The sequence below is a fragment of the Erythrobacter sp. QSSC1-22B genome, from assembly GCF_001678665.1.
GTDB lineage: Bacteria > Pseudomonadota > Alphaproteobacteria > Sphingomonadales > Sphingomonadaceae > Qipengyuania.
This window is the reverse complement of the sequence record NZ_LZRP01000006.1, coordinates 168,223-223,033: the sequence shown is the minus strand read 5'-3', so window position 1 is coordinate 223,033 and position 54,811 is coordinate 168,223. Positions and strand designations below refer to the sequence as shown.

The following is a 54,811-nucleotide window of genomic DNA, read 5'->3' as shown; positions in this document are numbered from 1 at the left end:
TTCCCGGGCGTCGTGCGGTACATGGCGGAAGGCGGTGCATCGCCGCTGTCGTTTCCTCCCAGCTGGATCGTCCTGCAGGAGCAACCTTTCGATCACGGCTTGCTGCCCGACCTCGGCACAGCCGAATGGGCAGAGCTTGATCGTCTTATCGCACCGGTATGGAATTCGTTGGCATGTCTCGCTGAGCCAAGCCGGGAGATGCGCAACACTTTCCAAAAATGGGCGGCGCTCCCCACCGACCGACCCATCCTCGCACTCCCGCTCGAATATGAGCATCAGGAGAACTTCTTCACGAAGCACCGCATTGGCGCAGTGCCCAATCATCGCCTCATCGCCGAACTGGCTGCAAGCATCGACGATTCGTTCTTCCTGGCGATCACCAATCATCCGCTCAACGAGCAGCATGTCGACAACAGCGCTCTCGAGGCGGAGGTTGCTTTGCATGGTTCGCGAATGAAGTTGCTCCCCCGGACCGACCCAACTGGCCAAAATACCACGATGCTGCTGGCGCGCGACGCTGACGGGATGATGGTGGGCGATTCCAAGGTCTATTCGGCCGCGGCGTTCTTCGGCACACCGATGCTTCGGCGGTCGCGGTTCAAGACCGGTGAATGGCTCAACGCCTATGCGGACCTCGCAAGCTTCCTGCCCGCCGTGGCACAAGGTAGCGCGATCGCGGCCGATCGCGGCGACGCCCGCCGATGGTTTGCGTTCCATATCGCAAACAGTCTGCTCGATCCGAACGATCCCGATCTCTCGGCGGCGGCACTGCTTGGCCGACTGGACAACCCCGTCGACCCCGCTCGCTGGGAGCAGAGTTTCGCGCGCTTCGATGCAGCGTCACAGGTGAACCGATGAATGCACTGACCGCCATATCTCCGGCCTCGCCCGATCTGGCGACCGCGTGGTTCTGCGATGTTATCGCGGCCGAGCGGAATGCGCTGTCGAGCTTCCTGCATGGAAGCTTCGCCGCGGTGGCCGAGACCGTCGCGCTGCTTGCCCGGCAAGAAAGGCCGATTGTTCTGCTCGGTGTCGGCAAATCGGGACATGTCGCTGCCAAGCTAGCGGCGACGTTCTCCAGCCTCGGCACGGCCGCGCTGTTCGTCAACGCGGCCGAAGCAGCGCACGGCGATCTGGGTGCGGTGGAATCGGGTAGCGTTGTCATAATTCTATCGAACAGCGGTTCCACCGACGAAATCGTTCGGATCGTCCCACCCCTGAAAGCCCGTGGCTGCACATTGGTGGGCATCATCGGGCGCTCCGAGTCACCGCTGGCACGCGCGGTCGACCACCTTATTCCAGCCGAGGTCGCGCGCGAAGCGGACCACATCGGCATGGCACCGACATCGAGCACGACACTGCATCTCGCGATCGGAGATGCGCTCGCGGTCGCGGTGAGCAGGACGCGTGGCTTCACGCGGGAGGATTTCCTTCGTCATCATCCCGCAGGGCTGCTCGGCCGTCAGATGATTCCGGTCGCCAGCTTCATGCGCGAAGGCGACGATCTGCCCAAGCTCGCACCCTCGGCTTCATTCGTGGATCTGCTTACGATGATGTCCAGCAAACGGATGGGCGCCGCTTGCGTGGTCGATAAGGATGGCCGCCTGCTCGGGCTGGTTGTCGACGGGGATGTGCGTCGGCACGTTCAGGCTAATTGCGCTGTGCACACTGCCACCGCCGGCGAGATCATGCAGCCCAGCCCACGGGTGATCGGGATCGAAGCCAACGTCGGCGACGCTCTGCTGATCCAAAGCGCAGGTTCCGCCGGTTGGCTTGTTCTGCCCGTCGTGGACGGAGCGGGCAGGCTTCGCGGCATGCTCCACGCCAATGATCTGCTGCAGGGCTGACCGATGAATATCGTCGTGTTCGTACCCGCCAAGGGCCATAGCGAGCGGATTCCCGACAAGAATATCGCTGTCCTCGACGGCGACTATCTTTTCAAGCGCAAGCTGCGTCAGGCGCTCGAGTGCCCTGCTGTCACCGAAGTGTGCCTCGACACCGAGTCCGATGCTTTGGCTGATTTGGCGACCGACCTGCCGATCTCGCGGCTGGCGCGCCCTGCGGCGCTCGCCAGCAACGCTACCGACGGTCATGAAATGTTTGCCTGGGAATGCAGCCAGCGTCCCGACGCGGACGTCTGGATTCAACTGCTGTGCACAGCGCCCTTCGTCTCTGCCGCAACTATTTCGCGCGCAATCGAGGCACTGCTGGCCGATCCGGCCGCCGATAGCCTCGTGGCGGTTACCCGTGCAAAGCAATATTGCTGGGACGGCAGCGCGCCTGCCTATGGCACCGGCCGCATTCCCAACAGTGTGGATCTGCCCGCGACGGTCATCGAGGCCATGAGCCTCTACATCGTGCGCCGGTCCGCAAGCGGCGGAGTTCCGACGCGCCGTTACGGTTCTCGGCCGATCCTTTTCGACCTCGATCCCATCGAGCAGATCGACATCAATCGCGGTTCCGATCTCATCATCGCCGAGACCGTCGCAGCCGGCCAGCGCGCGACGCAAGTGACGCGATTTCGGGCAATGATCTCGCACCTTTCTTCGACAGTCCTAGCGGATATCTGCAAGGACCTGGCTATTCCCGCGGTCCTTGCACCCGGTCTTCGCCCCACCAGTGGCGGCAAGCTGCTTGGCCGGGCCAAGACGCTGGAGCTGCGTCGGCTTGGCCCTGACGACCCACCGGATGCCTGGAAGGGTATCTACAACGCCCTCGATTCCTATCGGTTTGTACGCTCAGGGGACGTGATCATGGTGGCGACCGATGTGCCAGACCGCGCCTATTTCGGGGATCTCAACGCCAATTTGGCGGTCCGTTCGGGCGCGGTCGGCGCCGTGATCGACGGAGCGACGCGAGACACCGCCGATGTCCGGGCCCTGGGTTTCCCGGTTTATGCACGCGCCAGCAACTGCAACGACATCAAGCTGGAAGGCACTGTCCGAGCCATGAACCGCCCGATCGAAATGGGGGGGGTACGGGTCTGCAACGACGACATCGTATTTGCCGACGAAGATGGCGTGATTGTCGTTCCGAAAGAGCGCTGGGACGAAGTCGAAGCCGCCGCCTGGGACGTGATGAGCAATGAAGCGCGGATCCGAATGTACGCGGCGCGCGGTCGCGACATCGGCGAGATCCTCGCCGAGTGTGGGACGTTCTGAGGAGTGACAGCGATGAAGACCGTAACAGTAGGCGCGCTGGAGATTGCCAACGACAGGCCATTCGTCCTGATCGCGGGACCATGCGCCATGGAGAGCCGCGCTCACGCTCTCGAGATGGCTGCTGCGCTTCACGAGATGTGCGAAACGCTCGGCATCGGCCTCATCTACAAATCATCCTTCGACAAAGGCAATCGCACCTCGATCGGATCGCCGCGCGGCATTGGCCTGGACAAGGCGCTGGAGGTATTCGCAGAAGTCCGCGAACGCTTCGGATGCCCGGTGATCACCGACGTTCATGATGCCGCACAGTGCGCTCCGGTGGCCGAGGCCGTGGACGTGCTCCAGATTCCCGCGTTCCTCTGTCGCCAGACCGACTTGCTGGTCGCTGCCGCCGAAACAGGCTGCGCGATCAACATCAAGAAGGGCCAGTTCCTGGCACCGTGGGATATGAAGAACGTCGCCGCGAAGGTCGTCGCCACCGGGAACGAGCGGCTCTTACTATGCGAGCGCGGCGCCAGCTTCGGTTACAATACGCTGGTGAGCGACATGCGTTCGCTGCCGATCATGGCCGAGACCGGCTTCCCCATCGTCTTCGACGCGACGCATTCGGTGCAGCAGCCCGGAGGAGAAGGCGAGCGATCGGGGGGGCAGCGGGAATTCGTGCCTGTGCTCGCGCGTGCCGCGGTTGCCGTGGGAGTGGCTGCGCTTTTCGTGGAGACCCACGAAAATCCCGATGTCGCGCCAAGCGACGGGCCCAATATGGTGCCGCTAAAGGATATGCCCGAAATGCTTGCCAGGCTCCAATCGTTCGACCGACTCGCCAAGACCCTGCCCGGGTAGTCGGAACGACTGTCACCTGCCCCCGGATAGAGCGGCCGGGCGAGCAGAAGGACACCGCTGGGTCGGTCCTGTAAAAGCCGATCCGCCGGCTTTCATGGGTCCGGTTCGGTCGATTTTCGACGCGTGGGGTTGCCCCTGCAGGCTACCCCATTGAGCTGGCTCCAGGCGCGAAATGGCTGGTGATCGCCAAAATTCCTGTCGTACCGCCCCGCACCGATGCTCGAGCAGGCGCATTTGCCCTTGCGGCGCCCTTCGGATACTCCCGCGCCCGACATCCATGGCAGCCGCGCTCGACCCGCTTCCCCTGAGGGGGTGCGCCGCGTTCGGCAGACTATGCCGCACACCAACAGGAAGATGCCTTGTCCGATCCCGTTTTGACGGAAGCCGCCCCACTAAAGCGCAGCGCCCGGATTCAGGTCAATCCACCCGTCTTCTACATCTCCGCTGGACTGATCCTGCTCTTCGCCATCTTCGGGGCTGTCTTTGCGGAACCGGCAGCGGTGCTGTTTTCGCGCGTTCAGGCAGTCATCGTCGCGGATTTCGGCTGGTTCTACGTGGCCTCGGTTGCCGGGTTCCTGGTTTTCGTCATCTACCTCATGTTCAGCCGACACGGCGAAGTGAAGCTCGGGCCCGATGAGAGCGAGCCCGACTATAGCTACCTGTCATGGTTTGCGATGCTGTTCAGTGCCGGAATGGGCATCGGTCTCGTATTCTTCGGCGTAGCCGAGCCTATCCAGCATTATGCCGCTCCACCGACCGGGGAGGGTGGCACAATCGAGGCTGCGCGGCAGGCGATGGTTCTGACCTTCCTGCACTGGGGCCTCCACGCCTGGGCGATCTACATTGTCGTCGGCCTGGCCCTGGCGTATTTCTCGTTTCGGCGCGGGCTGCCGCTGGCACTTCGCTCGCCGCTGTATCCTCTGATCGGGCAGCGCATCTACGGACCGATCGGCCATGCCGTCGACATCTTCGCAGTCCTCGGGACGATGTTCGGGGTGGCGACATCGCTCGGCCTCGGCGTGCTGCAGGTGAATGCAGGTCTTGATCACCTGTTCGGCGTTCCCGTTTCGGTAACCACGCAATTGCTGCTGATCGCAGTGATCACCGCGATCGCGACGCTGTCGGTTTTTCTCGGGCTCGACAAAGGCGTGAAGCGTTTGTCGGAACTCAACATCATCCTTGCCGTCATGCTGCTCGGTTTCGTCATGTTCGCAGGTCCGACGATATTCCTGCTCGACGCGTATCTGCAAAACATCGGTGCCTATCTCGACTCGCTCGTCCAGCGGACCTTCCGCCTCTACGCTTACGAACCCAACCCGTGGCTTGGCGACTGGACCCTGTTCTACTGGGGATGGTGGATCGCCTGGTCACCCTTCGTGGGCATGTTCATTGCGCGTATTTCCCGGGGGCGGACAATCCGCGAATTCATCAGCGGTGTCCTGCTGGTGCCCGTGCTGTTCAGCTTTCTTTGGATGACCGTCTTCGGCAATACCGCGATCTATCTCGACATGAACGGTATTGCTCCCATCGCTCAGACCGCTCTCACCAATCTTCCCGTCGCTCTGTTCGAGACGCTGGCGGAACTGCCATTCAGCACGGTCACCTCCTTCGTCGCGACACTTCTGGTGATCACCTTCTTCGTGACCTCCGCGGATTCTGGCGCCCTCGTCATCGACACGATTACGTCGGGGGCGGTTGAGAACCCGCCCGTCTGGCAGCGGATCTTCTGGGCTGTCTGTGCCGGGACGATCGCCGGCGTCCTGCTCCTAGCCGGCGGCCTCCAGGCGCTGCAGACTGCTGCCATCGCCAGCGCCCTGCCCTTTGCGGTCATCATGATTTTCATTTGCTTTGGGCTGTTGCGCGCATTGCAGATGGAAAAGGTCGGATCGACGATCGATCTATCCAGCGCCGAAACTGCCGTGGGCGATCCCGAACTCAGCTGGCAGCAGCGCCTCACCACGTTGATGCAGCACTTGAGCGCCGACCAGATAAAGAGCTTCATCGCCACGACCGCCAGGCCGGCGCTGGAAGCGGTCGCCGATCAGATGCGCGAGACCGGCTTCTCGCCCGAGATATCCGAGGAAGCCGACCGCCTCGACCTGACGATTCCGCACGGCGAAGGAGGCGATTTCCAGTATACGGTTCGACCAAGAAGCTTTCTCTCGCCCAGCTTCGCCTGGCTGGAAAGACCCAAATCTTCGGGCGCAGAGCAGCGCCACTTCCGCGCGATGGCGCACAGTTCCGAGGGCGATCAGCCGCACGACGTGACCGGGTTGACCCAAGATCAGCTGATCAATGACCTGCTCAATCGCTATGCGCGGTTCCGCCACACCCGCCGGATGACGTGACGATCACGAAGACGACCGCGCGGCAAGAGAGGTTTCGAACCAGTTTCTGCATCCCACCGCTCGTGTGTGTCAGCCGCATCAGAAAAACATCTTCTGGCAGAACGGGGTATGGGCGTGAAACCAACCTCCCCTTCCATGCTCTCCAAAGCAGTTGGAGAGGCACCCGGATCGATGCCGCCGAATTGGTTCGCGATCGGAAAACCGGTATAGCGCGGGACAGGCGTTGCGAGCAGGTCGGGAAGCTAAAACCACAAATCGCCTTTTGAGCGCGAGGACAAAACCGGACCATCGCGCTGGATCAAACCGGGCTCAGTCCGGCTCCTCGTCCTCATCGATCAGAACGCGGTTGGCCGCGCCATCGAGATCCTCGAACTGGCCGTCGCGCATCGCCCAGAAAAAGAACGCCAGGCCGGCCGCGCCCATGCCCAGCGCGATCGGGATGAGGAAGGCGAGAACGCTCATGCGGGCGGCACCTTTGCTGCGCCTGCGAGCCGCAGCGAATTGCCGACCACGACCAGCGAGCTGAGCGACATGGCGACAGCGGCGATCAGCGGCGTGACCAGACCGGAAACCGCCAGCGGAACAGCGAGGATATTGTAACCGATGGCAAAGCCGAAATTCTGTCGCACGATCGCCATCGTCCGGCGCGCCACCTGGATCGCCAGTGCTACGGGCATGAGGCTTTCACCGATGAAAACTGCGTCCGCCGCCTGCCGGCTGGCGTCGCTGGCAGTGCCGGGTGCGATCGAGGCATGCGCGGCAGCGAGCGCCGGTCCGTCGTTGAGCCCATCGCCGACCATGAGCGGACGGTGCCCGGCGCGCTTGAGGTCCTCGAGCTGGGACAACTTCTCCGCCGGCTTCATCGCTCCTGTACCCTCGATACCCAATTCTTGGGCAATTTCGGCAACTGCGGCCGGATCGTCTCCCGAGACGATCGCCGGTCGCAGTCCCAGCGCCTGAAGCGAAAACAGGGTTGCTTTGGCGTCGGAACGCAACTGGTCCTCGAACCCGATGCTCCAGCTGGTTTGTCCGATCCGCAAGGACACGCTGGTCCGCGCGGTCGCGACCGCGGGTCGCTCGAGCGCGACATCGACCTGGCCCCAGAGCCCGGTGATGCCGCTGCCGCCTGTTTCACGCACATCCGTCAGCTCGACCGGCACAATCCGCAAGGCGGCCAGCGTTTTGGCGAGGCCGACGCTCAGCGGATGGCGGCTCTGCTGCGCCAGCGCCAGTGCGATCCTCCTCACCTCTTCGTCGAGGCCAACGACATCGGCGCGCAGTTCTCCCAGCGTCAGCGTTCCGGTCTTGTCGAACAGCGCAGTGTCCACCTCGGCCAGACGCTCCAGCGCGCTGCCATCCTTCACCAGCAAGCCCTTGCGGATCAAGGCGCCCGAAGCGACCACCTGCGCGGCGGGAACCGCCAGGCCCATGGCGCAGGGGCAGGTGATGATCAGAACCGCGATCGCGATCACCAGCGACTGGTGCCACCCTGCCCCCGCCATCATCCAGCCCACGAACGCCAGAACGGCGAGAGTATGCACCACCGGGGCATAGAGGCGCGACGCGCGGTCGGCGATGCGGACATAGCGGCTGCGCGATTGCCCGGCCTCGTCCATCAGCCGCGCGATGCCGGCAAGCACGGTGTCGTCGGCCACTGCAGAGACCCGCACACGGAGCGGTTCGAACAGATTGATCGCGCCGGCGAAAACCGGGTCACCCGCGGCAGCCTGCTCGGGAGCACTTTCCCCGGTCAGCATCGCATTGTCGATCGTGCCGCGTCCCTCCTCGATGATGCCGTCCGCCGCCAGCGCCTCGCCCGCAGCGACGAGCATGAGCATGCCGGGTTCGAGCCGGTCCGCTTCGATCCGGACGATCGTGCCATCGGGCTGTATCACCCCGGCGCTGCGCCCCATCCTGCCGAGCAGGGCCCCGATTCCGGCCCGGGTCCGGTTGCGCATGGTCGCATCGAGCGCGCGCCCGGCGAGCAGGAAGAACAGCAGCATCACCGCGCTGTCGAAATAGGCGTGCTCTCCGCCGCGGATCGTTTCGTAGAGACTCAGCCCGGTTGCCAGGAGCACGCCGATCGAGATGGGCACGTCCATATTGGTGCGACCATACCGCAGCGCCATGACGGCCGAGGCGAAGAAGGGCCGTCCGGTATAGGCCACGACCGGCAGCGCAATCAGCGCCGACAGCCAATGGAACAGCTCGCGCGTGACCCCGCCCAATCCCGACCAGATGCTGACCGAGAACAGCATGATGTTCATCATCCCGAACCCGGCCACCGCGAGAGCGCGGAGCAGCATCTTCGTTTCGCGGTCGTCCTGCGCCAGCGGATTGTCCGCTGCGGCCTGCGCCTCGAAGCCCAACCGGCGCAAGGCATCGAGCAGCGCCGGTTCGTCGAGCGAGCGGGAATGCCGGACCGCGACCCGCTTGGCCGAGAAATTGACCCGCGCCACCTCGATGCCCTCGACCTCGGCGAGGCCGCGCTCGATCTTGGCGATACACCCGGCGCAGCGCATGCCCGGGACGGTGAAGCGCGTGTCGATAAACGCGGTTTCCTCGGGTATGGCGAGAGTCGCGGGCGCGTTCATTCGATCCGGCTTTCGTTCACCCATCGTCGGTCGGCATTCTCGATGGCGATCCGCACAATCCATCGCCCTTCAGCCACAGGGGCGGTCGAAACGAAGCCCCCCGATCCCGTCGCCTGGAAATCCAGATCGGTCCTTTCCGCATCGCCCAGTGGACGGCGCAGTTCTGCCGAAACAGCTGCGTCGGCGGGCACACCCTGGGTGGCGACCAGCAAGCGTCCGTCGCTGCCGCGCTCGACGCTGGCGGACCATCCGAGCGTGTCCTGCTCGCGGGCCGCGTCCAGCCAGCTGTTGAACTTCTGGCTGGCGACGTAGGAGTTTTTCACCACCACGCCGCCGAAACCATGCGTTGCCAGGCTCGCCATGTAGAAATTGACGGCGACCACGATCCCGAACCCGCCAACCAGAACTGCGGTCATGTGGCGACCCGTAAACTCGCGTTTCATCATTCGTCTCCCGGCGCCGAAAAGCGCGTTTCGGCGGTATCGGTCTCGCGCTGCTCGTCCAGCGAGGTCACCCGGAACACGAAGTCCTGTGCCCGAGTCCCCTCGGGGACCATCACATAGCCGCGGACCGTCTCGATCTGATCGGCGGCAACGGTGACCGTCTGCCTTGCGGCAGCATCGCTGCGGCGAATTGTGTCCGACCACATCATGGCGCCAGGCAGCCCTTCGATCGCGATCTCCATGTCGCGCGGGCGGCTTTCCATATTGCGCAGCCTGAGCGTGTAGGAATTGCGCACCGAGCCGTCGCTCATCAGCATGAAGGGAGGGTTTCGATCGGGCGAGACCGTCACTTCGGTGTGACTGCGCACGCCCAGCGCGAACAGGAGCGCCAGACCGATCGAACCCCAGATCAGGAAGTAAGCGATCGTGCGCGGCCGCAGCAGCGCCTTCCAGATCGGACGCGGTTCCTCGCCTCTGGCCTCGCGCTCGCAATCATCGAGCGTGGCGTAGTCGATCAGCCCGCGCGGCCGGCCGATATCGGCCATCACCTTGTCGCAGGCGTCGATGCACAGCGCGCAGGTGATGCAGCCGACCTGCGGCCCTTCGCGGATATCGATCCCTGTCGGGCACACTGCCACGCACAGATTGCAGTCGATGCAGTCGCCGAAATGCTCGGGGTCTTTCTGCGCCTTCTTGACGCTGCCGCGCGGTTCGCCGCGCCAATCCTTGTAGGTGACCACCAGCGATTTCTCGTCGAGCATCGCGGTCTGGATACGCGGCCAGGGACACATGTAGATGCACACCTGTTCGCGCATGAAGCCCCCAAGCGCGAAGGTGGTGAAGGTCAGGATCGCGACGGTGACATAAGCGACGAATGCCGCCTCGCCGGCGAAGAAATCACCAAACAAGGTCGGCGCATCGGCGAAATAGAGGATCCAGGCCCCGCCGGTGACGAAGCCGATCGCCAGATAGAGCGACCATTTGAACCCGCGCCGGGCGACTTTTTTCGCCCCCCATGGCGCAGCGTCGAGCCGGATGCGGGCATTGCGATCGCCATCGACGAAGCGGTCGACATGCTGGAACAGATCGGTCCAAACGGTCTGCGGACAGGCATAGCCGCACCACGCCCGGCCAACCGCGCTGGTGACCAGAAACAGGCCCAGCCCGGCCATGATCAACAGGCCGGCGACGAAGTAGAATTCGTGCGGCCAGATCTCGATGCCAAACATGTAGAAGCGGCGGTTCGCGAGATCGATCAGCACCGCCTGGTCGGGCGCGTAGGGTCCGCGATCCCAGCGCAGCCATGGCGTGATGTAATAGATCGCCAGCGTGACGATCATCATCGCCCATTTGAAGCGGCGGAAGGGCCCGTCGATCCGCTTGTTATGGACCTGCTTGCCCTTCTCGAACAGCTTGGCAGGCAGGTGCTCGCGCGGTGGCTCGTGCGGCTCGTGGCGCTCGCCGGTCGCGTCTGGCCCGGCCACCGCGCTGGAGACGGGATCCCCGGGTTTGGCGATCCCGTCCTCCCCTATACGATCGCTGCCGTCACGGTGTTTCATCGACTTGTATCGCCGGGTTCTCGGCGACCTCCAGGAAGTCTTCCCCTCCCCCGAGCGAGTGGACATAGGCTGCCAGCATCTTGATGGTCACCGGGTCGAGCCGTTCACCCCAACCGGGCATCATCCCCAGCTTGGGGTCGATGACCTGGCGCGCGATCGCCTCGCGGCTGCCGCCGCGCAACCAGATCGCATCGTTGAGCCGCGGTGCGCCCAGCTCCCGATTGCCCCCACCCTGCGGACCGTGACACAGCGCGCAATTGTCGGCGTAAATTTGCGCGCCGACCGGCCCGGACTCGGCCTTGCCGCTCAGCGAAAGCACATGGTCGACCAGCGCATCCATTTGCTGCGGCGTAAATACCCCGGCGAATGGGGGCATCAGACTGGTCCGGGTTGCGTCGTGGCCAGCCTGACGGATGCCGTGGACCAGGGTGTATTCGATCGCGCGCAAGTCGCCGCCCCACAGCCAGGCGTCGTCGTTGAGGTTGGGATAGCCGAGCGTTTGGCTACCTGCCGCGCCCGAGCCGTGACACTGGACGCAATTGACCTTGAAAGCCGCCGCGCCGCCAGCCACCGCTTGTGCCATCAACGCACTGTCGTCCGGCAGACGCTCTATGGGAATCCGCGAGAGCCGTTCGCGCACCCCGGCTTGCGCCAGGTCGGCGACGCTCATTTCTTCGGCCAACTGGCCGCGGCTGCTCCACCCAAGCACCCCGTCGGTTGCCTTTTCCACCATCGGCCAGGCCGGGTAGAGGACGACATACACCAGGCTCCAGGCGATCGTGGCGTAGAAAGTCCACAGCCACCAGCGCGGCATCGGCGTGTCGAGTTCCTCGATCCCGTCCCATTCGTGGCCGACGGTCTCGGTGCCGGTCGCTTCGTCGATCCGCTTATTCACCATCGTGATCGTCCTCGAAGATGGAATCGCGCGCCGCATCGACGTGGCGCCGCGATCCGGGCCGGAACGGCCACGCGCAAAGGGTGATGAACACCGCGAACATGACGACGAGAAAGTAGCTGTCGGCGAAGTGGCGCAATTGCTCGTAGAAGCTCATCGACCCGTCTCCTCGGCCAGCTCTTCCTGCGCTGCGGCGCTGCTGAAATCGACCAGCGTGCCGAGCATCTGAAGATAGGCGACAAGCGCATCCATCTCGGTCAGGCGATCGGGATTGCCGTCGAAATCGCGGATCTGCGTCTTGGGATAGCGTTCGGCGAGGTCCCCCGGATCGACATCGGGGTCGGCCTGGGCGACGATGTCGTTGAGCGCGAGCTCGATGTCCCTGTCGGAATAGGGCACGCCCACGCGGCGCAGCGCCACAAGGGCTGCCGCCGGGTCATCGATCGGGAGATCGGTTTCGAGCAGGAACCCGTATTGCGGCATGACGCTCTGGGGCACCACGCTTTGCGGGTTCTGCAGGTGCTGGACATGCCACTCGTCCGAATAACGCCCGCCGACGCGCGCCAGATCGGGCCCGGTGCGCTTGGACCCCCATTGGAACGGGTGATCGTACATGCTTTCGGCTGCCAGGCTGTAATGGCCGTAACGTTCGACCTCGTCGCGGAACGGGCGGATCATCTGGCTGTGGCAGGTGTAGCAGCCTTCGCGGACATAAATGTCGCGCCCAGCCTGTTCGAGCGGGGTGTAGGGCCGCATCCCCTCCACTTCCTCGATCGTGTTGTCGACCCAGAACAGCGGAGCGATCTCGACCACACCGCCAATGGCGACCGCGATGAAGGTCCCGACCGCGAGCAGGGTGACGTTGCGCTCGATCTTCTTATGCGCCTTGACCGTCGCCGAGACATCCGGCGGCTCGTTCGCCAGATCCTTGTCGTCGGGCAGGTTCGATGGAGTGGTCATTGGTCGGCCTTCAATTCGCGGTTGCGACGATCGGGCGGTCTTTTTCCGCGTCGTAGGCAGCGTCGCTCATCGGCTTTTCCTCGCGCAGCTTACCGAGGAGAGTCATCCAGATATTGTAGGTCATCACGAGCGAACCAGCGAGGTAGAGGAGCCCCCCGAACGCGCGCAGGACATACATCTCGAACAGCGCCTCGACGGTATCGGCGAAGCTGTTCACCAGATAGCCGTCGGCTCCGTACTCGCGCCACATCAGGCCCTGGGTGATCCCCGCCACCCACATGCTGGCGGCGTAGAAAACGATCCCCACCGTAGCGAGCCAGAAGTGCCAGTTGATCATCTGCAGCGAGTACATCCGCTCGCGCTTCCACAACCGCGGCACGAGGTAATATAGCGCTGCGAAGGTGATCATCCCGTTCCAGCCGAGCGCCCCGGCATGGACATGACCGATGGTCCAATCGGTGTAGTGAGACAGCGAGTTGACTGCCTTGATGCTCAGCATCGGGCCCTCGAAGGTGGCGATGCCGTAGAAAGCCAGCGCCATCACCATCATGCGGATGATCGGATCGGTGCGGACCTTGTCCCACGCGCCGTTGAGCGTCATCAGTCCGTTGATCATCCCGCCCCAGCTGGGCATCCACAGCATGATCGAGAACACCATTCCCAGCGTCTGCGCCCAGTCGGGCAGCGCGGTGTAGTGCAAATGGTGCGGCCCTGCCCAGATGTAGAGGAAGATCAGCGACCAGAAGTGGATGATCGACAGGCGGTAGGAATAGATCGGTCGCTCGGCCTGCTTGGGCACGAAATAATACATCATCGCGAGGAAGCCGGCGGTCAGGAAGAAACCGACCGCATTATGGCCGTACCACCATTGCGTGAGCGCATCCTGCACCCCGGCGAAGGCGCTGTAGCTGCGCGATCCCAACAGGCTCACCGGCATCGCCAGATTGTTGACGATATGCAGCATCGCGATCGTGATGATGAAGGCGAGGTAGAACCAGTTGGCCACGTAGATGTGGGGTTCTTTGCGCTTCAGGATCGTGCCGATGAACACCGCTGCATAAGCAACCCAGACGATCGTCAGCCAGATATCGACATACCATTCCGGCTCGGCATATTCCTTGCTCTGGGTAACCCCGAGGAGGTAGCCGCTCGCCGCCAGCACGATGAACATCTGGTAACCCCAGAACACGAACCGGGCGAGGCTGGGGAACGCGAGCTGCGCGCGGCAGGTGCGCTGGACGACATAGAAGCTGGTCGCGATCAAGGCGTTGCCGCCAAACGCGAAAATCACCGCCGATGTGTGCAGCGGGCGCAACCGGCCGAAATTGAAATAGGGCTGGAAATTGAGCTCGGGGAAAGCAAGCTGCAGCGCGATGAACAGACCCGCGAGCAACCCCACCAGGCCCCAGAAGGTCGTCGCCAGGACACCCCAGCGGATGACATCGTCATCGTAGCGCGAGGGGCCTTCGGGCATGCGGAAGAAGCCCTGCGCCTTCCCCACCGGATCGAACCGTGCCGCGCTCATCCACATGAGCACGAAGGCGACCGTTCCGACGATCCAGGCGTGCGTTGCAAATCCGCTGTCGGCCGCATTGGCCGCAGCGACAATCGCCAGCAACAATACCCCGAACCATAGGCCTACGCGGCCAAGCGCAGCTTCCGCTTGCATTCAGTTTCTCCGTCCAATGGGGTTGCGTCTATGACGGGCCGGGGCAGGCCGCATTGATCCAGATCAAAACGGGAAAATATTCAAGCGGCTGCAGCAAGTTGGCCGGCGCGAGCCTCCAAGGCGGCAATATCGCAGATGTGCACGTCCGAACGGCCCGAGGTTGCGATCAAGCCCGCCTCCCGCAGTTCGGTGAGCTGGCGACTTATCGTTTCGATCGTCAGCCCGAGGCTGTCCGCCATATCGCGACGGGACATCGGCAAATGCAGCAGGCAGCCGCCTTCCCGAGGCGTCCCGATCCGCTCGGCCATGGTGACGAGGAACCCCGCAACCCGCTCCTGCGCAGTCTTGCGTCCCAGCGTAATCAACTTCTCGCGGCTGCGGCTCAAGGAGGTTAGCACGCGATCGAGCACTTCGTTCAACAGGCCGGGCTCGCTCCGCGCGAGACCAAGGAAGTCCTCAGCGGGAAAAGCGACCAACTCGCAGTCCTGCAGCGCGCACAGCGTGTAGGAATGCGCGCCCCGGCTCGAAACCGATATCAGATCGCCCTCGAAGTGAAACGCGACCACCTGCTCGCGGCCACCGGAAGCGTGCGCCACCAGCTTGGTCGCCCCTTGGGCCACGAAGACGACCTGATGCTGGTCGCCGTCTTCAAGGATCACACCCCCCGCAACCGCACTGGCGTAACGCCCCATAGCCTGAAGCTGGAGATAGGCCGCATCCGCCAGGCTTTGGGGAAGGACAGCCTGCACGAAGAGCTCGAAAAGCTCGGGAAAGGTCGTGGTCGCCGGGGCCCGGTGGTATTGCATACTCTGGGCTATGCAGGCGCAAAACTTGCCGGTCATTGATCCTGGTCAATGAACTCCCGGCGGATTGAGGCGATTGAGCGCGCGTCGATGCAAGCGAATAGGCCGCACGGGGCGGCTAGTGCATCGCCAGGACAGGTCAATGAGAACTTCAGTCATGGTCGGCGCGCTGATAGTGGGCGCCTCGATCCTTCCCGGAACGGTCGCCGCACAGGACCGCAGCGGTTCCGTACAGGTCAAGGCGTTCGTCACTGGCGTGCTGCCCGACGGCAAAATTGTCGAAGTCGAAATCGACAGCGTCGGACTGCCTGCGGGCACCCAAACCAAGGCCAACGACAATGTCGTGCCGACCGTCGCCATCGAGTATTTCCTGACCCAGAATCTCTCGCTGGAAACGATCTGTTGCCTGACGCAACACAATGTTGACGGGGTCAGCGGGCTACCCGGCGCGGAGCTGGTCGCCGATGCGAAACTTATCCCGGCAACAATCACGGCGAAATACCAATTCGATCTCGGCGTCGCAAAACCCTATATCGGTGCAGGTCCCGCCTATTTCATCTTCCTCGGCGAAGATCCTGGCGCTGCCACCCTGCCGCTCGGCGTGACCAATTTCGATCTGTCGGACGAGTTCGGCCTGGTGCTGCAGGCCGGTGTGGATGTTCCGTTGAACGATCGCGGCCTCGGGTTCAGCCTCGATGCCAAGCGCTATTTCATCGACACCACGGCCCGCTGGTTCGTGGGCGATACTATCGCTATCCAGACCGAGCGCAGGCTTGACCCCTGGGTCGTCAGCGCGGGTCTGGCCTATCGGTTCTAGGTATCCCGACGGCTAGTAGGAGAGGGGTGTGCGGCGCGATCCTTGAGAGCCTCTGGCCGGAGGATCGCGATCTCCCTGCGACCGAGCACCTCGATCAGGCCTTCGTTCTTCATTTTGGTGAACTGGCGGCTGACTGTCTCGATCGTCAGCCCCAGGATGTCGGCGATCTGCTGGCGGGACAACGGCAGAACCAGCTCGCGCGGAGTTCCCTCGATAACCACATCGCCGGCGGGGGGCGCAAGACGTTCGGCGGTTTCGAGCAGAAAACTCGCCAGTTTCTGTTCCGCATTCATCCGTCCAAGCAACAGCATCCAGCGGCGCGTACGATCGAGTTCGGTCAAGGTCCGCTCGAGCAATTTGTGTTCCAGCCGCGGATGTCCGCGAGCGAAGCGCTCGAACTCGGCGCGCGGAAGCACGCATACCTGCGTTCTCGTGAGTGCTTCTACGCTATAGGGTGTGGTTTCCCCGAACGGTCGGCCAAGGAAGTCCGAGGGATAGGCAAGACCAAGGATCTGTTCCTTCCCATCCGCTGTCTGTGTGGACAGTTTCATCACGCCATCCACGACATTTGCCACCAGGACCGCATCCTCCCCTTCCCAGAGCAGGTGCTCGCCCGGATCCAGATGCATCGGCCGGCCTATGTCGTTCAGAAGCGCGATCTCGTCGTCGTCGAGATCGGCGCAGATCGCCCGATTGCGCACCGAACAGGCTTGGCAGAAAATCATGGCAGTTGCATTCCGCTGGATTGTTCTCTCTTTGCAAAATTCAACGGCCCATTGCCATCGGCGATGAAAATTTCGGCGCTTAAAAATCGAGCTACGGCCATCAACGAGCTACGGCCATCAAGACGGCGCGACACCAATTGCAATTCTTCTATTGAGCGTAAATTCTGACCCGACGGCGGAAAATCCGTTTTTAAGCGGCACCGATGCGCCTAACATATGCACCCATCGGATGGCTACGCTATCTGTAGTCCTCGCATGGAACCAATTATCCGTCGCTAAGATGCAGCGTCCGATGGCCAGATTTGCGCCCAGAACGCCGTTCGTCGGCGCCGCAAGCTGCCTTCGCCATTCCGGTTATCGTGGTTCCTGCAAGTCCGATGGCGCAGCTTTGGTCGGAAATTGGACCGCAGATGGCGAGAAATGGCCCGCCTGTTCTTCGATGAGATGCGGAAACCAGCACGGTTATACGGGCCGAATCCCGCGGTTACGCGCCACCTGGCAAGCCGCATTGACGTCGAGAGCAGGAATACCGGAATAAATGGCGGAGAGGGAGGGCCTCAAATTAACGTTGATAGCTTTCGATTTGAATATTGTTTTTTAGGCCCAATCCGCAAACTACCCCGTTAGATCCCCCAAATTCAGCGACGGAATCTTCGCGACCTTATTCACAAGAGCCGCGGTGATGTTAGCGTCAGCTTTGCGCCCAATCTCGGTCATTCGGTTGGTCACGGCTTGGTCCTGAAACCTGCCATTGGTTCAGGCAAACCGGGGCAGCTTCGTGCCCCAAAATTATTGCGGGGGCCTTCGGTCGATCTCCCGAAAGCGCCATGACGATAACCAAAGTGGCGAAGGCCGCGCCGGTGAGAACCAATCCCAGGGCAGTGGCCCACCTCAGGACGCGCCGCCCATACCGGCGTTCGAGGTTTGCAACTGCGAGGACAGCGCCCTCCAGGAGCTCGCGGACTTCTCATTGGCCATGATCAGGCTCTCTCCCGTTTGCTGTCGTTGCATTGATCGCAAGTCGCCCCGGTTCCAGCTTCGCCCACCACGCCTTCGAGCAGGGGTACGAATCGAACCGGGGTGATATCGCGGCTGCGCCAGCTTTCCTCGCCCGTCCGGACGACAGACTGCAGCTGCTGGACATCTTCCCCTCCCACCGGGATAACCAGAGTTCCGCCGATCTCGAGTTGCCGCTTGAGCGCTTCGGGTATCGCCTCGATCCGGGCAGCAACCAGAATGGCATCGAACGGCGCCTCCTCGAGCAAGCCCTTCGTGCCGTCCCCGGATAGGATCGAGCAATTGTCGTAGCCGAGGTGGTCGATCCGCTCGCGCGATCGCTGGACCAGGACTGCATGACGCTCGATCGCAAAGACGCTCTTGGCGATGCGCGACAGCACGGCAGCCGCGTAACCCGATCCCGCGCCGACTTCCAGAACGCGGTCGCCGCGCTTCACATCCGCTGCATCGATCATGCTGGCCACGATAAAGGGCTGGCTGATGGTCTGCCCCTCGCCAATCGGCAGAGGGCCATCCGCATAGGCGGACTCTTCCATGCCCGGCTCGACGAACAATTCTCGCGGAACCTCCCGAAACGCGGCGAGGATGGCTGTGTCGGTGATTCCCCTGGCGATGATCTGGCGATCGACCATCGCATGGCGTTCGCGGACTCTTCTGGTCGTCATGCAGGTAACCTTCTGGCCAGCCTCGCTCCTGATGCTGGTCTTTCGGAAATCGTCATATGTCGGCCCCGGCCGACACGATCGCCTCCTGGAGTTCGCTCAGCGGGTAGGGGCCATCGATTTGCGCGTTGGCGGGCAGGGACCGTCCGAAGGAATAGCTGTCGGCAGTGATCGCGAGTATCGCGGCATCGGTTCGGGTCGCGAGTTGACGGGCGAGCTCAAGAGGCGAGCCACTCACGATGTGATCGCCGACGACGATGAGATCGGGATTGCACCGTTCGGCGGCGTCGAGTGCCTGCCGCTCGCTCCAAGCATGATCGAAGCTATCGAAGCCGCAGGCAGTCAACTGGTCCTGAATGGCGCGGCTTACGACCATGTTGTCGTCGATGATCAGCGCGTGAGACATTGTGATTCCCCATGTGTTGCGCTGACAAAGTGGCCCAGATTCTTCGGAGGATCACTCCGGAATGTTCCGGAACTCGTACCTGGAGGCATTCGGAAGCCGAATGGCGGTATTCATCGTCTCGCGCACCTCGACCCTATCGCCGGCGGCTTTGCGCTCGACCAGTTTCGCCGTGAGCATCCACTCGCCGGTTTCCTCGTCATAGACATGATCATCGTCGCCCATGATATCTTGAAACCCGGAGCAAAAGGTAGGGAGATGCGGGGCGGCGCTGGCGCGAACGCATCGGTTTTGACGCTTCAGTCCTGAATGACCGCGTTGCCTTGCAATTGCAGAGTCGCGAGCGTCGTGATCGCCGAGATGTCAATCTGCACATCCGGGTTCACCTCGCCGCGCGCAAACCCGTTGGCAGCCATAGATTGCCCGCAGAGCCGGACACTCACTCCGGCCAGGCTCAGTTGCCGGATCAGTTCGGCGTTCGGGTTGGTTTCTCCATCGAATCGCTCGGCGAACGCCGCCGCCGTCAGTGCGGTCTTTGCGGCGGATCCGTGCAACGTCACAACGATATCGCCAGGATGCACAGTGCCACCGTGGCGACCCAGAAGATTGACCATGCGCGCTACCCGTTCCAGCCCCTGGTGCACTTCGCCCGGTTTGCGCGCGGCCTGCGCCACATCGAACACCACCTTGTAGCGCAGCTGCGGATCAAGTTTTTCGAATGGTTCGGGAATGTCGAAATAGGTTCCAAAACCGGGCACGAGCCGAGGCTGGGTCTGGGCCAACGTCGGGGTTGCCAACAATGCAACGAGAATGGCCCCGCTTCTGAACATCTGCATCGATCGATCCTATTCTGGGAAAGGAAGTAAAGCTGATCGCATGGTTCGCGGTTCGGATGACGGGAAGGGTGAGAGGGCGATCGATCCGGACCTTCCTGTTTGATGAATGGCTCAACTAGGTTTGGTTTTGCGCTTCAACGTACAAGTCTGACAGCAAGGGGCGAATTTCGCCCCAGAGACACGCTCCTGGGTCGGCGAACGCTCATCCAACGCACATCGGAAGGCCGACGTATTTGCAATCCGCTCGATGCGAGGAACATCTTCGTCAGGTCAGCCGGGCGAAACTGGCAACTCCGGAAGCAGGTCGCCGCGCCGAGGAACCTCCCTCGGCTTCCAGGCCGACCAGTCCGCCCAGAGTAGCCGACAGTTCGGCGATTTTCTCTTCGTCGAGCCTATAGAAGACAAGCTTGGCCTCCTTGCGGGTCTGAACCAGGCCGGTGTTGCGCAAAACGGCGAGTTGTTGCGATAGCGTGGGCTGTCCGATCTGCGCCACTGCATCGATCTCGCCGACATTGCGTTCTTTCCCGGAGAGGGCGCGCAGGATCCGGAACCGGACCGGATGAGCGGCGGCTTTCAGCGCCTCGACAATAGTCTCTTCGCTCATGTCCGCGGTCGTCCCTTCACCTCGCGGAGGAACCAATCCGACTGGTCCTTTGCGGCGAAGACATCGTCCAGCTTCGCAGTGGGCTGGCGCAGCAGATTCTGCCCCGGCAGCCAATTTGCAGGGGCGAGGACGGGTCCTTCGTCGACCGCCTGAAGCGCATCGAGCGTCCGCAGCATTTCCGGTATCGATCGTCCGACGTTAGCGGGATAGCATGCCATCGCTCGGATCTTGCCCTCGGGATCGATGAAGAATGTCGTGCGGACGGCGGAACTGTCGTGATCCTCGGGCCTAACCATCCCATAGGCCATAGCGATCACAAGGGTCGGATCTTCCAAAATCGGAAACCGGACTTCAACATCGAACCGGTCGCGGATCATACGGAGCCATGCGAAATGGGAAAACAGGCTGTCGACCGAAAGGGCCATCAACCCGCAGCCCCGCCGCTCAAACTCATCGGCTTCGCGGGCGAGCGCAACGAACTCGGTGGTGCAAACCGGGGTGAAGTCGGCCGGGTGGGAAAAAAGGACCAGCCAACGGCCGCGATATTCCGACAGCCGGACATCGCCCGTGGTGCTTCGGGCAGTAAAATCGGGAGCGGCATCCCCGATGCGTAAGCCAGCGCAAGGCGCCGTCTTTTGGGCAAAACCATTAATTGTGTTCGAGTCCATGACCATCCGCATATCACTTGATATCGGGAATGCAATACATATAATCACTTTATGTAATCGACTTAAGGACCGTGACATGCAGGAAGACCAACCGCTAGGCCAGGCTTCGGCTCAGATCGATCGGGCGCGGCACGACAGATGCCTTCGCCCCTCAATTGCGGGCTTCTTCGACGAAGCGACCAATACGGTTTCCTACGTCGCGCACGACCCCAAAACGCACGAAGCCGCCATAATCGATTCGGTTCTCGATTTCGAAGCGGCGTCCGGGCGCACCTCGAATGGCTCGGCCGACCGGATTATCGAATATATCACTTCGAAAAATCTGAAAGTAACGTGGCTGATCGAGACCCATGCACATGCCGACCATATTTCGGCAGCGCCCTACCTGCAGGAAAAGCTAGGCGGAAAGCTCGCCATCGGGCGCGGCATCATCCGCGTCCAGGAAGTATTCGGTAAGTTATTCAACGCCGGCACCGATTTCGAGCGCGACGGATCCCAGTTCGACAAACTGTTCGACGACGGTGAGACCTTCCGTCTTGGCGAGCTCGAAAGCATCGCCCTGCACGTCCCCGGCCATACTCCGGCCGACATGGCCTTCGTCATCGGCGATGCCGCTTTCGTCGGCGATACGATCTTCATGCCCGATTTCGGCACCGCCCGGGCCGATTTCCCGGGCGGTGACGCGCATCAACTGTTCCGGTCGATCCGTCGGCTGCTCTCGCTTCCGAACGAAACCCGCTTGTTCCTGTGCCACGACTACAAGGCCCCGGGGCGCGACGATTACGCGTGGGAAACGACTGTCGGGCAGCAGCGCGAAAGCAATGTTCACGTCAAGGACGGCGTGACCGAGGACGAGTTCGTCGAGATGCGAACCAGCCGCGACAAGACCCTCGCCATGCCCAATCTGATCATGCCCTCGGTGCAGGTGAACATCCGTGGTGGACGCTTGCCCGATCCTGAAGACAATGGCGTCAGCTACATCAAAATTCCGGTCAACGCGGTATGAGCCTACCCGGATTTCCAGACGCCGCGCCACTCGCCGGTTTGGCGGGCGGCCTACTGATCGGCCTCGCAGCAGCAATCATGTTGCTCGGTTCCGGCCGGATCGCCGGGGTTTCCGGCCTTGCCGCCAAGGCGGTCGGGTTGGGCGGAAGCGGCATATCCCGCATTGGTGCTTGGGCATTCGTGATCGGCCTGCCGCTGGGTGCGCTCCTTGTCACCATCATGACGGGAGGCCTTGAAGCGAGCTTTGCCGGGCCCGTTCCGCTCGTGATCGCCGGACTGCTGGTCGGCATCGGAACGCGGCTAGGCAGCGGTTGCACCAGCGGACACGGCGTTTGCGGCGTCAGTCGTCTATCGGCCCGCTCGCTGGTCGCGACGATCACCTTCATGGCAGCGGGGATAGCCACCGTCGCAGCCATGAATGCCATGGGCCTGGAAGTGCTGCGATGAACGCGCGCATGTTCTGGCCCCTCGTCTCCGGTACGATTTTCGGTGCCGGACTGGCACTGGGAGGGATGACCGACCCTGCCCGGGTGCGTGGCTTTCTCGATATATTCGGCAGCTGGGATCCCACCCTCGCCTTCGTGATGGGCAGCGCTGCGTTCGTGATGGCGATAGCCTGGCGGTTCGTAGCGCGGATGGATCAACCGCTCTTTGCCGAGAAGTTCTTCCTCCCCGATCGCTCCGACCTGACGCCGCGTCTCATCGGCGGTTCCGCCTTGTTCGGCATCGGCTGGGGTGTTGCCGGGCTGTGTCCCGGACCCGGGATCGCCGCACTGGTGATCGAGCCGACAGCCGCCGCGATTTTCGTCGTGGCGATGCTGGCAGGCATGGGCCTCGTCCAGCTGATCGAAAGGCAGAGTTGATGGCCGTCAAACACGTATCCAAAACCTTTGCGGTCGCGCCGCAAATAGCACCTGAGGAGACGCAGCATCTCTCCGATCAGGGATTCAGCACGCTCATCTGCAACCGGCCCGACCTGGAAGACCCCGATCAACCGAGTGCCGAGCTGATGCGCGATGCCGCGCGGGAAGCGGGCATCGAATTTCATTTTATTCCGGTGGCGGGCGGGGAATTTCCCGGCGGCGCCGTCTCCGCCTTTCGCAAAGTCCGCGAAGAAGCGGCCGGCAAGGTACTGGCCTACTGCCGGACAGGCACCCGCTCGATCACGCTGGACGCCCTGGCCAATCCCGAACACCTCGCGGTCGATGAACGCCTCGCCCGCGCGCGCGAAGCCGGGTACGATCTATCGGGTCTGCGCGATCGAATGGGCGAATAGACAAACAAATCGGAGAGATTGCCATGACCCGATCATTGTCGCACGACGTCGTTATTGTGGGAGGCGGGGCCGCAGGCATTGCGACTGCCGCCTCGATGCTTAAACGTCGCCCTTCCCTCGATATCGCCATAGTGGAACCGGCAGAGTATCACTACTATCAGCCGGGCTGGACCATGGTCGGTGCCGGGGTGTTCGAGGCTCCGGTAACCCAGCGCCCCATGGCGAGCGTCATGCCCAAACAGGCCCGCTGGATCCGCCAGGCGGCGGCAACCTTCCAGCCCGAACAGAACCGGCTCACGCTCGCGGATGGCAGCATGCTGGATTACAAGCTCCTCATTGTCGCGCCGGGGATCCGGCTGGCGTGAGAGAAGATCCCAAGCCTAGAGGCGACGCTCGGGAAGAACGGAGTGACGTCCAATTATCGCTATGATCTTGCACCCTACACCTGGGAGCTGGTGCAATCGCTCAAGGGCGGGCGCGCGATCTTCAGCCAGCCGCCGATGCCGATCAAATGCGCAGGCGCTCCGCAAAAGGCGATGTATCTTTCGTGCGATGCCTGGCTGGAGCGCGGCGTGTTGGACGATATCGACGTCGAGTTTCGCAACGCCGGGGGCGTCCTGTTCGGGGTGAAGGAATACCTCCCCGCGCTGATGGAATATGTCGAGAAATACGGCATCGAGCTGAAGCTGGGGCAGACGCTGGTATCGGTGGACGGCGCGGCCAAGTCGGCGGTGTTCAAGACCGAGCGCGGCGAGGAGACGGTAGAATTCGACATGCTTCACGTCGTCCCGCCCCAGGTCGCCCCGCAGTTCGTCGCCGATAGCCCGCTGGCCAATGCCGAAAGCGGCTACGTCGATGTCGACAAATTCAGCATGCAGCACGTCCGCTATCCGAATGTCTTCGGTATGGGCGATGCCGGATCGATGCCGAATGCGAAGACCGCCGCCGCCGTGCGCAAGCAGGCGCCCATCGTCGCGGTCAATGCGCTGGCGGTTCTCGACGGCAAGCCGCCGTGCTGCGACTACGACGGCTACGGGTCATGCCCTTTGACTGTCGAGCGCGGCAAGGTCATCCTCGCCGAGTTCGGCTACGACGGCAAGCTGCTGCCCAGTTTCCCCGAATGGTTGATCGACGGGACGCGGCCTCGCAAGCTGTCGTGGCTGCTCAAGTCGGAAATCTTGCCGTGGGTTTACTGGAACGGGATGCTCAAGGGGCATGAGTGGATGGTGAAACCGCAGGTCAAGACCGCCGCCTGATGCCGGCTGGCGGCCCCGAGCAAGGAACGACGGGCGCCTTGGCACCCGGACAGGGCACGCGCGGCGGCGTCCTGGCCCAATATTTCCCGATCCTCGAATGGGGCCGGGGCTACAATTCCTCGATACTGACCAGTGATCTCGTCGCCGCGGTGATCGTCACGATCATGCTGATCCCGCAAAGTCTTGCCTATGCCTTGCTGGCTGGCTTGCCGCCGGTAGTCGGGCTCTACGCGTCGATCCTGCCGCTGATCGCCTATGCCATCTTCGGCACCAGCCGGACGCTGGCGGTCGGGCCGGTCGCGGTCCTTTCGCTGATGACAGCCAGCGCGGCGGGTGCAGTGGCCGCGCAGGGTACGGAACTGTATCTGGAAGCGGCCATGACGCTGGCGGCGCTGTCCGGCGTCATGCTCGCGATTCTCGGCCTGTTGCGCCTCGGCTTCCTCGCCAATCTGCTCTCGCACCCGGTCATCAGCGGCTTCATCACCGCAAGCGGACTGTTAATCGCGACCAGCCAGATCAAGCATATTCTCGGCACTTCCGCGGGCGGGGACAACTGGCCCGATATGCTCGGCTCGCTTGCGGCTTCGATCGGGGGGATCAATCTCTGGACCCTGGCCGTCGGCATCCCGGCAACAGCGTTTCTGTTCTGGGTGCGCAAGGGCCTCAAGCCGTTGCTTGTACGCATTGGCCTCCCCCCTCGCCTAGCCGACATCGGTGCCAAGGGCGGCCCCGTGATTGCCGTGGCCGCCACCATCCTGGCGGCCATCATCTTCGATCTCGGAGCGAGAGGCGTGAATCTCGTCGGGGCGATACCGCAGGGGCTCCCGCCCTTCGCGCTGCCCTCGACCGACCTGGCGTTGATCGAGCAGCTTTGGGTACCGGCCCTGCTCATTTCGATCATCGGCTTCGTCGAGAGCGTTTCCGTCGCGCAGACCCTCGCCGCCAAGCGCCGCCAACGCATCGCCCCGGACCAGGAACTGATCGGACTTGGCGCGTCCAATATCGCCAGCGCTTTCTCGGGCGGCTACCCGGTCACCGGTGGCTTTGCGCGATCGGCTGTCAATTTCGATGCCGGCGCGCAAACCCCTGCGGCGGGGGCCTACACCGCAATGGGCATTGCGCTCGCGACCCTGTTCCTGACGCCACTGCTGTTTTCTTTGCCCATCGCCACGCTCGCAGCGACGATTATCGTTGCCGTGCTGAGCCTGGTCGATCTCAAGACACCCCGACTGCTGTGGCGCTATTCCAAGGCGGATTTCGCGGCGCATATGGCAACCATCGTCGTGACGCTTCTCGTCGGCGTCGAGATGGGCGTCATCGCGGGGGTCGCAGTCGGCCTGCTGCTCTATCTGTGGCGCGCCAGCCGCCCGCACGCGGCGATCGTAGGGCGGGTCCCGGAGACCGAGCACTTCCGCAATGTCGAGCGGCACAAGGTCTTCACCGTTCCCCATGTGCTGTCGATCCGCATCGACGAAAGCCTGACCTATCTCAACGCGCGCTGGCTGGAGGAATACGTCCTCGAGCGTGTGGCAGAGCAGCCCGAGGTCCGGCATGTGATTCTGATGTGCAGCGCCGTGAACGAAATCGACGCATCGGGCCTCGAGAGCATCGAGGCGATCAATCACCGGCTGGGCGATGCGGGGATCGGCCTGCACCTGTCGGAGGTCAAGGGGCCGGTTATGGATCGCCTGTTGCGCACGCCCTTCGTCGAAGAACTCAACGGCCGGGTGTTCCTTTCGCAGAACCGGGCGTTTCACGAGCTGTCGATGAATGGCGGATCCGAAGCGGTGCCGCCTGCCGACATGCCCAGAGGCATGATCTGATGCCCACTGTTCTCAGCCACCCTGTGATGGAAGCGGTTTACGCGGGCGATGCAAGGCGGATTGCAGGTCTGCGGACAACCAAGGTGAATTGACCGATAAGGGGGACGTGGGAACGCCGCGCCCCCTCATCCACTTCAATCACGACAGGAAAACTCCAGTTCGAAGGGAATGCCGCCATGTTGCTTGAGAAAATCAAGACCCCGGGACTGTCCCATCTGTCCTACCTGATCGGTTCGGGAGGACAGGCGGCGGTCATCGATCCCCGGCGCGATTGCGAGATCTATGTCGAGAAGGCGAGAGCCGAAGGCCTTGCGATCACCCACATCTTCGAAACTCACCGCAACGAGGATCTGGTCTCGGGCGCGCCCGTGCTGGCGGGCTGGACCGGTGCGAAGGTTCTTCATGGTCCCAATCCGGGGGGCGAGGTGGTTTACGCCGAGACCGCCCGCGAAGGCGATCGGTTCGAAATCGGCCAGCTCGTGATCGAGGCGATGGAAACGCCGGGTCATACCGACGACAACTTGGCCTACGTGCTCCATGATCGCGAATATCCGAAGGGTCCGGTGGGCGTCTTTACCGGCGACGCCCTGTTCGTCGGCGATGTCGGCCGCACCGATTTCTACCCCGACCGCAAGCGTGAGGTAGCCGGCCTGTTGTGGGATTCGCTGCACAAGATCCTGGCCCTTGGCGACCAAACCATCATCTATCCCGCGCATGGCGCAGGGTCGGTCTGTGGCTCCGGCATGGCCGAACGCGAATTCTCGACCGTGGGTCACGAGCGCACCAACAATCCGCGTCTCCAGTTCGCAAGCCGGGACGCTTTCATCGACTTCAAGGTGGCAGAAAATCACTATCAGCCGCCGTATTTCCGATTGATGGAACGCCTCAATCTCGAAGGCGGCACACCGGCGCCCCGCATCGCAAGACCGAGCAATCTGAGCCTGGCGCAATTGCGCGAAAGCAACGCAACCCACCTTGTCGATATCCGCGAACCCATGGCCTATGCCTCGGGACGGTGCTGTCAATCTAATCGCAACTTGTCTCCGATCGGCGCGGCTATCCCCTTCCCCGGCCTGGTTCAGACCATAAGGTTCTGCCACTCGGTCAGGGCGGCCGAGCGACGGGTCTTGTAAGTTTTTCGGTCGATCAGGTGACGTTCGGAGTTGAAGTGATTGTGGACGTTGGCATGAACGGAGGCGAACTTTTGTAGCGCGCTCATCTGTCGAAAGCGCAGCATCGCCCGCTCTCGTCGTCGGAACGGCAGGTGTGAGTTCTCAACCCGATTGTTGGCCCAACGGCCAATCTCCTGCTTCTGCTCGCAGCCGAGCTTGCTCATCGCTGCCTTGTAGGATCGCAGACCATCGGTGGTGATCATGGAGGGCGAACCGTGGCGCCTGAGCGTCTTCTTCATGAATCTGAGCGCTGCGGCCTTGTCCCGGGTCTTCGTGACGTAGCTCTCAAGCACCTCGCACTCCTGATCCACCGCTCGCCAGAGGTAATGCATCTTTCCGTTGATCTTCACGTAGACCTCGTCGAGATGCTAACGCCATTGGCGGAATCCTCGCATGCGGCTTACCCGCTGTCGGCGGATGTCAGCAGCAAACAGCGGGCCGAACCTGTTCCACCAGTGCCGTACCGTCTCGTGGCAGATGTCGATGCCGCGCTCCGCCAGCAGGTCTTCCACATTGCGCAGCGACAGCGGGAAGCGGACGTACATCATCACTACCAGCCGGATCACCTCCGGCGACGAATTGAAGTAGCGAAACGGGCGGGCTGGCTTTTTTGGGCAGGGCATCGGACCGTCCTGACCCGCCACTCCTTACCACCCGGTGCATTTGCTCTGACAGAGCCGTGCCGAACGCTACTTGTTGGCAAAATTGCCACTGCGCCCCGCATCGCCATTCCCTTGCGGCATTTCCCGAAACGGAATTTCAACGATTGGTAGCGTGGGCGTCACAAAGCAGGGTTAGCGCTGCGTTAGGTGCATTCTGCACCGGCTAATTAGGGTCTCAACATGATTTCAACACGAAAAATTCTCGTGGCGCTCACTGCTGCCGTTTTGACTACTCCTGCAAGCGCCGCCACCGTCATCGACTTCGATGAATTGAAGCCAGACAGGGGCAGAACTTATGTTTATGGTTCATACGAGAGCAATGGGTATCGCCTATCGTCAAGTGTTTGCCCTGTAAGCAACTTCAACGGTCAGCCTTCGTGCTTCGTTACTTCTGCAAATACCATTAACAATATTGACCGCGTTGGCGCAGCGCTAGTCAACTTCGCAGGAAGTGCCGTCGTCTCACTGGAGAGAATCGATGGTAGCGTTTTCACGCTAGAGTCGCTGGTCCTTGCGTCAAATACTAACAATTCAAGTGGATTCGGCGTTGCAACACAAGATGCGGTTTTCAATTTCAACCTCGGCGATGGATCGACTGTAACGAGAACCGAAACGATCTCTTCTACGGGTGTGGCTAATCGCAACTTGCTGAGTTTCAACGTGGGCGCAATTTCGAGCTTCAGTTTCAGGCCGAGCGTAGGCACCGGCGGCTTCCTCCAGTTTGACGACATTACCGTGTCCCAAGACGTTGCAGGCGCTGTGCCTGAACCGTCTACATGGGCAATGATGCTACTTGGTTTTGGCTTTGTTGGTGGTGCAATGCGGTCAGCAAAGCGACGGCATAAGCTTACCGTTTCTTACGCATGATTTATTGGAAATCGTCGCTGGCCGAAAGGCTGGCGGCGCTTTCCCTCGAGCAGAGGTGCCGATCTTCACCAGAGTCTGGCGTTCTGGTGCTGATCCCACTGCCTCCATGTCCCGACCACAAATAAAACCCCGGCATTGACGAAAGGCTGGAATTGGGTCGTTATGCGACAGGCAGCTCTTGGAGAAAATCAGGCGATAGCAGCCTGACCGGTTTCGGGGTCGTGACGAGCCACCAGGAACGGCGCTAAATGGGGTGGTTAGTTGCCCTTCCTGCAAAACAGCAAAGCGCCACCAGCCTTTCGACCAGCGGCGCTCGCAACACGCTTGGAGTTCCAATCAAGCGTAAGAAACGGTAACCTTCTGTCGACGCTTAGCTGAGCGCATACCTCCGCCGACGAATCCGAAGCCGAGGAGCATCATTGCCCATGTTGAAGGTTCGGGAACAGCGCCTGGAACGATTACCCTGCGAGCCGCAGCTTGCCAATCATCCGTCGGTGCGTAGCCATTTCCGCCGACAAAGTCGACTTCAGCCCTTGCCGCGCCCATAGAGTTTACGATTCCAAAAAAGCCGAATGAAGGAGCGGAAGTCACCTGTTCTATAATCCCACCCGAGGAATCATAGAATGTGAGGCGCAATTGGTCGTCGCCGCCTACATTCCACATACCCAATCCAAAAATCGAATCGCCCAGATTAAGTGGCACTACGTTGATTGGGCCCCGCGCGGGTAGACTGAAATCGCGGTCGTTGAGAAGGTTGTTGGGGCCAGACTTCACCACTCCACCAGTGTTGGCGTAAGCCTGAACTGTCGGTTGAGTTCCGTCGTTCAGCGGTAGGAAGCGGATGCCAAGTGCCGGTAGAGTGTTCACGTCGGAGCCCGCCGGCAAAGCATCAAAGATCTCTAAGCCATAGACATCGAAAACGGCAGCACGCCAGGCAGCTTCATCGACAAATGCAGCTGCCGAAGCAGGGGTCGGCACAATGGACAGGCTTGCGGCAATAAATATCGGAATGCGCATTTTTATTTTCCTTTGTTGATGCTCTTGGTCTCCAGTTCGAGGCTCATAAATAACTGAAATTGCGAGCCAATGACCGATCAACCAAAGCGCAAAAGAATGGGCGCGACCCGGCGATTATATTTTGCCGAAGTTTTGAATATCATAATTAATAAAAAACAACGATAGGATTTTTATTCGTGTCGAATGATATTAGAATCGGGACGGAATGCTCCATCTAAGTTTGGGTTTCGAACCAAGTAAAATGTAGGTTAGGGAGTGCTCCGCAGCGACAACCCACTGCATTAATCGGCGATGTCCGCTTGTGGGTCGTTACGCGACAGGCAGCTTTTGGTGAAAATCAGGCGATAAGTGCCCGTCCGATTTCAGGGTTGTGGCATAGCACCGTGAACGGCGTGAATTGGGGTGATTAGGTGCCATGCCGTCCGCAAAGCAAAACGCCGCCAGTCTTTTGACCAGCGGCGCTGCTCACTACGCGCGGATCGCTGTCAGGCGTAGAAAACGGTTACCTTCTGCCTCCGCTTGGCAGAACGCATTGCGCTGCCGATAAAGCCGAAGCCAAGCAGCATCATCGCCCAGGTGCCCGGTTCGGGCACTGCAGCGATGGCAGCAAACTGGAATTGCCGGTTCATGTCAGAATAAGCGGCTTGCTGGATTGCGGCCGTCGGATGCGTGTTGTCGAAGTAAAAGTAGCCGGTGCAATCGGGTAAAGCAGATGCTGCTTGGCAAGCCGTGGTAAAGTTCAAGTCTACTGGAAGTCCGAATACGGTTGGATCTGTGTTAACACGCTGAAAGAAGTCGAGATAGTCGAAGCGAAGTAGGTTGACGTCAGGACTTAAGTTAATTCTGTCAAGTTCGGTGGTCAGAAAACCTTCCGCTTGAAGTGAACTGGTCAGCCCAGGGCCGGCGACCGGGAAACCGGTGATGAAGATGTTGTTGGCTCCCCGGTCTGCGAGGAACTGCACGCCGCCCGCGTAAAGGGCTGCCGCCTCGCGAAGAAAGGCTTCGTCAGATGCATAGCCTGTCGGAGCGCCGGCCCCTAGCGTGGCGAAGATGTCATTGCCGCCGAAATTGAGGATGTAGAGGCCGGTGGAATCGATAGGTTGGCCAGAGCGAGAGAACAAACCGAACTGTTCTGCCAAATCTGGAACGCCCGAGGTTGTTGTTGCCCGTGCGCCCCCGAAAGCAAAATTGGTCCCGCCGTCGAGAGAGGCGACGGTCGGTCTACCAAACAAATCAAGGCTCAGAAGGTCAGGATAGTTGTAGCCATTAGTGAACCTGCCCTCGAAGTAGCCCAAGCTCGGCGACGGCACTGTTCCACCAGTCGACGCGAATATATTGCCAGCATCAACGAGGCTGTCTCCGAACACAATAATCGAACTGATCTCGGTCGCTGCGTAGGCAGGACTGGCCATCAACGTCATCGTCAAGGTGGCCGCGAATGCACTTAGTTTCAATTTGGCTCTCATCTTCGCTCTCCTTCTCTTCGAAAGGAAAACCACACAGACTCGCAGCAGTCGAGTCAAAATTTAGAATCGCTTAACCTTTTTTCTCGTCTGCGATCTGCACACGATTTTATCTTAGAGTCGGCTTCAGAACTCATGCTGAGCGACCGATACGGCGGACGAGCAGCGTGATGGAAGCGGCGTAAAGGAAGGCTTTGGCCGATGCGACCGAGGCTTCGAAGTCTTTAGCGAGGCGCCGGTTTCGGTTGATACAGGCGAAGAGGCGTTCGACGACCCAGCGCCTCGGCTGATAAGACCGAAGCGCTTTGATTTAGGAAGATGCCACTATTCCGCTGGATCGGGAAGTTTGATTTGCAAATTGTTAGAAACGACAAAATTTCTAGCCAAGACCGTGATTGGGTCGCTAGCTGAAACGCCGCTTTTTCGCGACACGATTGATACCGGACCTCCGCACTTCCGTTCCAAACTCGACTCGCGAACGGATTTGTCGACTCGCAACCGCCCAACCGCGGCTGCAGTGCGAGATGTTTTCGCTGCGGCGCCCCAGCCCTCCTACGAAATCAGCCGCTGCTCGCGCAGCTGTTCGAACAGCGTGAAAAACGCATCGTCGGTCGGCTGGTACCCGGTGAAGCCGAGCCGCCGGCTCTTCGACATGTCGGTCACCACCTCGATCGGACGACCGAGATCGGCGTCGGTGTGCCAGGGCGATGCGAGCCGGGCGAGGTCTGGCTCGGCAAGTCCCTCGCGCTCGGCGATGGCGCGCCACACGCCCGCGTCATCCGCCATCTGTTGTTCGAGCGGGCGCTCGGTGCCATCGAAGGGCGCCGCCTCGATGCCGAACCACTCGGCGATCGCCAGCGGAAGACATCGCCATTGACGATGTTGAACGCCTGATCATGCGCCGCCTCGGTCTCGGTGGCCCACAGCAGGTGGCGGGCCAGTTGCCCGGCGTCGGTCATGTCGGTTAGCCCGCTCCACTGCGCGGAGGAGCCGGGGAAGGTGAAGGGCCGCCCTGTCTCGCGGCACAGCGTGGCGTAGACCGCGAGCGTGGTCCCCATGTTCATGGCATTGCCGACCGCCTTGCCGATAACCGTGTGCGGGCGGTGGACGCTCCAGGTGAAGCCATCGCGTTCGGCGGCGGCAAAGACCTCGTCTTCCTGCGCGTAATAGAAGTTTTCGACGTCGAGCCGACCCTGTTCCTCGCGGAACGGAGTCTGCGGCAGCGAGCCCTTGCCGTAAGCCTCGAACGGACCGAGATAATGCTTGAGCCCGGTAACCAGAGCGACGTGCTGCGGCGCCCGGGGGACACCCTTGAGCAGGTTGCGGACCATCGCCGCGTTGACGCGGATATTCTCGGCCTCGGTCTCTTGCCGGAGCCAGGTGGTGATGAAGATCGCATCGGGGTTGATGTCCGCGAGCGCTTCGACTGTCGCGCTGGCGTCCAGCAGGTCGGCAGCGACCGACTGGACCCCGTCCTGCTGGGTCCCGCTGCGCGCGAGCCCGTAGACCGTCCATCCCTGCTCGACCAGCAGCGCCGCCGTCGCGCTGCCGCCGATGCCGGTCACTCCGGCCACCAATGCTGTCTTGCTCAAATTGAAATTCTTTTCGGCGGGGTTGTTCGTGCCCGCGACGGAGCATACTCGACCGACCGGCATTGCACCCGTCGGGCGCCTGCTGCACTGGTCGGATCGTGTCGATCATGGTCGCGGCAAACGGCTGCCGCGCATTGTCCAAAGTTCCGCCAGCGGGGTTCCGATCCCGCGCTGCAGCGGGGCAAGAGCGCGGTTCGGCATCGAAACCGTCGACAGACCGGCGTCCATCGGGCTAGGCCTCGCGCCATGCCTTCCAGCCCCCCGCCCCCGCACTCCGCGACGCAAACCCGCCGGATCCTCGTCCTCAACGGACCCAATCTCAACCTGCTTGGGACACGCGAACCCGCAATCTACGGCAGCGCCACGCTGGCGGATATCGCAGCGCTGCTCGAAGCGCGTGGCGAGGAGCTCGGGCTCGAGGTCGAATGCCGCCAGTCCAACCACGAGGGCGTGCTGCTCGACTGGCTGCAGCAGGCCGAGAGTGAAGGATTTGCCTCGGTGCTGCTCAACGCAGGGGCCTATACCCACACCTCGATCGCACTGCTCGATGCGATCCGCGCGATCGCGCTACCGGTGATCGAAGTGCATCTCTCGGACCCGTCGCAACGCGAGGAATTCCGCCACCTGTCCTATGTCGGCATGGCGGCGGTGGACACCGTGCAGGGCCTTGGCGCGCAATCCTATGTCGTGGCGCTGGAACGTGCCGCGGCGCTGTAAAACGGGGCCGCACGGGGGGTGCATGACCTTGTGCCCCCCTTGCAACACGGACGCCTCACGCGCATAGGTCGGGCAAATAACAAACAAGGAATCCCATGGCGGAACGAAAGAGCGGCTCCGGTGAGAAACCCGGTATGAATGTCGATATGGATCTGGTGCGCGAGCTGGCTGAGCTGCTTGCGGAGTCGGGTCTGACCGAGATCGAGGTCGAAGACGACGATCGCAAAATCCGCGTTGCGCGCACGATCAGTGCCGCGCCGGTCGCCGCAGCGGCACCGCAACCCGCCGCGGTTCCCGCCGCCGCCGCGCCCTCGCATGCGCCCGGAGCCGATGCACCCGCGCTCCTCGCCGCGCACGCCGATGCAATGAAATCGCCGATGGTCGGCACCGTTTATATGGCGCCCGAACCCGGCGCCGCCGATTTCATCAAGGTCGGCGATACCGTGGAAGCGGGCGATACGCTGTTGATCATCGAAGCGATGAAAGTGATGAATCCGATCGCCGCCGATGCCTCGGGCACGGTCAAGGCCATCCTCGTCGAGAACTCCCAGCCGGTCGAATTCGATCAGCCGCTGGTCGTCATCGGCTGAGCGCGCCCATGGAAATCACCAGAATCCTGATCGCCAATCGCGGCGAAATCGCCCTGCGAATCCACCGCGCGGCGCATGAAATGGGCATCGAGACGGTGGCGGTGCACTCCACCGCCGACGCCGATGCCATGCATGTCCGGCTTGCCGATCACGCGGTCTGCATCGGCCCCGCTCCGGCGAGTGAGAGCTATCTCAACATCGCCAATATCATCTCCGCAGCCGAGATATCACACGCCGATGCGATCCATCCCGGCTATGGCTTCCTCTCGGAAAATGCCAAGTTCGCCGAGATCGTCGAGGCGCACGACATCGCCTGGATCGGGCCCAAGCCCGAACATATCCGCACCATGGGCGACAAGGTCGAGGCCAAACGCACCGCGGGCGCGCTCGGCCTGCCGCTGGTACCGGGTTCGGCGGGCGCGGTCAGCGATTTCGACGAGGCGCGGGAGATCGCGCAGGAGATCGGCTACCCGGTCATCATCAAGGCCGCCTCGGGCGGCGGTGGGCGCGGGATGAAGGTCTGCGAGAGCGAGGACACGCTCGAGACGCTGATGCGGCAGGCGGGCAACGAGGCCAAGTCGGCCTTTGGCGACGCCACCGTCTATATCGAGAAATATCTCGGCAATCCGCGCCACATCGAGTTCCAGATCCTGGGCGACGGCAAGGGTGCGGCAATCCATCTGGGCGAGCGCGACTGCTCGCTCCAGCGCCGCCACCAGAAGGTGCTCGAGGAAGCCCCCTCCCCCGTACTGGGCGAGGAAGACCGCAATCGGATGGGCAATATCTGCTCCAAGGCGATGGCCGATATGGGCTATCGCGGCGCGGGGACGATCGAATTCCTGTGGGAAGATGGCGAGTTCTACTTCATCGAGATGAACACCCGGCTGCAGGTCGAACACCCGGTCACAGAGATGATCACCGGGATCGATCTGGTGCGCGAACAGATCCGCATCGCCGAGGGCAAGCCACTGTCGGTTACGCAGGACGAGGTCGAGTTCAAGGGCCATGCGATCGAGTGCCGGATCAACGCAGAGGACCCCTTCACCTTCGCTCCCAGCCCGGGCGATGTGACCTATTACCACGCCGCGGGCTGCATGCATGTCCGGGTCGATAGCGGGCTCTATGCCGGCTACCGGGTCCCGCCCTATTACGACAGCATGATCGCCAAGCTGATCGTCTATGGCCGCAGCCGCGAGAAATGCATCATGCGGCTGCGCCGTGCGCTCGACGAAATGGTGATCGAAGGGGTCAAGACCAGCATCCCGCTGCATCAGGCGCTGCTTGCTCAGGACGATGTCCTGAGCGGCGAGTATTCGATCAAATGGCTCGAGGACTGGCTGAAAGAGCGCGAGGTCTGACGCGGCTTCGCTCGCTCAGTCGAAGGTAAACCCTGCCGCCTCGGCCTCGGCAATCGCCTGAGCACCGGTCAACTTGGGATGGCCACCGGAAACCTCGCACCATGCCGCGCGCTCATCGACGAAAATCTCGCGCTCGATCGGGAAATTCACGGCATCGGGAAACAGTCCGGCGAGGAAGCTGCGGTTCCCGGTGGGCAGAAAGCGATACCACAGATTGCTGCCGCAGACCTTGCAGAAGGCGCGTTCCGCCCATTCGCTTGAACGGAACTGCGTGATCGAGCCCTCGCCGGTAATGGTGAAATCGGTGCCGCTCAGCGCCGCGTAGAAGGCACCGCCCCAGCGTCGGCACATATCGCAGTGGCAAAGTTCGACCTGACGCTTGGGATTGTCGAGAGCGATGGTGACGCCGCCACACAGGCAGCGTCCCGCTATGCTGTCCCCGGCGCCTGCCATGGGACTACCCCAGCGGGACACCGGGCTGGTTCTTGCTGGTGCGGATCGTCAGCGACGTCTTGACGCTGGCGACATTGGGCGCCGGCGTCAGCTTGCTGGTCAGGAATTCCTGAAACCGCTGCAGATCCTCGCTCACGATCTTGAGGATGAAATCGATCTCGCCATTGAGCATGTGCACTTCGCGCACCTCGGGCAGATCGGCCATCGCCGCCTCGAATTCCCGCAGGTCCCCCTCGGCCTGGCTGCGCAGGCTGACCATGGCGAAGACCGTGATCGAGTAGCCCAGCTTCGCAGAATCGAGATCGGCGTGATAGCCGCGAATCACGCCCAGTTCCTCGAGCGCGCGGACCCGCCTCAGGCAGGGCGGCGCGGTGAGGCCGACGCGATGGGCAAGCTCGACATTGGTCATTCGCCCGTCGTCCTGCAATTCCGCCAGCAGGCGACGATCGATAGTGTCGAGGTTTGCCATTGTACGAGCCCCCAATACGGCTGGCGCGACAGGTTTCGCTGCAAGTGCGAAAGCTTGTGCCGCGACGCTGCGCGTTATGCTAATAATGTTGTTCTTGCCAGCAATTGTCCCGCTTTGCAACGCGGGTGCAACTTTGTGTTCAGCCTGTTCGTTACACAGATATGAAGGCATAGGTGAGAGGGCGTCCGGGTCACCGACAAGCCTGTCGAACCCGAGCGTCAGGTAAGGCGTCGATCCCAACGCACACCCCGGAGAACCATGCATTTCGACGACCGCCTTGCAACCGTGCTGCGCCATCGGGCGACCGGAGAACGGGCAGCGCGGACGCAGTATCGCCAGCTCCTGGACCTGCTCGGCGATCCTTCGGGCGGGCGCGATTCGAGCCTCGAAGCAGCGGCCTATTTGCGGCTCGACGCCCTGGCGGCGCTGGTCCCCTTTCGTGAGCGTGCGCGGATCGTCCAGAGCGACGGAGTGCGGATCCGGAATGTGGGGCTGGTCGAATGGCTGGCGGAGGCCGAGCCCGATGTGGCCGCGGCCGCTCTGGCGCAGGCGCGGCTCGGCGAGGAGGAATGGGCACAGGTCATTCCGCAACTGCCGATCCGTGCGCGCGGCTTCCTGCGCAATCGCCGCAACCTGCCACCGCTGGCGGTCGCCATCCTCGATCGCCTGGGGGTCAGCGATCGCGGCCTCCCGCTGCCCGAGCGGTCGGCATCGCCCGAGCCTGTCGCACCACCGCTCACGCAAGCCGCACCCGCCAGCGCCACGAGCGCGGCGGGCGCCCGCTCCGATGACAACAGTGGAATCGCAGCGCTGGTCCGGCGCATCGAGGCTTTCAACAGGGCGAGAGAGACCAGCAACAAGGCGGGAGAGACCGGTGCAACCGCCGTCGCACGCGAATCCGCACCGCAATTGCCGCTCGACCGTGAGCCACGCGACGGGTCCCGCCGCCACAGCGAGATGTTCGCTTTCGCCACCGACGTCGATGGCAAGATCGAATGGGCCGACCCGCCGATCGCCCCGATGGTGGTCGGCACCGATCTCGTTCGCGGGCAGGATCGCTCCGCGGTCGGGCCTCAGGGTGTCTTCGCCAATGCATTCATCAACCGCCAGCCGCTGCGCGAAGCACCGGTCGAGCTCGCCGGTGCCGCGCGGATCGCGGGCGCCTGGCTGATCGATGCCACCCCGCGCTTCACCCGCACCGACGGACGATTTACGGGCTATGTCGGTCGCTTCCGCCGCCCCGCCGATACCAGCGCGCGCGACCAGGCGGAGAGCGAAGCCGACCGGATCCGCCAGCTGCTCCACGAATTGCGCACCCCCGTGAATGCGATCCAGGGCTTTGCCGAGGTCATCCAGCAGCAATTGTTCGGCGCGACCCCGCATGAATACCGTGCGCTGGCAGCGGCGATCGCGGGCGACAGCGCGCGGATGCTGGCGGGGTTCGACGAACTGGACCGGCTGGTCCGGCTCGAGGGCGGCGTGCTCGATCTCGAGCCGGGCAGCAGCGATTTCGCCGCCATCCTGCGCAAACAGATCGAACAATTGCAGACGGTATTGTCCTCGCGCGTCGCGCGTCTCGAATGCGAATGGGCGCTGTCCAGCGCCGTGCTCGCGCTCGAGAAGCAGGAGGCCGAAATGCTCGCCTGGCGGCTGCTCGCGACCATTGCGGCAACCACCGGCGCGGGCGAGCGGATCGCGCTGCAGTTGGGACAGGATGACGGCCAGCTTTCGCTGCGCTGCGCCCTGCCTGCAACGCTTGCCGCAGCGGGCGATCTCTTCGCGACCCAGACGCGGCCCAGCGTCGGCGCGCTCAGCCCCGGTATCTTCGGCGCGGGCTTTTCGCTGCGGCTCGCGCGGGCGGAAGCGCGTGCGGCTGGCGGCGAACTGGCGCGCGAAGGCGATGCACTGGTGCTGACCCTGCCGCTCTTGACCGGTGCCCTGGTGCCTCCTAGCCGAGTGGACGCTCCGGACAGCGCGACGGGATAACATCGCGCCGGGGCATGGGGGGCCTATCGCATTGCCGGATTCACTGCTTTCTCCCCCGCCCACGGGCGCAAAGGCTCGCTTTAACAGCGGATTCGGCCAGCGCTCGCTGCTGACCATCGACACCGAAGAAGAGTTCGACTGGGACGGCGATTTCAAGTCCCATGAATACGGGCTCGAGCAATTTCGCGCGCTCGCCAAGTTCCAGCAATTCGCCGAAGGGATCGGGGTCCCGCCGGTGTATCTCATCGACTGGCCGATCGCCCAGTCTCCGCGCGCGCAGAACATCCTCGGCGATGCCGTGCGCCGCGGAACCGCCGAGGTCGGCATCCAGCTCCACCCCTGGGTCAACCCTCCGCACGAGGAAGAGGTCAATCCCTACAACAGCTTCGCAGGCAATCTTCCCGCCGAGCTCGAACGCGAGAAATTCATGCGGCTGCGCGATGCGATCGAGAAGAATTTCGGCTGCCATCCGCAGATTTACCGCGCCGGGCGCTATGGGCTTGGTCCGCATACCGCGCAGCTGCTCAAGGACGCACGCGTCCCTATCGACAGTTCGGTGCGCGCGCGCTTCGATTACAGCCCGGCGCATGGCGTCGACTATTCGCGCCATCCGATCGAACCCTATTGGGTCGATGCCGAACGCCAGCTGCTCGAGCTGCCGCTGACCACCGTGTTCTGGGGCCTGCTGCGCAAGCAGGGGCAATGGCTTCACCCCCGCGCCTCGGCCTATCCGCTGGTCAACGGCCTGCTCAGCCGGTTGGCGCTGCTGGAAAAAATCGCGCTGACCCCCGAGGGGGTGACCCGCGACGAGGCGCTGCGCGGGATCGACATCGCGCTCGACGATGGGCTGCCGCTGCTGGTGCTCAGTTTCCACAGCCCCTCGCTGATGGTCGGCAAGACCCCCTACGTCCGCAACGAGGACGATCTCGACGCGCTCTACGACTGGCTGCGCGCGATCTACGGCTATCTCGAGATGCGCTCGGTACGCCCGACCACCGTGGCCGAAATCATTGCCAGCGTGGAAGTGTAAGCGCCTTTTGCTTGCCCTGCGGCGCGGCGCGGTCTAACCGCCTGCCCGCTCATCCGGCATGTGCCCATCCGGCATGGTTGGGGCCTGTAGCTCAGCGGTTAGAGCTGGCCGCTCATAACGGCTAGGTCGCGGGTTCGAATCCTGCCGGGCCCACCGGATGGGGGCGGACGGGTGGAGCGAGGCGGAAAGGTCTCAGTCGGGGAGTAGCGCAGCCTGGTAGCGCATCTGCTTTGGGAGCAGAGGGTCGCAGGTTCGAATCCTGTCTCCCCGACCAATCGCCAAAAACGGCAGATTTATGCGGTTTTGAGAATGGCGACCGTAACACCGATCGTAGCACTTTTCGTTACACTGGCGCGAGTCGCGTTCAGGTCCAAGCCAGTGGCGCGGCGCGAGCTGTTGCTTCGGCTGGTGAGGGCATCGGAGGTCCGACAGCTTTCGGGTAGGATTGTCTTCGACGGGAACGTCAAAGATTAGGGTGGAAAGCGAACGCTCGACGAATCACTCTGCGAGTGTCGGACTCGCAAGTCATCTCGAAACCTGTTAGCTTATTGTCCTTCTTTCAAATTGGGGGTCCGCAATAGGATGCGCGGCTGTCCCAGGAGAGCGACATGCACGCTCTGATCATTGACCCACAGGTTTTGATCAGCTTGATGCTTCAACAGGAGCTTCGCGATCTTGGATTCACTTCTTTCGATACCGCTACTACGCAGAGCAGAGCCGTCGAAGCTGCTCGACGAAAAACGCCTGATTTAGTCACCGCCGGTCTTCGCCTGGTTCGCGGCAATGGCGTCGATGCCGTTGCTGCGATCTGCAAAGACCAACCGATCCCAACCTTGTTCGTCGTGAGCAATGCTGAAGAAGCCAAGTCTTTGGTTGGCGACATGCCCATCATCACGAAGCCGGTCTTGAAGAGTGAATTGCACCAAGCCGTTCAAAGAACGATGCAGCGGAGCGACAGGTCTAAATCCTCAACGTCAATCACAGCAGCTAAGGCGTAACGAGCATCTGCTTAGCTTGCCGCAACACAATGCGCGAATTGCCGTCGATCGTTTTGACAGCGACTTCAAGGAAGCTCATTTCCCTTGTCTGTAGCATCATGATCCACGCCGTGATCACCCATTTGCATCATAGCGGCGTTCCCGACGCCTCTTCCTTTCAGCCGATCCTCAATGTCCACACATGAGTCGTTACGCGACAGGAAACTTTTGGTGAAATTTTTGCGATAGTAGCCTGTCCGGTTTCGGGATCATGGCGAGCCATCGGCAACGGCGTGAATCTAGGTGGTTAGCTGCCATACCGTCGAAATAGAAAACGCCGCCAGTCTTTCGACCAGCGGCGCTCGCACTACGGTTAGAGTTCCAATCAAGCGTAGGAAACGGTAACTTTTTGCCTGCGCTTAGCGGAGCGCATTGCGCCGCCAATAAAGCCAAAGCCCATAAGCATCATTGCCCAAGTGCCGGGCTCGGGCACGGCGGCCGCAACCTGCTCTGAGATGACAAGTGTGCTGTTTTGAGAAGGGAAGAACGCATTAGTCAGTTGAAAGGTGCCGGGCGCGAAGACTGGCGCATTGCCCGGTCCCGAAAAGAGCGGCCCACCGCCCGAAAATTGGGTGAAACCAAGATCTGGTGCGGTGATGCTTAGATCAGCAAAAATTCCGGTTCCGAAGCTGATCGTGGTGATTGTTGTGGCCACACCATTGACCGTCCCAGGAACTGCATTGAATGCCGCCTGCTCACCCAGAAAAGTTTGAGAACTGTCGGGGGTGGGGTTCGAGTCAAGTGAGAAGGTGACGTTGCGCCCTCCTGTTAGCTCGAAAAACAAAGTCGCTGCGCTCGCGGGGACAGCTGTTGCCGCAGCGACGCAGGCTGCTGTCGCGCTTAATAGAGTCTTAAACTTCATGATTCGTTTCCTTGACTTATATTCCCCGTCCGGACGCCTTATTAGTGGTTAACAGGAATTTAGCAAATTGACCGCAAAAAATGGACTCGTCCCATTTTGATACGCTCATTATTAATTTTTGGGTTTCAGGGGTGAGAAGCTGACGTCTCTGGTGGGATTGAGCGGATGCCAATTTAATGAAAATCAGAACGAATTGGTCATTGCCCATGTCCCTTTTTGGCGGTGAAAATGAACTTGTCTCGCGATGTCAGCGATTGCTCGAAATGGGTCATTTGCCGGACGGCAGGATTTTTTCGAGATCGTCGGTGAGCAGTCGTTTGCGCTCGGTCTGATATGATTCAATAAGAATGTTTAGATCAGTGCACCGTTCGGGTGCCTAGAGAGAGCGCAAACCATAACCGGGGCGTCGGCGGCGCGGCAGGTTCCCCTTGACTAATTGAGGTCGGCAGGTTCGATCTTGCCGCGCAATGCTGCGCGACGAGTCGTATTTCAGACATCAACTGCTAGTGCGCTCGCCGGTCCCATTCTCCCTCTCCATTTGGGCCGGGCTAGCTACCAGATTCGCGGCACTGGCATGGCGAGCTACCCTCCAGCATTCTCGGTTGCATCGATCACCCGCTTGACCTGCGCGGCCTGCCACTCCCCGCCGCGCGGCGTGGTCACACCAGCGTCGTTCAACGCGCGCGCGATCTCGCGAAGAGACTGCACGCCGGTTGCGCGAATGGCGTCGATACGTCGCCGAACCTTTACCGCGCGATCCTGCGATGTTTTGGCTCGCGAGCTTGCGCTGGCATTTGGACCTTTGCGAAGATCGGACTGATTGCCACGCGCGCCCCCTAGCCGCACCCCCCTCGCCTTGGCAGCCGCCAGTGCATCCTTCGTCCGTCGTGATATTGCCTTGCGCTCCGCCTGCGCGACAGCAGCCATGATATGCACAGTCAGCTCATTCGCTTCCGGCATGTCCGCCGCGACGAACTGCACGTCGCTGTCCTGTAGCGTTGCGAGGAAAGCCACGTTGCGGCTGAGCCGGTCGAGCTTCGCAACGACCAGCTTCGCGCCAGTCAGTTCGCACAGGTTCAACGCCTCAAGCAATTGAGGGCGATCGTCGTTCTTACCGGACTCGACCTCCACGAACTCACCGGCGAGTTCCCAGCTACCTCCATTCAGATAGTCGGACACACCTTTGCGTTGTGCGTCCAGACCTAGGCCCGATCTGCCCTGTTTCGCGGTGCTAACTCGGTAGTAAGCGATATGCTTTCCGTCTGCCATGATGCCCCTGTTACGTGAGTCGCTACGTTCGTTGCCACTGTTGTAACACCCCGAACGTGGTGCGCAAGGGCAAATCGTCTGGCCTCGCGCTTGCGATCACGCCGGTGGGTTTGTCGGGAATTTCTGGCAGGCGGTTCAGGTGCGCGCGCCGCCCACGGAGCCGAACGCTTCCATTCGGCCCATGCACACGCCTTCCCCGGTTATCGGCGGGGCACGGTTACTTACCTCCCTGTAGCTCTGGTATGTGGAAGCCATGACGACCCAATCGGACATTCTGTCCGGCGAGATGATCGAAGGCTAGGTGGCAGGATGAAACGCACCGCTGTTGTATTGGCAGACGCGAACGACCGTGTGGGTTCGTTCGAATTTCCGGCCTTCCCTCGTGTAGGTGACACTATCCACATACCTGGGAGCCAGGACGATTTCGGCGTCCGCATTTTTACGGTCGAAGAGGTTTGGCATTATGCGGTGGGCACCCCGAAATCAGATTTCATTGCCGACGATCAGGCGGCGTTGATGGTGACGGAGATCGGCTAAGTTTGGGCCTGCTCTATCATCCAGTCCTTACCCACAAACGCACCGTGATTCGCGAGGACTGCGCGGACGGCTCGCGAGGTGTTGAACGCCAGCGCATCTCTGCTTAGCATACCGTTGAAATAAGTGCTCATCGCAGCGATCTGCATATCGATGATGTCATTCAGACGTAGATGCTGCTGGCCAGTCTGCCGACCTTTCTGCACCCACAAAACATAGTATATCAACATGCACAACGAATAACGGGCTGGGAGCTGCCCGAGCACGTCTTTGAACAGCGTCCCCTTTTCATGATGTGGCACCCCATTATCTACAATGAACTGCGCCGTGGTGTCCCTCCACAGTTGGAACAGGATTCGTTTCGTCTGTTCGGTTACGCCCTCCCCTGTGCGTAGCTGCTTGATCTGATCGGGCTTGAACTGCTTGGTTACGTCCACCAGCGCAGCCTCGAGATCGGTCGTTTGCACGTGTAGCTCTGATATATAGTGTTTCGCCATCTCTTCTTTCTCGGCCATGAAGCTCCGCAATAAGGGGGGCTCAGGCAAGGTCATTAGATCGTGGCAAACTGCACGTAGCTCGACTGTAGCCTGATAGTCGATTAGCAGGTTGGCTTGTTCCTCGTTGGTGATGTCCAGCTCCAAGACCTCGTGAGTTTTTTTCAGCACAAACACCCGATCGAGAAACTGCGAAGCGATGAGCAAGGAGTTCTTGGACGTGAACAGGGCACTTCTCTTCCACATTTCGATCAATGTGGTGTCGGCGAGGAGAATGCCATTCTTACGCGAGCGAAGAAAATAGTCTTTCAGGCTCGGGTCCCGTAGGGCGTTGGAGTCGGCGATCATCAATGACATGGTAATCTCTCGATAATGACAGCACCCTTAGATAGGGCCCAGACTAGAAGTGCGGGTCCTACGATGCGGTGGACGCTAACCTCAACACCGACATTGATCTGCCACTGAACCCGTTTCGAACGCTTTTTCGGTTTGTTCGTCATACGGCCCTTCCACCACACCACGCAAAAGGAGGTTACCGCCGTCAGTATCGGCGCTCAAAATTGACCTCGTGGCGCCAGAGCCTTGCGCCCATGTTCCTTTTCTGTTCTCATGTGCCCATGGACACGATTCGAGCAACCGACGAAGAGATCACCATGGCAATCCACATAGCGGTCGCCACGGCACCGAACTACGCCATCCGCAATGTCTTCAAGGGGCAAGCGCTCGATCGCACGGTTGCGGTGGACACGCTTACGCAACGGGTTTTCCGCGCGCTTGAGCAGTTCGAGTTGACCCGGCCCGCGAAGAGTAGTGACTCATCACCGCAAGACCTGCCCATGTTTCCCAGCTTTGGAGCGCAGGACTAGCGCGCGTTCGCCTCTATCAATGCCGCGCCAAATTCATCCACGCCATTGCGATCACGCTTCGTCACGTCCCGGCTTTTGGCCGCCATGCCAAGCTTGATTAGCACCGCGCTCAGTGCCGCGACGTTGCGCCGGAAGGGTTCATCCTCCACCGGCTTGCCCTCCAGCAAGTCGGCGGTGAATCGCTCGCACAGGGTCGCCAGCGTCGCCGCATTCAAGAGCAAGGCTCGCTCGGCGGGGGTTGGGTTACGTTGGAGCTGCGCAGCCAGGTCGTATGCAAGCGATCGAAAGCGCCGTGCCTCGGTCGTGCGCCCGTCGATTTTCCGGCCAGCGATCACCAGCGGTTCGTTGGCGAATGGATCCAGCTCGCTGTTCATGCCGCGAGCCTCTCGGTAGGCTGCAATCGAGGTCGGCGACGAACCGTTGACGTATTCCGCGCGACGCGAGGCATGGGCTCGGCGCTTGCGATGAAATCAAGCGCCAGCCTCCGCACCACGTCGGGATGCATGCCAGCAAACTCGCATACTCGCCTGAAATCGGGACCGGCCTCGGCAAACCACCGGAGTGCATCGCGCTGATCATTTGCGACTTGGTTCGGGCGTCGGCAGTCGCTTTTGCGACCGGTGGCATCGCCGATCGCATTCAGGATGATGGCCTGCATTAGGCGGCGCTCGGGCAGAGCTTCCTTAGTGATCATTTTGCCCGCCGGAGCTCCGCGCGACAGCGGCAACCGTATTCGAGCGGCGGAAACTTGGTCGGGCCTAGCGGGGTGGCGAAGGGCTGATCGAGCAAGACACCCTTGGCGTTCATGCCGGGCACCTGTGCGTGGGAATGCCGCACACGTTCATCGCCCGCTGTCTGCCAATAGCGCCGCTGGTCGGTCGGTAGCGCGCCAACGTCTCGCGCGATCATCCAACCGGCAAGCTTGGCAGTTTCAGCGAGCGCGTGGATGCCCTCCCCCATGGCCGCGCGAATACGAAAACGACGCAAGGCACTGGCGTGCCGGTCGAGAATTTCGATTGCGCCAGCTTCTGTGAGCTGTGGATTGGACATCGCCTTTTCCAGCAGCCTTCGTTGCGCGCCGGAGATTTGGCCGCGGGTGCTTGCGAGGACGGCCCGCGCATTGATGAGACGCACGACCGTGCCCGGTTGGCGCACGCCGTTCGCATCTATACGCGCTGGCCCCCGTCGCAGCGGTGCGTTCACGAATTGCATCAGGGCATCATGCATGACCTCGTATGACGCGGCTTGGCGAACGCTAAGCCCGATCGAATGTTTGAGCAGTGCCGCGCGGGCCTCGAAACTGCCCGGCGTGAAAATCGCGGTCTCGATCGCGGCCCGGATGCCTTGCGCAGTGTCCGCTAGGTAGCGCAGCATGAAATCCGTTGCGGCGTCCCGAACGGCCACAACCTGTCGGCTGTTCGGATTGACGATGTGGCGCCCTTGCGCAGCGGCAAGCGCGACCATCGCCCCGCTGAATGAAGCAATAGCGATCAGAGAGACCGAAAGAATGTCCAGCGTGGGCGTTGGCTGCCCGGCTTCGTCCAGCTCAAGCTGTGTCGCGAGCTGTTCCCGAATGTGGTTTGAGTCGATGTCGTCAAGCGTGCTCGCCATTCGCGAAATATCGACGCCGTCCAAATATGCGGCGAGCGCCGCCTCGAGATCGGCGATGATGCGTCGCTGCTGCGCGTCTGTGAGCGCTTCCATGTGTTCAATCGACATTAGAACCGCACCTGCGCGACATTCGCCGATGAGGCTTCAAGGTAAGGCTCGATCGCGCGCCGGACGTGCTTCGGAAATTCGTCGGCGATCGTCGGGAAATACATCACCAGCGAGTCACCGAGCATGCGTTGCCGCACAGGCGCACCGGCGTGCTCGCCAGCTGTCAGCAAGTGGATTGCGAGGTCTACCGTAGCGCCGACGATCGCCGATGGGGTTTCTGTGGTCAGCGGATAGCCCGGCGCTGCATGCTGCGCGACGCGGGGCCACGCGAGGGCCTGTGTGGGCGCCAGCACCCTGCCCTGCCATTGCAGCCGGTCGAGCAAGGCCGTGGCGGTTGCAAGCGCGCGTTCGCGGGTGGCGTCGGTTGCAGCATCCCACGGCGCTGCGAAGAGCCGCGTTTCCGCGACCGCATTCGCATCTGCCAGCGACACATAGCTGTTGATGCCGACAGTGAGACGTTCGGTCATGTCAGAAAAACCTTGTGGAGGGTGCCGCCGGGCAGTGTCCGAAGCTCGGTTCGGATTGCGGCGAGTGTCTGCCCATCGGGCAGCTCAAAATGATCGCCGAGCGCGACCGGGCGGGGATGATCGATCAGCCACACTGCTGCACGCGCGTTGCCCAGCTTCGCTTTCGTGAAGGGGGAGACGACCTCGCCGTCGAAGTAGATGACGCGTGCCGCGTGGCGGGTGGCGCCGGTCTTGATTGACGTGCCGTGGATGTCGCGCGCGGTGCGCTGCCAGTGCTCGACAAACTCGGTTAGCAGGGGGCGTAGAGTTGAAATCATGGTCTCGATTTTCAGAACAAAAGGGGGTGTGCCGGTCGGTCACAAGGAGGCAGCGACCGACCGGCGACCGGGGTTGTTGGTGCACGGACACTCACCGGCTTGTCCGCCTTCGGGTTAGGCCCGAAGCCATGCTCGCTCCCAACCTCCCCGCCAGTCAGCCGGGAGTTCGGGTGCAAGTTGATTGCGGCGGTGAACTAAGCGAGCTTCACGCCTTTCAGGCGCGCGGCGCACTTGGGGTGCTCCAGCACGATCGTGCTGTAGTGCTCGACGCGGGTCCGGTAGGCGGGCTTGGAGTCCAGCTCGCCGAGATCGCGCACGCTGATTGGCGCGGTCTGTGCGCCGAACATCGCACCGGGGCCGAATTTCACAGCATAGATGCTCGCCGTGTTGTTCGCAGTGCCCTGCGCTTCGTCGAAGCCGAGGATGGCATTGCCCTCGTTATCGTCCTCGACGATACCGAACGGCACGCCGTAGTAGAGATCGATCTCGCGACCGAGGTCGTCCTTGGCGATGGTCAGAGCGTTCACGCTGCGCGCGAGCTGACGAATGACCTGGCGGGTCTTCTTGTTCATGAGCAGCAGCGAGGGCTCGCCAGCGACGGAGTCCACGAGATCGTCGAGCATGTTCAAGGTCAGCACCGCGCCATTCGTGCCAGCGTTGATAACCTGCCCGCCAGTCAGCCGGGCATTCAAGCCATCGAACTCTTTCGGATTCGCGGTGCTGTCACCGTCGAACACGGTCTTGAGGTGCGAAAGCGCGAGCGCCTTGACCTTCATGCCGTCATGGATTGCGCGCGTGTCGTTCGGGCCGACGCCCCACGCAACAAGCGCCGTGTCCACGTCGAGATCGCCGCCGACGATTTTCAGCGGGTCGCTAAGCTGATTGATAACGCCGGTGCTGGCGGTGTAGCTTTCGTTGATGCCACGAAACGCGATGCCGGGCAGCGTCTGTTCGCGGTTGTAGACGTATGCGGCACCAGCGATGTTCTGGAACGGCATCGCCTGCATGATCGGGTTCGTGCTGGCGAAAATCTCGACAACACCGGACTGCAACGGATCGGGATTCAATTTCGCCCATTCGGTCTGGGTGAGCATTTTTCAGGTATCCTCTAGTTTGCGCTATGCTTAGTTTCGGTAACCCGCTGCCATCCGGGCATAGATCGGAAGGGAAGCGGTATCAGGGGTCGTGGGAGTGATCGCGGGCCGCACGCCGCCATCGGTCGGGGCCACGGTCGGCTTGTCGAAAATGCCGGTGGCCTTGGCCTGTTCGAACCACGCGATCTGATCGCTCGGCGATAGGCTGGTAGGGACAAGGCCGCGAAGGAGCTCAGGCACATTCGCCAGCACCTTTGCAGCAGTCTCCGCGAGCGAAGCTTTGAGCGCGGCAAGTTCGCTCGCGGCTTCGCTCTGCGGGTTGGCAGGCGGGGTTTCCACAGGAGTATCGGCGTTCTCGATCGACATTGGTTTTCCTTAGAGTTGGATGGCGAGGTCACCGGCTTCGTCACGCCGTCGCAGCAGCTCGCGGTAAGCGACGTCGCGATCGGGGAAGCCGTCGGGGTTGATGGACATCAAGACATCGACCGGGCTCCAAATGCCGAGGTCGGATTTGATCTGAGCGTTGGAGAGGTGCTCGGCTTCGGACAGCTGGTCTTGCTGTTCTGCGAAATCGACGCCGATCAACGCGGCGTCGGGGATGGTGCCCGGCCTGTGCGTGTTGACGACCACCTTGAGCGTTTCGAACAGGCGGGTTTCCATGGTGCGCGCCTGTGCGATCTGGTCTTGCCGGACCTCTTTGAGATCGAGGCGACCAGCGTGCTTCGCAGAGCCGGATTCCGCGACCTTCGAGAGATCAAAGATGTCGCTGCCCACGCCGTAGGTGGCGGCGATCTGGCGCAGCAAAAATTCGAGCGCTTCGAGGATTGATCCGATCGGCGCGTTAGGTGTAGCGAACCCGAACTGTCCGCCCTGCGGCAGCGCAATCGCGCGATCGGGGCCGAATTGAAGCACCTCGTTAGCCGAGATGCCCGACGCCCATGCTTGGCCGTGGGCTTGGCATTCGACCGCGCGCCACAAATTTGCGAGCCCGATATTCAGCGCGTCCTGCGCTTCGAAAAGGTCATCGCCACCGGGTAGCCAGAACTTGTCATCTGGCAGGCGATCGAACCACGGCACGAACGGGAGCCGCCCGTAGGGGTTCGAGTTGCCGGGATTGCCATCGATGCGCTTCGCGGCGCCCCGGTCATTCAAGAGCTTGAAGCCGGTCGGCGTCCAATCTGCGAACGTCGTGTCATCGGAGCGCTCGCCGGGATAGGTGACGATCACACGCGAGGGATGTTCGGGATTGGTCGCGACCACGTCGAGCACGTTGGGAGTCAGGACGTGAAGCGTGGGCATGCCCGCCGCGTCATCCCAACCGACTTGGAGCATTACGGTCTTGGACAGCTCTAGGTAGCGCGAAGCCTTCTTGAGCACAGCGTCGGCGTTCATCGCGCGATAGAGCTGATCGCCGGTGGATTGATCGAGGCCGGTGAAGGTGCGCCGGGGCGCGAGACGGTAAGTGCTCGCGCGCTTATCGACGATCGCGCGGACAAGGTTGATCGAGAAAATGCGGAAGGTTTCGGGACGGCTGAAGCGCTGCGCGATCAAACGGCGCGCGTCGTCATGCGACCGATCCCAGTAATAACCGAGACGGCGCGCACAATCGCTCTTGCGTTCAGCAGAGGACGACGTTAGTTGAATTACGTCACTAGGTGAAAGTCTGAACAATATTTCTCTCGGTCAATAAAGCACGTTGGCAGTATAGCCTATTTTTGGTTCTGTGTTAATACGAAAAATCATCTTGGCAGCGTATGCGCGCCGATGTTTATTAGTTTCTCGGCAATGAAGCCGGGCAGTTCGAGGGGAACCAGCGGAGCGCGCGCGAGATAGGCGTCGTGGAGACGTATCGCCTCGCCCATCGATCGACAGGCATCGGCGCATGGCGGCACATGACCGCCGCCATTCAGCGCGCAGTTAGAGACCGCCGCACCACGGCCCGCGCAGTGGACGCCCTCGATCTCGTAAGGGTTCAGGGTGACGCTGCGCAGCGAATAGACCGCCCACACGACGGCGTGGGTAAAGTCGTCATGCTTGCCGCGCGGGTGGGTGAATTTGGGCACGGCGGCTTCGCCATCCGACGCCCGGCCATCCTCGTGCACCTCAAATACACGCAGTTCGGCAATGAGGTCGGCGAATTTGGGATGGATGTGCAACCGACCCTCGGACGCTGCCTGATAGAGCGCGAGGAACGCGGCGTATTTCGTCCGGCGCGATGGATGCACGACCTCGGTGCCTGCGCTGTAAGGGCGCGTCCCTGCCCAATCGGCAACGTCCTGCGCGCCGTAGGACTCCAGCGCGAGCCGGGTCATGCCGTGGGAGCTGTGGTAGGTTTCGAAGCGGCTCTTGATCCCGCCCATGCGGCTGAACGGCACCGCGTCGGCGTCGAGCACGTAGATATGCTCTTCGTCATCAATCGCGATTTTCGCCACACAGGCCGTCACAGTCTTATCGCCCCGGACGGTGCCCCCGAATGCGCGATCGAGACCACCGCCGACGATCGTTACCGAGCCCGCCGCGAGCGCTTCCACGTCAAGCGGATAGGCTTCGATGCAAGGGTCTAGGATGGTCGCGGGGAAAAGTAGGTTGGCAGCATCACCCCAGCGATTCAGGTGGAGCAAGGCGAATCTGGTCGGCAACATTTGCCGCGACAGTGAGCGGAGCTTGCCGGCGTGGATCCATTCCGGCGCCTTCGCGCAAGCTTCGTCCAGGTCGGCGTATTCGATATGCGAAAAGCATATCGACCGGTCAGGATCGTCGGCGTGGTTTGCGGCCTGAAAAAGCTCCCACAGCTTGGATGACTTTGGGGCGACCGTGGAGTCGATCAGCATGATCGAGCCCGCCGTGTCGAGCAACGAGCCCGCCAGCGCTTCAAACACGTCATCGCCGCCGTTCTTGGCGGAATGAATCTCGCTGATCTGCGCACAGGTCAAACGCTTGCCCCACAACGCCGAGGGGTTGGAGCTGAATGCCTGAATGACGCTGCCAGTGGACGCGAGTTCGATGCGATCGACGCCGAGTTTTACCGTGCCGCTCGCCACGAGCTGCTTGAGCAACGGGGTCTGCTCGAAGGTCGTGCGGATTGTGCGGAAAGCGGTATCGACCACCTGCTTTTCGCTGTTCGCGACCACCGCGATGTTTTCGTTCGGTCGGGTCAGAAACCGCCAGACGATCACCATGGCGCTGGTCAGCGTCTTGCCGTGCCGCCGAGGCCAGCAAAACACCGCAACCGAGATTTCGTCGCCTTCAAGGGCTCGCTCGATCTCGGCGCGCTCCACCGGTCCCGGAGCGAACGGCACATAACCGCCACGACCCGAGGGCACGCGGGGCTGCACGTCAGACAGGAACTGGAAAAAGCCTTTGCTGCCATCCCGCCATGTGGCGATAGATGCGGCAAGGCCGACTTTTAGCGTGGAAGGGGCAGCGGAGGAGGGCAATTTGGAACCTGAGATCGTGGGAGCCAGCCACGAACGCGGGGAGCGCTTGCCAATTGGCAGCCTTGGGAGTCCAAAATCAAGGTTCCACGCATTGACCGGCGGGCACGGTTTGAAGGGGGTTTGCCAAACGCCGTCAGGCTGTGGCTAAGGATTTCTCAGAGCGCGCGGTTAAGGTCATCGCCGCCAACCTTCCCAGTTAGCCTCAGGAGGAGGATCGAACACCGGAGTGATCGATGGCGCATAGTCTACCTGAAACCGCAAAGGTCTTCAACCGAAAAGGGATTCCAACCCGCAAGCGGTGAGATTCTCACACCGACGCTGGTTTAAGTTTGAAGACCGAGGGTGGTCTGGGGATTATGACCTCGGTTCTGCGAGCTGCACACACCGAGAGGTTCATCGCTCTCACCCTCTCAAAAAGTTTAGACAAAAAAACGAGACGCAGTCTGTTCTTCGAAGAAGAACACTTTGAATCAGAATCTTAAAAATTATGAATCTGAATCTTGATTCTGAATCTTAGTAAGTGTTATAGTATTATCTATAGACGCGCGAGCACGCATGCACGCGCTAGGGGGTCACAGCTTTCAAGAAGCTCGCGGAGTGCAGCCCGGAGGGCCTGACCAGCGGGCCGAAATGCCTTCAAGCCCAACACCTGACCCGCAATCCGTTCGACGACATGCCAGCGGCGCGCCGCATATGCGTAGGAGCCGTTTTAATGGGCCTTCCATTGAAATTTGGCCTGATACGCAACCCGGAGTGCCATTTTCGAGAAAATCTGCTCCAGTGCCGGTTAAATCGCGCCGTGGCAGTTTCCGGTCGCCGCTACCCATCCACTCGCAAGTGGTCCAGCTCGACCCCCTCGAATGTCACTGCGTCCATCCACCCTTTGAATTTTCTGACTGTGCCCTGTGTCAGCCTTCCATAGCCGGACGTGGTGGACTTGATGCTGTGCCCCAGACACACCGCAATCTCGGTATCGAGCAATTCCGCTTCGTCGCGCAGCCGATCGGCGAGCGTGTGGCGGAAGCTGTGCGAGCCAAAACCGTCGCCGCCTTCCACGCTAGGGTCTTTCACGCCGATCGCCGCGAGGTAATCTCGCCACCATCGCGACGGCGTGCCGCTGATCTGTCCACGCGCATTCGGGGTAAGCTTGGGGAAAAGGGCGGCGTCAAGATCACCACCGGCGCGCTCAACCTGTTGGGCACGGAACTCCAGGAACCCGATGGCCTCAAGCAATGCATGGACAGCGGCGGGGCGGCTTTGGCCGCTCTTCGTGGCGAGCCCGGCGTCCTTGTCATGCCGGATATGAACGAACCAGACGCCGTGTTCTTGCCGGACATCACCGATACGTAGCTGCGCGACTTCGCCGATGCGCGCGCCGGTAAACATGGCCACAAGCGGTATCCAGTAGCACCAGTCGCGGGTCTGCTCGTTCCCCGGCAAATGCTCCTTCCCCTCGGCCTGAAAACCGGTGAACAGGGGCGAGCCGAGGATGGTGTTGAGGTCATCGGTCGTGAACGGTGGGCGCGGGTTGGTCCCCTTCACATCGTCATAGAACAGCCCGTCCACGGGGTTCGCCATGCCAGCCCAACGCGGTTTTTTGCGAAGCCATCGATACAGCGGCGAGATCGTCGAGAGGTGCTTGTTGATGGTCGTGAACGCCGTATGCGGCATTACCGCTGCACGCGCCTTCGTTGCCGCCGTGCGCATGTCGAGATCGCGCAGTTCCCGCTTGCTCATCCACTTCGGCGGAAGGTCGCGGAGCGTGTCCCGGTATTCGGCAACGTCGAGCGGAGTGATCGAGTCAACCGCGCGGTCCCGGCCAACGAATGTCGCGAATTGAAGAATGACCTTTCGGTCCTGATTGACAGTGTCGGAGCGTTTGCCGCGCTGGCCGTTTTTTCCGCTCTTGGCGATCATTTCGGCACCCCATGCCTCAAACAGATCAAGGATGGTCTCGCCGGGCTTGGCTTTCTCAGCCTCCTTCGCCTTCGCGTCTAACACGGTCGCCGAACGTGGCGCCGCGTCCAACTCGCCGGAGTGCTTGCGGTTGAACAGGCCCACGGCGTCTATGCTCGCCTCAGCAATTGCCCGCACAAACACCGCATACTCGGCGCTGCCCTTCACGAATTCGAGGCCCCGGCGTTCAATGGCGTTGTCGGCGGCAATTTCCCATTGAGTCAAATCACCGTCCTGCAAGCGTCGCGTCATTCGGCGAAGATCGGCCTCTCGCTTGGTGAGACGTGCGGCATACTCGTCATCATCGGAGGGCCATTCTCGACGGCGGGTTTCCATTGCTTCGAGCATGCCATCGAAGGCGACACGCACGGCAACACTCGCCGGGTCCATGTTCGGCGATCTCGCCGGTGCATCAGACGGAGGGTCAAGTGCGGATGTAGGCCATCCACTTTCGATCTCGGTCAGTTTCGAATGCACGCGGCGTTCGGCAAGCCGACGATCGGGGGTCTGGAGGGATCGCCACACTTCGGCCTTCCCGACGCTCGCCTGCAACGCCTTCGGCACAAACACCCGAAGCTGCCAAGGCCCTAGCTCCTGCCCTTTTTTTCTGCGCTTGGTGACCTGATAGCCGACTGATTGCGATGCCATGTAGAGGGGTCCGTTCGTAGCACTTATCGTAACACCGATCGTAGCACCCGAGACCGCGAAACACTAGGTTTTATGCGACTCAGCAGGAAAGCTGGGGTTTGGAATATGCTTGATTCCCATCCTGTCTCCCCGACCAATCTTTCTTTCCCGCCAGAGCCCGCCGGCCTATCTCGATGCCCGGGCTATCGCCCTTCCCTCGCACCGCCTATCGCCGGTCGATGGATGCCAAAACTCACTATCGCTCCAAGCTGACCACGCCCCAAGCCGCCGTGGCGGAGATTCGCTCGGGCGAGAATGTCGCGATGGCAATGGCGGTCGCGCAACCGCCGGCTCTGCTGACCGCACTGGCAGCACGGGTAGAGGGCGGCGAG

The 54,811-nt window shown here is 61.5% G+C and carries 57 protein-coding genes, 2 tRNA genes and 3 pseudogenes (2 of these 62 running past the window's edge); 26 read left to right on the top strand and 36 right to left on the bottom strand.

Translation table 11 applies throughout. The features are described 5' to 3' along the window. The 5 genes from A9995_RS11665 to A9995_RS11645 form a co-directional block, all read left to right on the top strand. Positions 1–858: the 3' portion of a hypothetical protein gene (locus tag A9995_RS11665; protein ID WP_067613156.1), read on the top strand. It extends 318 nt beyond the left edge of the window; 858 of the gene's 1,176 nt are visible here — the last part of the coding sequence; the start codon falls outside the window, past its left edge; its stop codon occupies positions 856–858. Beyond that, entirely contained in the window at positions 855–1,847 is a 993-nt protein-coding gene (locus A9995_RS11660) for an SIS domain-containing protein (RefSeq protein ID WP_067613153.1), read from the top strand. The genes A9995_RS11665 and A9995_RS11660 overlap by 4 nt, the downstream gene beginning before the upstream one ends. A 3-nt stretch (positions 1,848–1,850) precedes the next feature. Next, complete coding sequence (locus A9995_RS11655) at positions 1,851–3,161, top strand: cytidylyltransferase domain-containing protein (protein ID WP_067613151.1); 1,311 nt, start codon at positions 1,851–1,853, stop codon at positions 3,159–3,161. A 12-nt stretch (positions 3,162–3,173) separates the two neighbouring features. Next, on the top strand, positions 3,174–4,001 hold the full coding sequence (gene kdsA, locus A9995_RS11650) for a 3-deoxy-8-phosphooctulonate synthase (protein WP_199797262.1): 828 nt from the start codon (positions 3,174–3,176) through the stop codon (positions 3,999–4,001). 359 nt (positions 4,002–4,360) lie between these two features. Then, positions 4,361–6,349: a BCCT family transporter gene (locus A9995_RS11645; protein ID WP_067613147.1), complete on the top strand. Its 1,989-nt coding sequence runs from the start codon at positions 4,361–4,363 to the stop codon at positions 6,347–6,349. A 309-nt stretch (positions 6,350–6,658) separates the two neighbouring features. On the opposite strand, the gene ccoS is transcribed toward A9995_RS11645, so the two are convergent. From ccoS to A9995_RS11600, 9 genes are all read right to left on the bottom strand, one after another. Beyond that, positions 6,659–6,811: a cbb3-type cytochrome oxidase assembly protein CcoS gene (ccoS, locus tag A9995_RS11640; protein WP_067613145.1), complete on the bottom strand. Its 153-nt coding sequence runs from the start codon at positions 6,809–6,811 to the stop codon at positions 6,659–6,661. After that, the gene (locus A9995_RS11635; protein WP_067613144.1) at positions 6,808–8,943 is read right to left on the bottom strand and encodes a heavy metal translocating P-type ATPase; all 2,136 of its coding nucleotides are present in this window, start codon (positions 8,941–8,943) and stop codon (positions 6,808–6,810) included. The genes ccoS and A9995_RS11635 overlap by 4 nt, the downstream gene beginning before the upstream one ends. Beyond that, positions 8,940–9,386 carry a FixH family protein gene (locus tag A9995_RS11630; RefSeq protein WP_067613143.1) on the bottom strand — a complete coding sequence of 149 codons (447 nt, stop codon included), beginning with the start codon at positions 9,384–9,386 and terminating at the stop codon, positions 8,940–8,942. Before A9995_RS11630 ends, A9995_RS11635 begins: the two co-directional genes overlap by 4 nt. Then, positions 9,386–10,945 (bottom strand): cytochrome c oxidase accessory protein CcoG, encoded by a 1,560-nt coding sequence (gene ccoG, locus A9995_RS11625; RefSeq protein WP_082992676.1) that lies wholly within the window; start codon positions 10,943–10,945, stop codon positions 9,386–9,388. The genes A9995_RS11630 and ccoG overlap by 1 nt, the downstream gene beginning before the upstream one ends. Continuing rightward, positions 10,932–11,843, bottom strand: a complete 912-nt coding sequence (ccoP, locus tag A9995_RS11620) for a cytochrome-c oxidase, cbb3-type subunit III (protein ID WP_067613142.1) — start codon at positions 11,841–11,843, stop codon at positions 10,932–10,934. The genes ccoG and ccoP overlap by 14 nt, the downstream gene beginning before the upstream one ends. Continuing rightward, positions 11,833–11,997 (bottom strand): cbb3-type cytochrome c oxidase subunit 3, encoded by a 165-nt coding sequence (locus A9995_RS11615; protein WP_067613308.1) that lies wholly within the window; start codon positions 11,995–11,997, stop codon positions 11,833–11,835. The genes ccoP and A9995_RS11615 overlap by 11 nt, the downstream gene beginning before the upstream one ends. Continuing rightward, positions 11,994–12,800, bottom strand: coding sequence for a cytochrome-c oxidase, cbb3-type subunit II (gene ccoO, locus A9995_RS11610; protein WP_067613140.1), 807 nt, complete (start codon positions 12,798–12,800; stop codon positions 11,994–11,996). The genes A9995_RS11615 and ccoO overlap by 4 nt, the downstream gene beginning before the upstream one ends. A gap of 10 nt (positions 12,801–12,810) precedes the next feature. After that, on the bottom strand, positions 12,811–14,469 hold the full coding sequence (gene ccoN, locus A9995_RS11605) for a cytochrome-c oxidase, cbb3-type subunit I (RefSeq protein ID WP_067613139.1): 1,659 nt from the start codon (positions 14,467–14,469) through the stop codon (positions 12,811–12,813). An 80-nt stretch (positions 14,470–14,549) separates the two neighbouring features. Continuing rightward, positions 14,550–15,275 (bottom strand): Crp/Fnr family transcriptional regulator, encoded by a 726-nt coding sequence (locus A9995_RS11600; protein WP_067613304.1) that lies wholly within the window; start codon positions 15,273–15,275, stop codon positions 14,550–14,552. 139 nt (positions 15,276–15,414) lie between these two features. On the opposite strand from A9995_RS11600, the gene A9995_RS11595 reads away from it, so the two are divergent. Further along, positions 15,415–16,089: an OmpW family protein gene (locus A9995_RS11595; RefSeq protein WP_067613137.1), complete on the top strand. Its 675-nt coding sequence runs from the start codon at positions 15,415–15,417 to the stop codon at positions 16,087–16,089. Here the strand turns inward: A9995_RS11595 and A9995_RS11590 are convergent. The 7 genes from A9995_RS11590 to A9995_RS11565 form a co-directional block, all read right to left on the bottom strand. Then, positions 16,086–16,790 (bottom strand): Crp/Fnr family transcriptional regulator, encoded by a 705-nt coding sequence (locus tag A9995_RS11590; protein ID WP_369815844.1) that lies wholly within the window; start codon positions 16,788–16,790, stop codon positions 16,086–16,088. The genes A9995_RS11595 and A9995_RS11590 overlap by 4 nt on opposite strands. 1,004 nt (positions 16,791–17,794) lie before the next feature. Continuing rightward, complete coding sequence (locus tag A9995_RS11585; RefSeq protein ID WP_082992674.1) at positions 17,795–18,496, bottom strand: protein-L-isoaspartate(D-aspartate) O-methyltransferase; 702 nt, start codon at positions 18,494–18,496, stop codon at positions 17,795–17,797. A 52-nt stretch (positions 18,497–18,548) separates the two neighbouring features. Then, the gene (locus A9995_RS11580) at positions 18,549–18,899 is read right to left on the bottom strand and encodes a response regulator (RefSeq protein ID WP_067613129.1); all 351 of its coding nucleotides are present in this window, start codon (positions 18,897–18,899) and stop codon (positions 18,549–18,551) included. Between the two features lie 51 nt (positions 18,900–18,950). Next, positions 18,951–19,121: a hypothetical protein gene (locus A9995_RS17080; RefSeq protein WP_168157392.1), complete on the bottom strand. Its 171-nt coding sequence runs from the start codon at positions 19,119–19,121 to the stop codon at positions 18,951–18,953. Between the two features lie 74 nt (positions 19,122–19,195). Then, complete coding sequence (locus A9995_RS11575; RefSeq protein WP_082992673.1) at positions 19,196–19,732, bottom strand: DsrE family protein; 537 nt, start codon at positions 19,730–19,732, stop codon at positions 19,196–19,198. Positions 19,733–19,997: 265 nt separating this feature from the next. Next, on the bottom strand, positions 19,998–20,336 hold the full coding sequence (locus tag A9995_RS11570) for a helix-turn-helix transcriptional regulator (RefSeq protein WP_067613127.1): 339 nt from the start codon (positions 20,334–20,336) through the stop codon (positions 19,998–20,000). Then, positions 20,333–21,004: a peroxiredoxin gene (locus A9995_RS11565; RefSeq protein ID WP_067613299.1), complete on the bottom strand. Its 672-nt coding sequence runs from the start codon at positions 21,002–21,004 to the stop codon at positions 20,333–20,335. Before A9995_RS11565 ends, A9995_RS11570 begins: the two co-directional genes overlap by 4 nt. 76 nt (positions 21,005–21,080) lie before the next feature. Between A9995_RS11565 and A9995_RS11560 the strand changes: the two genes are divergently transcribed. The 8 genes from A9995_RS11560 to A9995_RS11530 all read left to right on the top strand — a co-directional run bounded on the left by A9995_RS11560 (position 21,081) and on the right by A9995_RS11530 (position 27,497). Further along, complete coding sequence (locus tag A9995_RS11560; RefSeq protein WP_067613125.1) at positions 21,081–22,010, top strand: MBL fold metallo-hydrolase; 930 nt, start codon at positions 21,081–21,083, stop codon at positions 22,008–22,010. Further along, complete coding sequence (locus A9995_RS11555; protein WP_067613124.1) at positions 22,007–22,456, top strand: YeeE/YedE family protein; 450 nt, start codon at positions 22,007–22,009, stop codon at positions 22,454–22,456. Before A9995_RS11560 ends, A9995_RS11555 begins: the two co-directional genes overlap by 4 nt. Positions 22,457–22,464: 8 nt before the next feature. Continuing rightward, positions 22,465–22,872, top strand: a complete 408-nt coding sequence (locus A9995_RS11550) for a DUF6691 family protein (protein ID WP_233998189.1) — start codon at positions 22,465–22,467, stop codon at positions 22,870–22,872. Further along, positions 22,872–23,285 (top strand): TIGR01244 family sulfur transferase, encoded by a 414-nt coding sequence (locus A9995_RS16730; protein WP_067613120.1) that lies wholly within the window; start codon positions 22,872–22,874, stop codon positions 23,283–23,285. Before A9995_RS11550 ends, A9995_RS16730 begins: the two co-directional genes overlap by 1 nt. A 95-nt stretch (positions 23,286–23,380) precedes the next feature. Next, positions 23,381–23,650, top strand: a complete 270-nt coding sequence (locus A9995_RS17660) for a hypothetical protein (RefSeq protein WP_369815843.1) — start codon at positions 23,381–23,383, stop codon at positions 23,648–23,650. Positions 23,651–23,692: 42 nt separating this feature from the next. After that, positions 23,693–24,541, top strand: a complete 849-nt coding sequence (locus A9995_RS11540) for an FAD/NAD(P)-binding oxidoreductase (RefSeq protein WP_369815842.1) — start codon at positions 23,693–23,695, stop codon at positions 24,539–24,541. 38 nt (positions 24,542–24,579) lie between these two features. After that, positions 24,580–26,364: a SulP family inorganic anion transporter gene (locus A9995_RS11535; RefSeq protein ID WP_233998188.1), complete on the top strand. Its 1,785-nt coding sequence runs from the start codon at positions 24,580–24,582 to the stop codon at positions 26,362–26,364. Between the two features lie 176 nt (positions 26,365–26,540). Beyond that, entirely contained in the window at positions 26,541–27,497 is a 957-nt protein-coding gene (locus tag A9995_RS11530; protein WP_082992671.1) for an MBL fold metallo-hydrolase, read from the top strand. Here A9995_RS11530 and A9995_RS11525 read toward each other — a convergent pair. After that, positions 27,443–28,159: pseudogene (locus A9995_RS11525) on the bottom strand (IS6 family transposase). The gene A9995_RS11530 and the pseudogene A9995_RS11525 overlap by 55 nt on opposite strands. Positions 28,160–28,378: 219 nt before the next feature. On the opposite strand from A9995_RS11525, the gene A9995_RS16095 reads away from it, so the two are divergent. Then, complete coding sequence (locus A9995_RS16095) at positions 28,379–29,065, top strand: PEPxxWA-CTERM sorting domain-containing protein (RefSeq protein ID WP_082992670.1); 687 nt, start codon at positions 28,379–28,381, stop codon at positions 29,063–29,065. Between the two features lie 336 nt (positions 29,066–29,401). Here A9995_RS16095 and A9995_RS16090 read toward each other — a convergent pair whose 3' ends face one another. From A9995_RS16090 to A9995_RS11515, 4 genes and pseudogenes are all read right to left on the bottom strand, one after another. Beyond that, complete coding sequence (locus A9995_RS16090) at positions 29,402–30,082, bottom strand: PEPxxWA-CTERM sorting domain-containing protein (protein ID WP_082992669.1); 681 nt, start codon at positions 30,080–30,082, stop codon at positions 29,402–29,404. Positions 30,083–30,567: 485 nt separating this feature from the next. Continuing rightward, positions 30,568–31,548 (bottom strand): SGNH/GDSL hydrolase family protein, encoded by a 981-nt coding sequence (locus A9995_RS17395; RefSeq protein WP_067613118.1) that lies wholly within the window; start codon positions 31,546–31,548, stop codon positions 30,568–30,570. Between the two features lie 130 nt (positions 31,549–31,678). After that, positions 31,679–31,831 (bottom strand): annotated as a pseudogene (locus A9995_RS16085) (IS5/IS1182 family transposase); the annotation flags it as partial. A gap of 266 nt (positions 31,832–32,097) precedes the next feature. Further along, positions 32,098–33,137 (bottom strand): annotated as a pseudogene (locus A9995_RS11515) (SDR family oxidoreductase). A 246-nt stretch (positions 33,138–33,383) separates the two neighbouring features. Here A9995_RS11515 and aroQ point away from each other — a divergent pair. The 3 genes from aroQ (at position 33,384) to accC (ending at position 35,802) form a co-directional block, all read left to right on the top strand. Continuing rightward, a complete protein-coding gene (gene aroQ / locus A9995_RS11510; RefSeq protein ID WP_067613117.1) occupies positions 33,384–33,854 on the top strand; it encodes a type II 3-dehydroquinate dehydratase in 471 nt (156 codons plus the stop codon). A gap of 95 nt (positions 33,855–33,949) precedes the next feature. Next, positions 33,950–34,444 carry an acetyl-CoA carboxylase biotin carboxyl carrier protein gene (gene accB / locus A9995_RS11505; protein WP_067613116.1) on the top strand — a complete coding sequence of 165 codons (495 nt, stop codon included), beginning with the start codon at positions 33,950–33,952 and terminating at the stop codon, positions 34,442–34,444. An 8-nt stretch (positions 34,445–34,452) separates the two neighbouring features. Next, positions 34,453–35,802 (top strand): acetyl-CoA carboxylase biotin carboxylase subunit, encoded by a 1,350-nt coding sequence (gene accC, locus A9995_RS11500; RefSeq protein ID WP_067613114.1) that lies wholly within the window; start codon positions 34,453–34,455, stop codon positions 35,800–35,802. Between the two features lie 15 nt (positions 35,803–35,817). Here accC and A9995_RS11495 read toward each other — a convergent pair whose 3' ends face one another. After that, positions 35,818–36,255: a GFA family protein gene (locus A9995_RS11495; protein ID WP_067613113.1), complete on the bottom strand. Its 438-nt coding sequence runs from the start codon at positions 36,253–36,255 to the stop codon at positions 35,818–35,820. Between the two features lie 4 nt (positions 36,256–36,259). Continuing rightward, positions 36,260–36,724, bottom strand: coding sequence for an Lrp/AsnC family transcriptional regulator (locus A9995_RS11490; protein WP_067613112.1), 465 nt, complete (start codon positions 36,722–36,724; stop codon positions 36,260–36,262). Between the two features lie 258 nt (positions 36,725–36,982). On the opposite strand from A9995_RS11490, the gene A9995_RS11485 reads away from it, so the two are divergent. The 5 genes from A9995_RS11485 (at position 36,983) to A9995_RS11465 (ending at position 40,738) form a co-directional block, all read left to right on the top strand. After that, entirely contained in the window at positions 36,983–38,710 is a 1,728-nt protein-coding gene (locus A9995_RS11485) for a histidine kinase dimerization/phospho-acceptor domain-containing protein (RefSeq protein ID WP_067613110.1), read from the top strand. 31 nt (positions 38,711–38,741) lie between these two features. Further along, complete coding sequence (locus A9995_RS11480) at positions 38,742–39,740, top strand: polysaccharide deacetylase family protein (protein ID WP_067613108.1); 999 nt, start codon at positions 38,742–38,744, stop codon at positions 39,738–39,740. A gap of 80 nt (positions 39,741–39,820) precedes the next feature. Continuing rightward, positions 39,821–39,893 (top strand) — tRNA-Ile (locus A9995_RS11475). Positions 39,894–39,937: 44 nt separating this feature from the next. After that, positions 39,938–40,014 (top strand) — tRNA-Pro (locus tag A9995_RS11470). A 334-nt stretch (positions 40,015–40,348) separates the two neighbouring features. After that, positions 40,349–40,738 carry a response regulator gene (locus A9995_RS11465; protein WP_067613107.1) on the top strand — a complete coding sequence of 130 codons (390 nt, stop codon included), beginning with the start codon at positions 40,349–40,351 and terminating at the stop codon, positions 40,736–40,738. Positions 40,739–41,102: 364 nt separating this feature from the next. Here the strand turns inward: A9995_RS11465 and A9995_RS16080 are convergent, their stop codons facing one another. Both A9995_RS16080 and A9995_RS11455 read right to left on the bottom strand, forming a co-directional pair. After that, positions 41,103–41,639 carry a PEPxxWA-CTERM sorting domain-containing protein gene (locus A9995_RS16080; RefSeq protein ID WP_082992668.1) on the bottom strand — a complete coding sequence of 179 codons (537 nt, stop codon included), beginning with the start codon at positions 41,637–41,639 and terminating at the stop codon, positions 41,103–41,105. A gap of 582 nt (positions 41,640–42,221) precedes the next feature. Continuing rightward, positions 42,222–42,908, bottom strand: coding sequence for a recombinase family protein (locus A9995_RS11455; RefSeq protein WP_067613105.1), 687 nt, complete (start codon positions 42,906–42,908; stop codon positions 42,222–42,224). 309 nt (positions 42,909–43,217) lie between these two features. On the opposite strand from A9995_RS11455, the gene A9995_RS11450 reads away from it, so the two are divergent. Then, the gene (locus A9995_RS11450) at positions 43,218–43,445 is read left to right on the top strand and encodes a hypothetical protein (protein ID WP_067613102.1); all 228 of its coding nucleotides are present in this window, start codon (positions 43,218–43,220) and stop codon (positions 43,443–43,445) included. On the opposite strand, the gene A9995_RS11445 is transcribed toward A9995_RS11450, so the two are convergent. Then, complete coding sequence (locus A9995_RS11445; protein ID WP_233998198.1) at positions 43,442–44,284, bottom strand: hypothetical protein; 843 nt, start codon at positions 44,282–44,284, stop codon at positions 43,442–43,444. The genes A9995_RS11450 and A9995_RS11445 overlap by 4 nt on opposite strands. A 269-nt stretch (positions 44,285–44,553) precedes the next feature. On the opposite strand from A9995_RS11445, the gene A9995_RS11440 reads away from it, so the two are divergent. Continuing rightward, positions 44,554–44,802: a hypothetical protein gene (locus A9995_RS11440; protein ID WP_145916921.1), complete on the top strand. Its 249-nt coding sequence runs from the start codon at positions 44,554–44,556 to the stop codon at positions 44,800–44,802. Here the strand turns inward: A9995_RS11440 and A9995_RS11435 are convergent. The 10 genes from A9995_RS11435 to A9995_RS11395 form a co-directional block, all read right to left on the bottom strand. Then, positions 44,799–45,176, bottom strand: coding sequence for a hypothetical protein (locus tag A9995_RS11435; RefSeq protein WP_067613096.1), 378 nt, complete (start codon positions 45,174–45,176; stop codon positions 44,799–44,801). The two genes, A9995_RS11440 and A9995_RS11435, sit on opposite strands and share 4 nt — an antisense overlap. Then, complete coding sequence (locus A9995_RS16720) at positions 45,173–45,496, bottom strand: hypothetical protein (protein WP_145916920.1); 324 nt, start codon at positions 45,494–45,496, stop codon at positions 45,173–45,175. The genes A9995_RS11435 and A9995_RS16720 overlap by 4 nt, the downstream gene beginning before the upstream one ends. Then, positions 45,493–46,521, bottom strand: coding sequence for a hypothetical protein (locus A9995_RS11430; RefSeq protein ID WP_145916919.1), 1,029 nt, complete (start codon positions 46,519–46,521; stop codon positions 45,493–45,495). The genes A9995_RS16720 and A9995_RS11430 overlap by 4 nt, the downstream gene beginning before the upstream one ends. Next, positions 46,521–46,988, bottom strand: a complete 468-nt coding sequence (locus A9995_RS11425) for a DnaT-like ssDNA-binding protein (protein ID WP_067613092.1) — start codon at positions 46,986–46,988, stop codon at positions 46,521–46,523. The genes A9995_RS11430 and A9995_RS11425 overlap by 1 nt, the downstream gene beginning before the upstream one ends. Beyond that, complete coding sequence (locus A9995_RS11420; protein ID WP_067613091.1) at positions 46,985–47,305, bottom strand: hypothetical protein; 321 nt, start codon at positions 47,303–47,305, stop codon at positions 46,985–46,987. Before A9995_RS11420 ends, A9995_RS11425 begins: the two co-directional genes overlap by 4 nt. Before the next feature lie 194 nt (positions 47,306–47,499). Next, on the bottom strand, positions 47,500–48,399 hold the full coding sequence (locus A9995_RS11415) for a major capsid protein (RefSeq protein ID WP_067613088.1): 900 nt from the start codon (positions 48,397–48,399) through the stop codon (positions 47,500–47,502). A gap of 30 nt (positions 48,400–48,429) precedes the next feature. Next, on the bottom strand, positions 48,430–48,765 hold the full coding sequence (locus A9995_RS11410; RefSeq protein WP_067613087.1) for a hypothetical protein: 336 nt from the start codon (positions 48,763–48,765) through the stop codon (positions 48,430–48,432). A 9-nt stretch (positions 48,766–48,774) separates the two neighbouring features. After that, on the bottom strand, positions 48,775–49,950 hold the full coding sequence (locus A9995_RS11405) for a hypothetical protein (protein WP_145916918.1): 1,176 nt from the start codon (positions 49,948–49,950) through the stop codon (positions 48,775–48,777). A gap of 188 nt (positions 49,951–50,138) precedes the next feature. Continuing rightward, positions 50,139–51,836, bottom strand: coding sequence for a terminase large subunit domain-containing protein (locus A9995_RS11400; protein WP_067613085.1), 1,698 nt, complete (start codon positions 51,834–51,836; stop codon positions 50,139–50,141). Positions 51,837–52,655: 819 nt separating this feature from the next. Further along, positions 52,656–54,440 (bottom strand): tyrosine-type recombinase/integrase, encoded by a 1,785-nt coding sequence (locus tag A9995_RS11395; RefSeq protein ID WP_082992666.1) that lies wholly within the window; start codon positions 54,438–54,440, stop codon positions 52,656–52,658. A gap of 218 nt (positions 54,441–54,658) precedes the next feature. Here A9995_RS11395 and A9995_RS11390 point away from each other — a divergent pair, with 218 nt between their 5' ends. Beyond that, a protein-coding gene (locus A9995_RS11390) for an acetyl-CoA hydrolase/transferase family protein (RefSeq protein ID WP_067613292.1) crosses the window boundary here: on the top strand, positions 54,659–54,811 show its beginning. The gene runs 1,164 nt beyond the window's last position; 153 of the gene's 1,317 nt are visible here — the first part of the coding sequence; it begins with the start codon at positions 54,659–54,661; its stop codon lies off the right edge, out of view.

What these genes read in the sequence shown, in the direction of transcription:
- A9995_RS11660 (WP_067613153.1), top strand. Translation starts at nt 855, where the DNA reads ATGAATGCACTGACCGCCATATCTCCGGCCTCGCCCGATCTGGCGACC.
- A9995_RS11655 (WP_067613151.1), top strand. Translation starts at nt 1,851, where the DNA reads ATGAATATCGTCGTGTTCGTACCCGCCAAGGGCCATAGCGAGCGGATT.
- kdsA (WP_199797262.1), top strand. Translation starts at nt 3,174, where the DNA reads ATGAAGACCGTAACAGTAGGCGCGCTGGAGATTGCCAACGACAGGCCA.
- ccoS (WP_067613145.1), bottom strand. Translation starts at nt 6,811, where the DNA reads ATGAGCGTTCTCGCCTTCCTCATCCCGATCGCGCTGGGCATGGGCGCG.
- A9995_RS11635 (WP_067613144.1), bottom strand. Translation starts at nt 8,943, where the DNA reads ATGAACGCGCCCGCGACTCTCGCCATACCCGAGGAAACCGCGTTTATC.
- A9995_RS11630 (WP_067613143.1), bottom strand. Translation starts at nt 9,386, where the DNA reads ATGAAACGCGAGTTTACGGGTCGCCACATGACCGCAGTTCTGGTTGGC.
- ccoG (WP_082992676.1), bottom strand. Translation starts at nt 10,945, where the DNA reads ATGAAACACCGTGACGGCAGCGATCGTATAGGGGAGGACGGGATCGCC.
- ccoP (WP_067613142.1), bottom strand. Translation starts at nt 11,843, where the DNA reads ATGGTGAATAAGCGGATCGACGAAGCGACCGGCACCGAGACCGTCGGC.
- A9995_RS11615 (WP_067613308.1), bottom strand. Translation starts at nt 11,997, where the DNA reads ATGAGCTTCTACGAGCAATTGCGCCACTTCGCCGACAGCTACTTTCTC.
- ccoO (WP_067613140.1), bottom strand. Translation starts at nt 12,800, where the DNA reads ATGACCACTCCATCGAACCTGCCCGACGACAAGGATCTGGCGAACGAG.
- ccoN (WP_067613139.1), bottom strand. Translation starts at nt 14,469, where the DNA reads ATGCAAGCGGAAGCTGCGCTTGGCCGCGTAGGCCTATGGTTCGGGGTA.
- A9995_RS11600 (WP_067613304.1), bottom strand. Translation starts at nt 15,275, where the DNA reads ATGCAATACCACCGGGCCCCGGCGACCACGACCTTTCCCGAGCTTTTC.
- A9995_RS11595 (WP_067613137.1), top strand. Translation starts at nt 15,415, where the DNA reads ATGAGAACTTCAGTCATGGTCGGCGCGCTGATAGTGGGCGCCTCGATC.
- A9995_RS11585 (WP_082992674.1), bottom strand. Translation starts at nt 18,496, where the DNA reads ATGACGACCAGAAGAGTCCGCGAACGCCATGCGATGGTCGATCGCCAG.
- A9995_RS11580 (WP_067613129.1), bottom strand. Translation starts at nt 18,899, where the DNA reads ATGTCTCACGCGCTGATCATCGACGACAACATGGTCGTAAGCCGCGCC.
- A9995_RS17080 (WP_168157392.1), bottom strand. Translation starts at nt 19,121, where the DNA reads ATGGGCGACGATGATCATGTCTATGACGAGGAAACCGGCGAGTGGATG.
- A9995_RS11575 (WP_082992673.1), bottom strand. Translation starts at nt 19,732, where the DNA reads ATGCAGATGTTCAGAAGCGGGGCCATTCTCGTTGCATTGTTGGCAACC.
- A9995_RS11570 (WP_067613127.1), bottom strand. Translation starts at nt 20,336, where the DNA reads ATGAGCGAAGAGACTATTGTCGAGGCGCTGAAAGCCGCCGCTCATCCG.
- A9995_RS11565 (WP_067613299.1), bottom strand. Translation starts at nt 21,004, where the DNA reads ATGGACTCGAACACAATTAATGGTTTTGCCCAAAAGACGGCGCCTTGC.
- A9995_RS11560 (WP_067613125.1), top strand. Translation starts at nt 21,081, where the DNA reads ATGCAGGAAGACCAACCGCTAGGCCAGGCTTCGGCTCAGATCGATCGG.
- A9995_RS11555 (WP_067613124.1), top strand. Translation starts at nt 22,007, where the DNA reads ATGAGCCTACCCGGATTTCCAGACGCCGCGCCACTCGCCGGTTTGGCG.
- A9995_RS11550 (WP_233998189.1), top strand. Translation starts at nt 22,465, where the DNA reads ATGTTCTGGCCCCTCGTCTCCGGTACGATTTTCGGTGCCGGACTGGCA.
- A9995_RS16730 (WP_067613120.1), top strand. Translation starts at nt 22,872, where the DNA reads ATGGCCGTCAAACACGTATCCAAAACCTTTGCGGTCGCGCCGCAAATA.
- A9995_RS17660 (WP_369815843.1), top strand. Translation starts at nt 23,381, where the DNA reads ATGCTTAAACGTCGCCCTTCCCTCGATATCGCCATAGTGGAACCGGCA.
- A9995_RS11530 (WP_082992671.1), top strand. Translation starts at nt 26,541, where the DNA reads ATGTTGCTTGAGAAAATCAAGACCCCGGGACTGTCCCATCTGTCCTAC.
- A9995_RS16095 (WP_082992670.1), top strand. Translation starts at nt 28,379, where the DNA reads ATGATTTCAACACGAAAAATTCTCGTGGCGCTCACTGCTGCCGTTTTG.
- A9995_RS16090 (WP_082992669.1), bottom strand. Translation starts at nt 30,082, where the DNA reads ATGCGCATTCCGATATTTATTGCCGCAAGCCTGTCCATTGTGCCGACC.
- A9995_RS17395 (WP_067613118.1), bottom strand. Translation starts at nt 31,548, where the DNA reads ATGAGAGCCAAATTGAAACTAAGTGCATTCGCGGCCACCTTGACGATG.
- aroQ (WP_067613117.1), top strand. Translation starts at nt 33,384, where the DNA reads ATGCCTTCCAGCCCCCCGCCCCCGCACTCCGCGACGCAAACCCGCCGG.
- accB (WP_067613116.1), top strand. Translation starts at nt 33,950, where the DNA reads ATGGCGGAACGAAAGAGCGGCTCCGGTGAGAAACCCGGTATGAATGTC.
- accC (WP_067613114.1), top strand. Translation starts at nt 34,453, where the DNA reads ATGGAAATCACCAGAATCCTGATCGCCAATCGCGGCGAAATCGCCCTG.
- A9995_RS11495 (WP_067613113.1), bottom strand. Translation starts at nt 36,255, where the DNA reads ATGGCAGGCGCCGGGGACAGCATAGCGGGACGCTGCCTGTGTGGCGGC.
- A9995_RS11490 (WP_067613112.1), bottom strand. Translation starts at nt 36,724, where the DNA reads ATGGCAAACCTCGACACTATCGATCGTCGCCTGCTGGCGGAATTGCAG.
- A9995_RS11485 (WP_067613110.1), top strand. Translation starts at nt 36,983, where the DNA reads ATGCATTTCGACGACCGCCTTGCAACCGTGCTGCGCCATCGGGCGACC.
- A9995_RS11465 (WP_067613107.1), top strand. Translation starts at nt 40,349, where the DNA reads ATGCACGCTCTGATCATTGACCCACAGGTTTTGATCAGCTTGATGCTT.
- A9995_RS16080 (WP_082992668.1), bottom strand. Translation starts at nt 41,639, where the DNA reads ATGAAGTTTAAGACTCTATTAAGCGCGACAGCAGCCTGCGTCGCTGCG.
- A9995_RS11455 (WP_067613105.1), bottom strand. Translation starts at nt 42,908, where the DNA reads ATGGCAGACGGAAAGCATATCGCTTACTACCGAGTTAGCACCGCGAAA.
- A9995_RS11450 (WP_067613102.1), top strand. Translation starts at nt 43,218, where the DNA reads ATGAAACGCACCGCTGTTGTATTGGCAGACGCGAACGACCGTGTGGGT.
- A9995_RS11445 (WP_233998198.1), bottom strand. Translation starts at nt 44,284, where the DNA reads ATGATCGCCGACTCCAACGCCCTACGGGACCCGAGCCTGAAAGACTAT.
- A9995_RS11440 (WP_145916921.1), top strand. Translation starts at nt 44,554, where the DNA reads ATGGACACGATTCGAGCAACCGACGAAGAGATCACCATGGCAATCCAC.
- A9995_RS11435 (WP_067613096.1), bottom strand. Translation starts at nt 45,176, where the DNA reads ATGAACAGCGAGCTGGATCCATTCGCCAACGAACCGCTGGTGATCGCT.
- A9995_RS16720 (WP_145916920.1), bottom strand. Translation starts at nt 45,496, where the DNA reads ATGATCACTAAGGAAGCTCTGCCCGAGCGCCGCCTAATGCAGGCCATC.
- A9995_RS11430 (WP_145916919.1), bottom strand. Translation starts at nt 46,521, where the DNA reads ATGTCGATTGAACACATGGAAGCGCTCACAGACGCGCAGCAGCGACGC.
- A9995_RS11425 (WP_067613092.1), bottom strand. Translation starts at nt 46,988, where the DNA reads ATGACCGAACGTCTCACTGTCGGCATCAACAGCTATGTGTCGCTGGCA.
- A9995_RS11420 (WP_067613091.1), bottom strand. Translation starts at nt 47,305, where the DNA reads ATGATTTCAACTCTACGCCCCCTGCTAACCGAGTTTGTCGAGCACTGG.
- A9995_RS11415 (WP_067613088.1), bottom strand. Translation starts at nt 48,399, where the DNA reads ATGCTCACCCAGACCGAATGGGCGAAATTGAATCCCGATCCGTTGCAG.
- A9995_RS11410 (WP_067613087.1), bottom strand. Translation starts at nt 48,765, where the DNA reads ATGTCGATCGAGAACGCCGATACTCCTGTGGAAACCCCGCCTGCCAAC.
- A9995_RS11395 (WP_082992666.1), bottom strand. Translation starts at nt 54,440, where the DNA reads ATGGCATCGCAATCAGTCGGCTATCAGGTCACCAAGCGCAGAAAAAAA.